A 56,567-nucleotide genomic window follows, 5' to 3' on the forward strand; every position below is an offset into this window, starting at 1 on the left:
ACATCTACAGCGGCTCCTTCACCAGCGGCGACTGGCAATGCGGATGGCTTGTCTATCCGAACGGCTTCAGCTGGATCCTGACGCCGAGCTGGCCTCCTCAGGTCACGGTCTCCGGCGTATCCGCCGCCACCATATTGGGATCCTGCTCGGGGACGCTCTCCTACCTGACCTGGACCAATGGGCCTCCGTCGAGCGTGACCATGTACTATGCTTCGATCCCGGGCTCGCCCAGCGCCTGCACGATCACCGGCACGCTCACCAGCAGCCCGGCGATCAGCATCATGTGACGATCAAGCCGGCGCTTGACGTAGCGTCCTGTCCGGCCGACCGTCGGAAGGCGGATGAGCGACCGGACGCGGTCGCCGAGGTCGGGGGAGGTCGCCGTGTCGTTCTTCAAGTCGGGCGTCGCCGTGCTGACCACGCTGATGCTGGGTTCGGCGGCGATGGCTCAGTCCCCGGCGCCCCAGGGACCCGACATCTTCGGCGTCTGGCGCAATCCCAAGGACAGCGTCCATGTCGAGATCAAGCCGTGCGGCGGCGAGGTCTGCGGCTATGTGATCTGGGCCAATGACGAGGCGCGGACCGACGCGCGCAAGGGCTCCGGCGGGGAACTGGTGGGCCGGCAGCTGCTCAGCGACTTCTCGCGCGGCGACAAGGGCGAGTGGCGCGGCAAGGTCTTCGCGCCGGACGTCAACATGACCTTCTCGGGTCGGGTGCTGGTGATGGACGCCGGCAAGCTGAAGGCGCGCGGCTGCGTGCTCGGCAACTTCCTCTGCAAGACGCAGGTCTGGACGCGGGTGGCCTGAAGGCGTTCGTGCTCCACGACCTCCAACGCCCTTGCGATAGCCTTCCTGGGCCTCGTGCCCAGGACCCATCGTTCAGCCGCTCAGACTGCGCAGGACGGCCAAGGTTTGAGCTGTCGCCGGCATGGGCCCTCGCCACAAGGGCGAGGGAGGCGGCTTTCCATGAATGTCCAGCCGAACCTCAAACCTGGGCGCGCACGCCCGCGAGGAAGGCCCAGCTGACCGACAGGCCGGGCTGCAGGGTGCCGGCGTCGACGAAGGCGTGGCCGAAGCGGTCGTCGGCCTTGCGGTAGGCCAGCTCGACCATGCCTCCGCGCGAGCACAGCACCGAGGCGCGGGCTCGATAGCCGCAGCGGAGGACCACCTCGACGGTGTCGCCGTCCGAAACGGGGAAGGGGGTCTTCTGGGGCTTCTTGCGGGCAAGCATGGCGGGCACTCGTGGAAGGGGCCGGGGACTGATCCCCGGCGTTTGCATCCACGATGAACGGCGCGTGATTAATCGCACCTGAACAGCGGCTTAAGGCCGCAGCCTCATGCTCAAGCTTCGTCCACGACCGTGTTCGACAGCAGGCCGACGCCGGTGATCTCAACCTCGACGACGTCGCCGGCCTTCATCCAGAGCGGCGGTTCGCGCTTGGCGCCGACGCCGCCCGGCGTGCCGGTCAGGATCAGGTCGCCCGGCGACAGCGGGGTGAAACCCGACAGATAGGCGATGATGGTCGGCAGCGGGAAGATCAGATCGGCCAGGCTGGCGTGCTGCACCTGCTGGCCGTTCAGGCGGGTGGTGACGGTGACGGCGTTCAGGTCGTCGATCTCGTCGGGCGTGACCAGCCAGGGGCCAAGGCCGCCGGTGCCGGGGAAGTTCTTCCCGGGCGTGAACTGCTGGGTGTGCCACTGCCAGTCGCGCACCGAAGCGTCGTTGGCGCAGGCGAAGCCGGCCACGTGGCTCATGGCGTTGGCCTCGCTGATGTGGCGGCCGCCCTTGCCGATGACGATGGCCAGCTCGCCCTCGTAGTCGAGGCTGGTCGAGCTCTTGGGTCGAATGATCGGGCCGCCGTGCGGGGTCAGGGTGTCGGCGAAGCGGGTGAAGATCGACGGATGGCCGACCTTGGCCCGGCCGGTTTCCTGGCGGTGGGTCTCGTAGTTGTGGCCGACGCAGAAGATCTTGCCCGGCGTGGTCACCACCGGCAGCAGCTCGATCTCGGAAACCGGCACGTCGAAGGCGGCCTCGGCGGCCAGGGCCGGAATGGAGTCCAGGCGCAGGGCGGCGACGAGGTCGTGCTCGTCCGGCCCGGCGATGGCGCCGAAGTCGGCGACGCGGTCGCCCTGGATGGCGCCGTAGGATGGAACGCCGTTCCGCAGGAAGCTGATCAATTTCATGGACTTGGTCTCGATACTTGAGGAGCGTTGCGTTTTTTAGGCGACCGGCAGCGGGGCGTGGCCGAAGGTGCGCTCGGCGGTGTTGAGGCCGGCGAAGTCCTTGCCGGACAGGCCCCACTGGTCGATGCGCCCCTCGGGCCAGGTCCAGTCCTCGGGCGCGCCGACCTTGTAGTCGTCGGGGATGATCTCGACGGCGGTCGAGAACTCCACGACCGCGCCGAACGGGGCGATGAAATAGGCGAAGACGTTGTCGCCCGGGCCATGGCGCCCGGGCCCCCAGGCGGGGACCGCGCCAGTGTCGCGCAGACGGCCGACGCCGCGCATCACGGCATCCAGGTCGGCCATCTCGAAGGCGATGTGGTTCAGCGAGGTGAAGCCGGCGCGGGCGAAGGCGGTGGAGTGGTGCGAGGCGTTGCAGCGGACGAACACCATGCCCTTGGTGCGGTCGGAGACCTTGAAGCCCAGGGCCGCCTCGGCGAAGTCGGCCGTGGCCTCGGCGTCGGCGGCGTTCATCACCACGTGGGTCAGCTTGACCGGCAGGTCGCGGCCCTCGATCGGCTCGGCCAGGGTTGCGCCGTGCAGGAAGCGGAACACCTCGCCCTCGGGCAGCTGGACCAGGACCCCCTGGCCGCCGCCGAGATCCTCGGACACGGTCTCGACCACGGGGGCGCCGGCCGCGCGGGCCTTGGCGGCGATGGCCTCGACCTCGGACTCCTCACCGACGAAGGTGGTGCAACGCACCGACGGGCCGGGCGTCTCGGTCATGGCCACGAGATAGGGGAACGGCCCCGAGCCGCGCAGGTAGCGGGTCTCGCCGGCAGTTCCGGCGTTGGCCAGGCCCCAGGTCCCGGTCAGGAAATCGACGGCCGCGGCGGTGTCGGGCAGGTTCAGTTCGATGCTGCGAAGGCGCATGGCGGCTCCTTTAGGCTTGGGGAGCGGGCGCGCCGCCGGGATCGGGGGTGAGGGCGGCGGCGATGACGCCGGCGATGGCGCAGGCCTCGTCGGCGTCGCCGGTGTCGCCGCTGATGCCGACCGCGCCGATGATCCGGCCCTCGGCGTCGCGGATCAGCACGCCGCCGGGCGAGGGGGCCATGGCCCCGCCGCTGATGGCGAACAGGGCCGAATAGAACACCGGAGCGGCGTTGGCGCGCTTGGCCAGTTCCCGGCTGCCATAGCCCATGCCCAGCGCGCCGGAGGCCTTGGCGACGGCGATCTGCGGCCGCATCAGGCTGGCGTCGTCCTCGCGCTTGAGGGCCACCAGGTGCGCGCCGGCGTCGAGCACGGCCACGGCCAGCGGCTGATAGCCGTCGCGACGGGCTTGGGCGAGGGCCGCGTCGACGATGATGGAGGCGGCCTCCAGGGTCAGGCGGGACATGCGGTCTCCTTGGGCGCTTCGACCTTCAGGGAGAGGTCGGCGCAAAGCTGGTCGATCAGGGCGGGCAGGGCGTCGGCGGTTTCGGCGACGCCGTAGACGTAGCGGTCGGGCCGCAGCAGCACGGCGGCCGCGCCCTTGGCGTCGAGCCAGGCGGTCAGCGCGCCGTCGGCGTCGTCGAGGCCCTGGCCGATCACGTGGAGCGAACCGCCGATGCGGGCGAAGGCGGGCGACGCCAGGACGGGCTCTCGAGCAATGACGGCGAAGCCTTCGCCCAGCACCTCGTCGAGCAGCACGCCGCCGACGCGCGGATGCATGAAGCGCTCGCCCGAGCCTGGCCGGGCGACGCCGGCCTGGTAGGCGGGGATCAGGTCGGCGGCCGTGACGCCCGGCTTGGCGGCGGCCATCACCTCGCGCATGTGGGCGTCGCGCTCGGCGGCCTTGGCCGGATCGAGCTGGCAGATGTAGCGGCCGGCGTTCACGGCCGCGCCGATAACACCGCGTACGTGCGGGTCGCGCTCGGGCTGGTAGGTGTCGAGCAAGGCCTCGTCGGCGAGACCCGAAAGCACCATGGGCAGCTTCCAGGCCAGATTCGAGACGTCGCGCAGGCCGTGGCACATGCCCTGGCCGAAAAACGGCGGGGTCTGGTGGGCGGCGTCGCCGGCCAGGAACACCCGGCCCACGCGCCAGCGCTCGGCGACCAGGCCGTGGAAGCGGTAGGTGGCGGCGCGCACCAGGCGATAGGTCGAGCCGGCGACCCACGGCGCGATCAAGGCCTCGACCTGCTGGCTCTGCATCATCGCCTGGTCGTCCTCGCCGGGCAGCAGCATGAACTCCCAGCGGCGGTGATTTCCACGACCCGGCACGATGGTGGCCGGGCGGCGCGGATCGCACAGCATCACCGACAGCTGCTGCAGGTCGGCGCCCGTCGGCAGACCGGGGATGTCGGGGAAGACGATCGGGCCGTCGACCTCGGCGTCGACGACGAGCCAGGGCTCCTCGAAGTCGAGGTCGTCGAGCTTGACGCCCAGGCTCTTGCGCACGGCGCTGCGCGCGCCGTCGCAGGCGATCACCCAGCGGGCGCGCAGGGCTTCGGCGCCGGCCAGGATCAGGCTGACCCCGCCCTCGTCCTGGACCAGGGTCTCCAGCTTCGCGCCCAGGCGCAGGTCCACGGCCGGGAAGCGGGCCAGGGCGTCGCGAAGCTGCGCTTCCAGTTCCGGCTGGTAGAAGAAATAGTCGTTGGCCCAGCCGAAGCGCTTGGCCTGGCCGGCGGTGCCCATGTAGCGGATCACCCCGCCGTCGGCGCCGATGTGCAGGTGGCCCTGCGTCTCGCGCATCAGCGGATGCAGGTGCTCCACGAGGCCCGCGCCCTGGAAGATGCGCATCATCTCGTGGTCGAGGTGGACGGCGCGGGGCAGGGGATGCGGATCGCGCTCCTGCTCGAGCACCAGAACGCTGAGGCCCGCCTGGCCCAGAAGATTGGCGGCCAGGGCCCCGACGGGGCCGCAGCCGACGATGGCGACGTCGTAGATCATCACAGGTGCTTGTCGAGGAAACGGACGATGGCGGGGGCGACCCGGCCGGCGGCGGTGTGGGGCGTGTCGACCTCTTCCTCGCTGAACCAGAAGTGGCCGGCGTCGGGCACGGGCAGGGTGCGCACGAAGAAGCGGGCCTGGCGCAGGGCGCGGGCGAAGGCTTCGGACTGGGCCGGGTCGATGTCGTGGTCGCGCTCGCCCCAGATCACCAGCGCCTTCAGGGCGTTGCGATCGTAGCGCACGTGGCGCAGCGGCGAGGCGGCGACATAGAGCTGCGGATCCTCGTAGGGGTCAGCGCCCAGCATCCGATAGGTGGGGTCGGTTCCCGGGGCGGCGTTCTTGGCCAGATCCGCCTGCCAATGGGCGAAGAGGTCGTAGACGCCGTAGACGGCGACCAGGGTCTTGAACTGGACGGTCTCGCCATAGAGCCAGGGCTGGCCTTGGGCCAGCGCCGCCAAGGCCGTCAGGTGCGCGCCGGCCGAGGCGCCGAGCAGGCCGACGCGGTCGGCGTCGACACCGAGGCCAGCGGCCTCGCGCTTGAGGAACCGCGCGGCCTCGACCACGTCCTGGACGTTACCAGGGAACGACTTGCCGTTGGTGGAGCGGCGGTAGTCGATGGCGAAGACGGCGTAGCCCTGGCCAGCGAGATACTTGCCCCAGCGGGCCAGCTGGGCCTTGTCGTTGCGCAGCCAGGCGCCGCCGGGGGCGGCGACCAGCACCGGATGCGGGCCGGGCGCGTCGGGCAGATAGAGGTCGCCCTTCAGCTCGGCCGAACCGGCGACGCCGAAGACGATGTCGGAACGGACGGTCATCAGGCGGCTGCCCGCGCCAGCGGTTGGGCCGGCGCCTTGTGCATCTTGCCGTCCTTCATGATCATCAGCAGGCGGTCGCGGCGCTGAAGGATCGAGACGTCCTGCGTGGGATCGCCGTCGACCAGCAGCAGGTCGGCCAGGTAGCCCGGCTCGACCAGACCCAGTTCATCGGCGCGGCCCATCAGCTCGCCGCCCAGCTTGGTGGCGGCCACCAGCGCCTCGGTCGGGGTGTAGCCGAACAGGTCGACGAAGTGCTGCAGGTCGCGGGCGTTGGCGCCGTTGGGATTGAACGGGAATCCGTAGTCGCCGCCGGGCAGCACGCGCACGCCCCGGCGCTTCAGCTCGGGGATCAGCACCTTGCACTTTTCGACAACCGGAACAGCGGCTTCCTTCATCGAGGTCATGTCGATGTGGGGCGGCGGCTTGGCCTCGAGGGTGGCGACGATGACGCCGATGGCCGGGGCGACGAAGATCTCGTCCTTGTGCGCCTCGAGCAGGTCCAGCGCCTCCTCGTCGGCGTAGGTGCAGTGGTAGAGCACCCGCACGCCGGCGCGCAGGGCCATCTTGATCGCCTCGCCGGCCTGGGTGTGGGCCGACAGCCAGATGTCGCTCTCGCGGGCCTGTTCGCCGGCCGCCTGGACCTCTTCCTCGGTGTAGAGGATATGCTGCGAAGAGCCCGGCAGCAGGGCGTCCTCGCCCGAGATGACCAGCTTGACCTGGTCGATGCCGATGGTCTTGCAGTGCTTGACGAAGGCCTTCATGGCCTCGGGACCGCGGCCGTGGTCGATCTCGCCAGTGTTCTCGCCCTCGGGGCTGCGCTCGATAGTCGAGGCGCGCAGGCGCGGACCGGGCGTCCAGCCGCCGTCGATCTCGTTACGGACCACCACCTCGATGCGCTCGCCCAGGGCGCCGGCCGAATAGGCGCTGGTGAAGCCGCTTTCCAGCAGGACGCGGGCGTTGCGCACCGTGGCCAGCAGCTGTTCTTCCGGCGGCAGGATGAATTCGGGGATGAAGCGCTCGATCGACGAGGGCCAGGAGAGGTGGGCGTGGGCCTCGATCAGGCCCGGCATCAGGGTGGCCCCGGCGCCGTCGATGACCGTTGCGTCGGCCGCTTCGATGCGGCCCTCGGTCTGCGTCGCCGCCACGCGGGCGATGCGGTTGTCCTCGATCAGAACCTCGCCGGCGAAGGGCGCGCGGCCCGTGCCGTCGAAGACCTGGATATTGGTGATGAGCGTACGCGCCACGTGGATTCCACCCTGCCGATTTTTGTTCGCGGGCGGCGGTCGATGATGCGCCGCGCCCCTTGCGACCATTTACGGGGAGGGGACCGGCCGGAAAAAATTCAATCGGGGAATGTCTCGCATCACCGCCGATGATGGGGCCGCCGACGCGGGGAAGCCTTCATGCGGCTTATGGTCGCCATTCAGCGATTGAATTGGCGGACCTGCGTCATCGGCGTGAAGCTCCCGTCATACGCCGCCGACAGAGCGGCTCGGGAGGAAACCGGACATGACCATCGACATGGTCTCGCGTCGCCAACGGCGCGCTCACGGGCTGGTCAGCAGCCTGTTCTGCTTCACCACCATCTTCGCCGGCCTGACGGCCGCGGCCGTGCTGCTCAAGATGTTGATCGGCCTGGCGAGCTAGCGCCCCAGAAGCCCTATAGGCTCTGGGCGTGCTCGATCAGGAAGTCGCGCAGCCACAGGGCGCCCGTGTCGGTTTCCTTGTTCTTGTGCCACTGCAGGAACTCGGTGAACGTCGCGATCTCCACCGGCGGCGCCAGCACCTTCAGCGGCAGGCGCTTGGCCAGGATGGCCGCATTGCGGGCGTGGACGGTGGCGATCATGTTGGTGCCCACCACGGTCTCGGCCACGCAGTTGAAGGTGGGGGCGTGGACGACGATGTTGCGCTCCACGCCTTGAGCGTCCAGCGACTCCTGCTCGATGTGCGGCGGGTTGTGCGGACCCAGCGTCACCGACACGTGCTCCAGCTCCAGGTACTTCTCGAGGCTGAGGCTGGCGCCGACCAGCGGGTTGTCGCGCCAGGCGATGCAGGCGAAGCGGTCGCTGAACAGCGGGCTGCGCGGATGGCCCGGATCGCACTTGCGCTCGGGCGAGATCATGAAGTCGATCTTGCCTTCGCCCAGCAGGGCGGCGCTCTGGTCGGAGGTCAGCAGCACGACGATCTTCAGGCGCGGCGCGACGGTCACCAGCTTGCGGATGGCCCCGGTCATCAGGACGTTGAAGACGTAGTCCGAGCAGACGAAGGTGAAGGTGCGGTCGGCCGCGGCGGGGTCGAACTCCGAGCGGGTGACGACGATGCGGCGCAGGCCGTCCAGGGCCTCGCGCACCGGATCGGCCAGGCTTTCGGCGAAGGGCGTCGGCACCATCTTGCGACCCACCTGCACCAGCAGGTCGTCCTCGAAGTGCAGGCGCAGGCGGGAGAGGGCGTTGCTGATCGCCGGCTGGGTGAGGCGCAGGGCCTGGGCCGTCTGGCTGACGCTGCGCTCCTGCAGCAGGGAATCCAGCACCACGAGCAGGTTCAGGTCGAGGTTGTGAAAGCGCACAGCGGATCCTCCTGGGGGCGTCGGGCCTTCTGCGGACCCTGACATTTCAACGGCCTTAGACCGAGCGGCGCCGTTGGGGCAAGCGTCTTATTGGTTTCATTATATGAAATGCAGTCCCGCATAATCTTGAGTGATAGTTGCTGTTCAACGATTGAATTGGTCGGTGCGGGACCCCCTCGCTACCGTTCAGCTCAAGACCAAACGCCGGCGGCAAGCCGGGGTCCAGGGAAACGGAAACGAAGCCGGACGACGAAGATCGCCGGCTCGCAGGGAAGGGGAACCCCCATGAACGCATTCAAGCTCAGCCTGCTGGCCGCCACCGGCCTCAGCGTCGCCGTCGGCGGCGCGGCCCACGCCCAACAAGCCGCCACCACGGAATCGCCGATCGCGATCGAAGAAGTGGTCGTCACCGCCACCCGCCGCTCCGAGCGCCTGCAGGACGTGCCGCTGGCCGTCTCGGCCGTCAGCGGCGACCAGCTGGCCGCCACCGGCGGCAAGGCGATCACCGACCTCCAGTACTCGGTCGCCGGCGTTCAGTTCGGCAACACGCCCAACGACAGCGGCTTCCGCCTGCGCGGCGTCGGTTCGGCCGGCGGCTTCACCTCGAGCTCGGAATCGCCGGTCGGCCTGGTGGTCGACGGCGTCGTGGTTCCGTTCGGCTCGCCGGTCGACAGCCTGGGCGACCTGGAGCGCGTCGAGGTGCTGAAGGGCCCGCAAGGCACCCAGTTCGGCAAGAACGCCTCCAGCGGCGTGATCTCGGTCACCACCCGCAAGCCCAGCCTGACCCAGGCCACGGGCGACTTCTTCGCCTCCTACGGCTCGCTGAACGAGCGCGACGTGCACGGCGGCGTCACCGCCCCGCTGTCGGACACCCTGGCCGTCGGCCTGTTCGTCTACGACAAGGCCTATGACGGCTTCGTCCATAACGTGGTCCGCAACGAGGACTGGGGCGGCATTCACAACAACGGCGTTCGCGGCAAGGTCTACTGGAAGCCCAGCGACACCTTCAGCGCCTATGTGATCGGCGACTATTCGCGTCAGCGCCAGAAGGGCCCCGGCCAGCTGTGGACCCTGAACAAGGCCCCCACCACCGACGCCAACTTCCTGTCGCCCTTCACCAGCCTGTCGAGCCTGGGCGTCACGCCGGGCGCGTCGAACGACAAGTCGATCGAGGACGGCGGCGGCAGCTACAGCACCACCAACTACGGCGGCTCCCTGGAGCTGAACTGGGAGCTGGGCGAATACACCCTGACCTCGCTCAGCGCCTATCGCGGCTTCGAGGAAGACCCCTACACCTATTCGATCGACGGCTCGCCGCAGTCGAAGTTCACCGCCCAGGCCAAGGGCCTCGTGAAGACCCAGGCTTCGCAGGAATTCCGTCTGACCTCGCCCAGCAGCGGCCGCCTGAGCTACGTCGCCGGCCTGTTCGTCTCGCGCCTTGAGACCGAGAACACCGGCGAGAGCGCCCAGCTGCGCCCGGCCACGCCCTACAGCACCTCTCCGGTGGTCTCGATCACCGCCGGCCTGAACCACGGCAAGACCAAGACCGACAGCGCCGCGGTGTTCATCGACGGCCGCTACAAGCTCAGCGACACCCTGAGCCTGCTGGGCGGCGCGCGGATGACCAAGGACAAGGTCGAGGCCTCCAACTGGTCGGAACTGGATACCTCGCTGCCGGCCTTCCTGACGGCCGGCGGAACCACCGTGCCCTATACGCCGCGCGCGCTGCAGACCGGCACGACGTCCAAGTCGAGCCCCTCGGGCCGCATCGGCCTGGACTGGAAGCCTTCGGACAACGTGCTGATCTTCGGCACCATCGCTCGCGGCTATCTCGGCCCGACGGTGACCTTCTCGGCGCTCAGCGGCACCAAGACCAATGTCGCGCCGCAGACGGTCGACGACGTCACGATCGGCGCCAAGACGACCCTGCTGGATCGTCGCCTGACGCTGAACGGCAACATCTTCTACGACAAGTACACCGACCTGCAGACGGCGGTGCTGCGCAACAACGAGTTCGTCACCGAGAACGCCGGCGGCCTCACGGCCAAGGGCTTCGAGATCGAGGCCAACCTGCGGGTCAATTCCTCGCTGAAGCTGAACGCCTCGACCACCTATTCCGACGCCAAATACACCGACTACATCACCAGCTGCCCGAACAACATGATCGCGGCCGGCTATGTCGGCTGCACCCTGACGAACCGCACCTACGTCTACCAGGCCAAGGGCCAGACCCTGGCGGGCGCCCCGAAGGTCACCGCCGTGATCGGCGCCAGCTACGAGCACGCGATCACCGACGCCCTGACCTTCGACGCCGCGGCCAACTACTCCTACCGCACCAAGACCCAGAACAGCGTCGGCGATCCCAACACGATCCAGAAGGGCTACGGCGTGCTCAACGTCTCGGCCGGGATCGGCCCCGAAGACCGCCAGTGGCGCGTGGGCGTCTTCGCCCGCAACCTGCTGAAGCAGGACTTCAACGCCGCCGTCATCACCCTGCCGTTCCAGAGCGGCTACGACGGCTACATCAACTGGCGCACCCGCGAGGCCGAGCGCACCATCGGCGTCACCCTCGAAGGCCACTTCTGATGCGGGCGAGGCTTCTGGCTCTGGTGGGCGCGGCTCTCGCCGCGTTCGCCGGAACGGCCCTGGCGCAGGGGATCCCGCAGCATGTCGAGATCCGCACGATCCCGACGCCGGCCCAGCCGGGCGCGATCCCCCTCTGGCCCGGCGTCGCGCCGGGTTCGGAGGGCGCGACCCAGGTCGAGCACTGGAACTACCTGATCGACGGCGTGGCCGTGCGCAACGTCACCCGCCCGACCCTGACGCCGTACCTGCCGGCCAAGGACAAGGCGACCGGCGCGGCGGTGATCGTCGCCCCCGGCGGCGCCTACATGCTGCTGTCGATGGAGTGGGAGGGCGAGAAGGTCGCCCAGTGGCTGGCCGATCATGGGATCGCCGCCTTCGTCCTGAAGTACCGCCTGGACGCGACGCCCGACGACGACCAGGAGACGCTGAAGGTGATGGGCGCGCGCTTCGGCGCGGCGGCCAAGGCCGGCGCCGACAAGGCTCCGCCGATCAGCCAGCCCTTGGCGCTGGACGACGCCCAGCAGGCTCTGCGCCTGGTGCGCGCGCGCGCCGGCGAATGGGGCGTGGATCCCAGGCGGGTGGGGCTGATGGGCTTCTCCGCCGGAGCCATGACCACCCTGGGCGCAACGCTGCGCAATGCGCCCGACGCGCGTCCGGACTTCATCGCTCCGATCTACGGGCCGATGAACACGGTTGCCGCGCCGGCTGATCCGCCGCCGATGTTCACCGCCATCGCCAACGACGATCCGCTGTTCGGCAACACCGACTACGGCCTCGTCCAGGCCTGGAAGCAGGCCGGCGGCAAGGTCGAGATGCACGTCTACGAGAAGGGCGACCACGGGTTCGGCATGCACAAGCGGGGCACGACCAGCGACCTCTGGATCGACCAGTTCTACGCCTGGATGGCCGCCCGCGGCCTGCTCAAGCCCGCCGCCTGACGTCCTTTCTTTCCCGAATTTTCAGTTCGAGTTCCGGAGCCTTCGATGCCTTTCCGTGACGCAGACTTCTCCCGCCGGGCCCTGCTGGCTGTCGGCGCCGCCGCGGCCGCTGCTCCGGTCGCCGCCCCCGCCATGGCCGCCGGTTCCGGCGACTTCCCCAAGGGCTTCCTCTGGGGCGCGGCCACCGCCGGCCACCAGGTGGAGGGCAACAACGTCAACAGCGACACCTGGCTGCTGGAGCAACTGAAGCCCAGCCCGTTCATGGAGCCGTCGGGCGACGCCTGCGACCACTATCACCGCTACGAGGCCGACATCGCCCTGCTGGCGAAGCTGGGTTTGAACACCTACCGCTTCTCGCTGGAGTGGGCGCGGATCGAGCCGGCCAAGGGCCAGTTCTCGGCCGCCGAGCTGGAGCACTATCGCCGGGTCGCCCAGACCTGCCGCAAGCACGGCGTGACGCCGCTGATCACCTTCAACCACTTCGTCGTGCCGCGCTGGTTCGCGGCCCAGGGCGGCTGGGAGAACCCGGAAAGTCCGGCCCTGTTCGCGCGCTACTGCGCCTATGCGGTCAAGGGCGTGGGCGACCTGGCCGGCGGGGCCGCCACCTTCAACGAGCCCAATATCGGCCTGCTGCTGCAGTGGATTCTGCCGCCGTTCATCCTCGACCAGATGAAGCAGGCGATGGTCGACGCGGCCAAGGCTTGCGGCACGCCGCTTTTCTCCAGCGCCCAGTTCGGTCGCCAGGACGTGATGCTGCCCAACCTGATCGAGGCCCACAAGCAGGGCTACGCCGCCATCAAGGCCGGTCCCGGCGACTTCCCGGTCGGCGCCACCCTGGCGATGCTGGACGACCAGGCCGTGGGCGAGAACAGCCGGCGCGACGAGAAGCGGGCCCAGTGCTACGACCCGTGGCTGAAGGCCATCAAGGAGACCGGCGACTTCGTCGGCGTGCAGACCTACAGCCGCGCCATGATCGACGCCAAGGGCCAGATGCAGCCGCCGGCGGGCGTCGAGCTGACCCAGACCGGCGAGGAGTTCTCGCCCCAGGCCCTGGGTCAGACCGTGCGCTACGCCCACGCCCTCTCGGGCAAGCCGATCTACGTCACCGAGAACGGCGTCGCGATCGAGGACGACACGCGTCGCGTGGCCTACATCAAGACCGCGCTGCAGGGACTGAAGGCGGCGATGGACGACGGCATCCCCGTGAAGGGCTACGTCCACTGGTCGCTGCTGGACAATTTCGAGTGGGTGTTCGGCTACGGGCCGAAGTTCGGCATCGTTGCGGTGGACCGCGCCACGCAAGTCCGCACGCCCAAACCCAGCGCCGTATTGCTCGGCCAGATCGCCCGCGCCAACCGGATCTGAGGCCATGAAGAACGCCATCATAGCGGGCCTCATTGGAGGACTGATCGGAGCCGTGATCAGCGCCGCCGTCGGCTACGTCGTCCCGCTTCCGCCCCACGCCCTGGCCAACGCCTTCGGCAACGGGATCAGCGGCTTGTTCAGCGGGTTCTTCGGCGGCTTCATGGCCCTGTTTGTCGAAGGCCTGAAGGCGCGCCGCGCCAAAGCCGCCTGACCTGACCTTTGTTCGGGCGGCCGGCGCGCGGCCGCCCCTGGAGTACACGCCCATGACCTTGGCTCACCGCCTGATCGCCGGAGCGGCCCTGGCCGCCATGCTCGCCGGATCGCCGGCCCTGGCCCGGCAGGACGACTTGGCCAAGGGGTTCGTGAACCCGCCCAAGGAGGCGCGTCCGCGCGTCTGGTGGCACTGGATGAACGGCAACATCACCCAGGACGGGATCGACAAGGATCTCGACTGGATGAACCGCATCGGCGTAGCGGGCGTGCAGAACTTCGACGCCTCGTTCGGAGAAGCGGAAGGCGGGCCGTTCCACACTCCGACCGTGGTCGACAAGCGCCTGGTCTTCTTGACGCCGGAGTGGCGAGCGGCCTTCAAGCACGCGGTCGAGAAGGCCGATGCGCAGGGCTTCGAGTTCGCCATCGCCGGCTCTCCGGGCTGGAGCGAGAGCGGCGGTCCGTGGGTGACGCCGGACGCGGCGATGAAGAAGCTGGTCTGGAGCGAGACCATGGTCGAGGGCGGCAAGAAACTCGCCGCGCCCTTGGCCGCGCCGCCGTCGGTGACGGGGCCGTTCCAGAACATCGCGGGCGGCGGCAGCGCCGTTGGCGGCGCGCACGGGCAGCTGCCCAGCCTCTATCGCGACGCGGCCGTGGTGGCCTTCCGCACGCCGGCGGCCGAAGCGGTCGCCGCGCCCGTGGCCAAGATCACGACCTCAGGCCCGGCCGATACGGCGGCCCTGACCGACGGCGACCTTGGCAAGCAGATCGACCTGCCGTTCGCGCCCGACGCCGAAAGCTGGGTGCAGTTCGACTACGGCAAACCCCAGACCGTGCGCGCCCTGCGACTGGTCGCCGGCAAGGCGGGCGGCTTCGGCGAGTTCGGGGCCACGGGCCCGGCCGGACGCATCGAGGCCAGCGACGACGGCCAGGTCTTCCGCACCGTGGCGCAGCTGCCGGTGGACGGCGCGCCCGAACAGGTGGTGGCCTTCGCCGCGACGAGCGCGCGCTACTTCCGCGTCGTGTTCCAGCCCCGCAAGGCCGATGCGGCCTCGGCCATGTTCGGCATTCCGGCGCCGACCAGCCACAAGCTGGCCGAGGTGGCCTTCGAGGCCGGCGCCCGCGTGCACCGCTTCGCCGACAAGGGCGGCTGGGCCGCTACCGGCGGCCTCGGCGCCCAGCCGACGCCGGATGTCGCCGCCGAGGCCGTGGTCAAGCGCGCCGACGTGGTCGACCTGACCGGCAAGCTGCGTCCCGACGGCTCGCTGGACTGGACACCGCCCAAGGGCGGCAAATGGACCATCCTGCGCTTCGGCTACTCCCTGACCGGCCGCCAGAACCACCCGGCCTCGGCCGAGGGCACGGGGCTGGAGGTCGACAAGCTGAACGCGACGCACGTCCAGGCCTATGCCGACGCCTATCTCGGCGAATACGAAAAGACCGTCGGCAAGGAGCTGATGGGCGCGCGCGGCGTCCAGGCCCTGATCACCGACAGCTGGGAAGCCGGTTCCCAGAACTGGACCGAGGACATGTCCGCCCAGTTCAAGGCCCGCCGTGGCTATGACCTGGCGACTTGGCTGCCGACCCTGGCGGGGAGGGTGGTCGACAGCCCCGCCGCCAGCGACGCCTTCCTTTGGGACTTCCGCAAGACCATCGGCGACCTGATCGCCGACGCCCATTACGGCACGCTGAGCGACGCCCTGCACAAGCGCGGCATGAAGCGCTATGGCGAATCCCACGAGACCGGCCGGGCCTTCATCGGCGACGGCATGCAGGTCAAGAAAACCGCCGACGTGCCGATGGGCGCCACCTGGGCGGCCGTGCCGCCGACCAACGACCCGCACAGCTACGACGCCGACGTGCGCGAAAGCGCTTCGGTGGCGCACCTTTACGGCCAGAACCTGGTGGCGGCCGAGAGCTTCACCATCGGCGGCGAGGCCTTCGCATACGATCCGGCGCGCCTGAAGCCGGTGGCGGACGCCATGATGGCCAACGGCCTCAACCGCTTCGTGCTGCACACCTCGGTGCACCAGCCGGTCGACACCTACGGTCCTGGCCTGACCCTGGCGCTGTTCGGCCAATGGTTCACCCGCAAGGAGACCTGGGCCGAGCAGGCCAAGCCCTGGATCGATTATCTGGGCCGCAGCTCGCTTCTGCTGCAGCAGGGCCGGTTCGTGGCCGACATCGCCTGGTTCTACGGCGAGGACGGCAACGTCACCGAGCTCTACGGCAAGCAGTTGCCCGCCGTTCCGGCCGGCCACGCCTACGACTTCGTCAACGGCGACGCCCTGGTCAACCTGGTCGACGCCAAGGACGGCCAGGTCGCCGCGCCGTCCGGCATGCGCTACCGCGTGCTGGCCATCGATCCGGCGGTCACACGGATGACCGTTCCCGTGCTGCGCAAGCTGGCGGCGCTCAAGGCGGCCGGCGTGCCGATCGTGGGGACGCGTCCGGTCGCCACGCCCAGCCTGTCGGACGACCCGGCCGAGTTCCAGCGCCTGGCCGACCAGGTGTTCGCGGGCGTCAGCGCCGACCTCGGCGCGGCCTTGGCGAGCGTCGGTCCTGATGTCGATGACGGCGGCGCGGGCCTGCGCTTCGTGCACCGCCAGCTGCCGGATGGCGACCTCTACTTCATCTCAAACCCGGGTGACGCCAAGACCGCCCAAGTCAGCTTCCGCTCCAGCGGCCGCGAGGCCGAGATCTGGCGGGCCGATACCGGTTCGATCACGCCGACCAGCTACAAGTCCGAAGGCGGTCGCACGACCGTGCCGCTGACCCTGGGCGCCAAGGACGCGGTGTTCGTCGTTTTCCGCAAGCCGGGCCCTGCCGAGCGCGTGGTTCCGGCCAAGGTCCGCACCGTGGCCGCCACGATCAACGGCGGCTGGACGCTCAGCTTCCCGCAAGGCCCGAGCCTGAAGGACGTCAAGCCCGGCTCCTGGACCGACAACACTGACCCGGCCGTGCGTTACTTCTCCGGAACGGCGACCTACGCCACGACCTTCAAGGCTCCGAAGGCGGGGAAGGGCGCCCACGTCGTGCTCGACCTGGGCGCGGTCAAGAACCTGGCCAGCGTCAGCGTCAACGGCAAGGACCTGGGCGTGCTCTGGAAGGCGCCGTTCGAGGTCGACGTCACCGAGGCCCTGAAGGCCGGCGACAACCGGCTCGAGGTCAAGGTCGTGAACCTGTGGCCCAACCGTCTGATCGGCGACAAGCAGCCGGGCTATGCCGGTCCCAAGGCCTTCACCAGCTTTGATCCCTATCCGCCGCAGGCGCCGCTGTCGCCCTCGGGCCTGCTCGAGCCGGCCAAGCTGATCGTCGAGCGCCAGGAGTAACCGCGTATGGGCAACCCGCTTCTCGGGCTCGTCTTTCACTGGCTGGGCGGGCTGTCGTCGGCCAGCTTCTACGTGCCCTACAAGGGCGTGCGGAAGTGGTCGTGGGAGATCTTCTGGCTGACCGGCGGCGTCGTCAGCTGGCTGATCGCGCCCTGGCTGTTCGCCAGCCTGCAGACCAAGGATCTTCTGGTCGTATTGAGCTCGGCGCCGCGCGAGACCCTGTTCTGGTGCTGGCTGTTCGGCGCCCTGTGGGGGCTGGGCGGCCTGACCTTCGGCCTGACGATGCGGTATCTGGGCCTTTCGCTGGGCATGGCCGTGGCGCTCGGTCTCACCACGGCATTCGGCACGCTCGTTCCGCCGCTGTTCGACGGCACCTTCGCCGACAAGCTGCTCAGCAACACCAGCGGCCGGGTGATCCTGGCCGGGGTGATCGTCACCCTGCTGGGCATCGTGCTGGTGGCCCTGGCCGGCAAGGCCAAGGAGGCCGAGCTGTCGCACGAGGCCAAGACCGCCGCCGTCGGCGAGTTCAATCTGAAGAAGGGCCTGGCGGTCGCCGTCTTCTCCGGGATCATGAGCGCCTGCTTCGCCTTCGGCCTGGCCGCTGGCGAGCCGATCCGCAAGCTGTCGCTGGCCCACGGCACGGGCGTGCTCTGGCAAGGCCTGCCGGTGCTGTGCGTGGTGCTGCTGGGCGGCCTCACGACCAATCTCGTCTGGTGCGGCGGACTGATCCTCAAGAACCGCAGCGCCGGCGAATGGCTGGGCCGGGGAGGGGGGCAGGGCGCCCCGCTGGCCCTCAACTTCGGCCTCTGCGCCCTGGGCGGCCTGGCCTGGTACCTGCAGTTCTTCTTCTACACGATGGGGGAAAGCCAGATGGGCCGGTTCGGCTTCTCCAGCTGGACCCTGCACATGGCCAGCATCATCATATTCTCGACCCTCTGGGGCTTCGCCCTGAAGGAGTGGGCGGCGGCCAGCAAAAAGACGCGCGGCCTGGTGATCGCCGGCATCGCCGTGCTGGTCGGCTCGACCGTGGTCATCGGCCTCGGCAACGCGCTGGCGGCCTAGGGCGACCCGATGACCGACAGCGCCCAGAAGCTCTCCCAGACCCTGCATCGCGGCCTCGACATCCTCGAGGCCGTGGCGGCCGGCTGCGCCAGTCCGGCGCAGATCGCCGAGCGGCTGTCGCTGAGCCGCAGCACGACCTACCGGCTGGCGGCTCTGCTCGCCGAACGCGGTCATCTGAACGCCGGCGATCGCGGCTACCAGCTGGGACCGCGGATGTTCGCCCTGGGCGCCAGCGCCGCGCGCGCCGTCGATCTGCCCAGGCTGGCCCAGCCGATCCTGGAGGGCCTGACCCGCGACACCGGCGACGCGGCCAATCTGGGCGTGCGCGACGGCGACGAGGTGATCTATGTGGCCCAGTCGCCGGGCACGCGCCGGCTGGTCGTCCGTCACGGCGTCGGCGCGCGCAACCGGCTGCGCCAGACGGCCATGGGCCAGGCGCTGATGCTCGATACGGCTCACGAAGCCGACGAAACGCCCGAATGGAGCGCCGTCATGCGCCAGGCGCGCGCTCGCGGCCTGGGCTTCCACCGCGACGAATTCGGCGACGCCATCGTCTGCATCGCCGCGCCCGTGCGCGACGCCGCCGGCGCGATCGTCGCGGCCATCAGCCTGTCGACCATCCCGCAGTATCTCGACGACGAACGTCTGGAGCGACTGAGAGGCCAGGTGCGAGAGGCAGGCCAGGCTCTGAGCCGCAGGATCGGTGGGGAATAGGAATTTAGTCCTAGATATGCGCCACAGCGGACGCATCAATATGCATCGCCTAAGGAATATTATCAGAAATAACATTACAGGCCGATCCCGCGCTTTCCGCGCACCGTCGTCAGCCCAGGGCCGCCACCACGGCTTCCAGTTCGCCTTTCACCGCGATCTTGCGTGCGGCGCTGACGACGAAACAGACGCTGGCGACCTGAGGATGCGGCACGACGCTCGTGACCCGCGCCGAATTGATCCAGACATGGTCGAAGTCCAGCGACGCGGCCGCCAGCCGGCGCAGATCGGCATCCAGACGTGCCGCGGCCTCGTCAGCGGTATGCAGCGCCAGCACGCTTCTCGGCGCGTCGTAACGGATTTCGCAGTCAGCCGCCGGCGTCTGCGGCTCCGGCACGATGCAGAACACGTCGGCGGAATTGACCGCCACCGGTCCTTGCGGCGTGGTCATGATCACGAGCGGCATCGATCCCCCTCCAGCTGCGAGCGTCGCTATAGTCGCAAACCTCGCCACTACAAGTCCAGGACGCGATGGCGCCCATAAGCACGGCGGCGATTGACAGATCCGGCCGGCGCGCCGACCATCTCATTAATTAGAACAATGTTCCAAATTACGGGAGTTGACGTTGAATCCGCTGTTGGGCGTCCTTTTCCATTGGCTGGGCGGTTTGGCCTCGGCCAGTTTCTACGTGCCCTATCGCGGCGTTCGGCGCTGGTCGTGGGAGATCTACTGGCTGACTGGCGGCGTGTTCTCCTGGCTGCTGGCGCCGTGGTTCTTCGCTTCCTTGCAAACGCACGATCTGCTCGGCGTCATGGCCCAGGTTCCGCCGAACGTGGTCGGCCTGTGCGTGCTGTTCGGCGTGCTCTGGGGTTTCGGCGGCCTGACATACGGCCTGACCATGCGGTATCTGGGCCTGTCGCTGGGCATGGCCGTGGTGCTGGGCCTGTGCACGGTGTTTGGCACCCTGATCCCGCCGCTGGTGCGCGGAACCTTCGCCGACGCCCTGCTGGCCACGCCGTCGGGCCGGATCATCCTGCTGGGCCTGCTGATGACCCTGGCCGGCATCGTCGTGGTGGCCTGGGCCGGCGCCAAGAAGGACGGCGACCTGTCGCCGGAGGAAAAGCGCGCGGCCGTGGCCGAGTTCGACTTCCGCAAGGGCATCGCTGTGGCGGTGTTCTCGGGCGTGATGAGCGCTTGCTTCGCCTTCGGCTTGGCGGCCGGCGAGCCGATCAAGGCGATCTCGGCGGCGGCCGGCACCGGCCCGCTGTGGACCGGCCTGCCGGTGCTGTGCCTGGTGATGTTCGGCGGCCTGATCACCAACGGCGTCTGGTGCGCTTTCCTGATCGTCAGGAACCGCAGCGCCGGCCAGTGGATCGGCCGCGCGCCCGACGCCAAGGAATCGGCGGACCGGCCGCCGCTGCTGGCCAACTACCTGCTCAGCGCCCTGGCCGGCACGGCCTGGTACTTCCAGTTCTTCTTCTACACCATGGGCGAGAGCCAGATGGGCAAGTTCGGCTTCTCGAGCTGGACCCTGCACATGGCCAGCATCATCATCTTCGGCACGCTGTGGGGCTTCGCCTTCAAGGAATGGAAGGACGCCCGTCCCGCCGTGCGCAACATGGTCTGGGCCGGCGTCGCCCTGCTGGTCGGCGCCACGGTGGTGATCGGCTACGGCAACATGCTGGGGGCCTGAAACCGCCATGCGCCCCCTGCCCCGTCGTCGCATTCGCAAGCTCCTGACCGCGACGGCGGCGCTGGCCCTGCTGGCCGCGCCGGTCGTCGCCCTAGCCCAGGGCGGCCTCGAGCCGACAGGCCGCTGGACGGCCCGCAAGCCGGGCGCGGCGGCCACGCCGCCGATGGGCTGGAACGCCTGGAACGCTTTCCGCACCGAGGTCGACGAGGCCAAGGTCATGGGCTCGGCCCAGGCCCTGGTCGACACCGGCCTGGCCAGGCTGGGCTACGTTCAGGTCAATCTCGACGACGGCTGGTGGCTGAGGCGCCGGCAGAGCGACGGGCGCCTGGAGGTCCGTACGGCGATCTTTCCCAGCGCCGAGGTTCCCGGCGGCGACTCCAGCTTCAAGCCCCTCGTCGATCGGCTGCACGGCATGGGCCTGAAGGCCGGGATCTATACCGACATCGGCCGTAACGCCTGCTCGCAGGCCTGGGACCTGAAATCGCCGAACCTGCCAGTCGGCTCGACGGCAGAGCGCGAGGTCGGGCTGGAGGGCCATGTCGACCAGGACATCGATCTCTTCTTCGGAACCTGGGGCTTCGACTATGTGAAGGTCGACGCCTGCGGCCTGGCCGATTACGCGCCCGGCGCGCCGGTCGTGAGCCGCAACGGATACCGGCCGCGCGAGCCGCTGATCGTCCGCCGCGAACCGGCCAAGGACGACGCCGCGCGCATCAAGGCGATGTACCAGGAGGTCGCCGACGCCATGGAGCGTCATGGCGGCGAGCGCGTGCTGTCGATCTGCACCTGGGGCCGAGGCGACGTGCGCGCCTGGGGCGGCGAGGTCGGCGCCCTGTGGCGCACCAGTCCCGACATCAACCCGCGCTGGAGTTCGATGCTGCGCTCGTTCGACAGCGTGGCGACGCGCTCGCTCTACGCCCGCCCCGGGGCGTGGAACGATCCGGACATGCTCCATATCGGCGCCGGCGACTTCGACGAGAACCACCTGACCGAGGCCCGCAGCCACTTTGCGCTGTGGGCCATGACCGCCGCCCCGCTGCTGATCGGCTACGACCTGCGCCAGGCGCCGAAAGCGCTGCTCGACATCTGGGGCGCCGCCGATCTCGTGGCCTTGAACCAGGACCCGCTGGGCGACCAGGCCGTGCTGGTCCACCACGAGGGCCAGGTGCAGATCCTGCTCAAGACGCTGAGCGGCGGTCGCAAGGCCGTGGCCCTGTTCAATCGCGGCGACCAGCCGGCGAAGATCACCCTGACGAACGAGCAGATGAAGCTCGCCGCCGACACGCCCGTGGCCCTGCGCGACCTCTGGACCGGCAAGGACGCGCCGGGCTTCACCAGCCAAGCGACTTTCGACCTGGCGCCGCGCGAGACCAGGGTGTTCGAGGTCAGGGGCGCGCCGCTGGTCGCCGACGGCGTCCTGCTGTCGGAAATTCCCGCCCGCATCCATGTGGCGCGGGAGCCCTCGTGGCCGCCGCCGGCCGACGGCTTCGACGGACCGGTCGGTCCGGCCGGCCACACCGGCGGCGCCCAGGCCGATTTCTCGCCGTATCGCACGCCGCTGACGGTGAACGGTCGCCGCTTCGCCCATGGGATCGGCGTGCTGGCCAATTCGCGGCTGGAGGTCCTGGCCGCCGGCGAGTTCCAGCGCTTCTCAGCCAGCGTCGGCGTCGACGACGCCTCGAAGGCGTCCGGGGCGAGCGTGCGCCTGGCCGTCTATGGCGACAGCCGCCTCCTGGCGCGCAGCAAGCCGCTGCGGGCCGGCGACGCGCCGGTGGCGCTGAGCGCGCCGATCAAGGGCGTGAAGGTGCTCGAGCTGGTGGCCGTCTCCAGCGACGCGGCCGCGCCGCCGGCGGTCGTCTGGGGCGGCGCGCGGATGACGCATTGAGGCGCAGCGAGCCGCCCGAACCGCCTTTCTGGCGATCCGGCCGATCGGCTACAATCGGTGGTTAGGTGACTCGTTTTCGTCCATGGGGGGCGGCGTCTCGCCCGAGATGATCGCAATCCATGGCCGCGCCCGAGCAGGATCTTCTTCGCACCCGCAACGCCCTGCTGGCGGGAAAGGCCGCCGTGGCCCTGCACACGGCCAAGGCCGCCGTCGCCAAGGTGCCGGGCACGGCCGAGCCGCTCTACTGGCTGGCCTCGGCCCAGGCCGCCAACGGCGATCCCGCCGCCGCACAGACCCTGAACGACGCCCGCCTGACCCACGGCCTTGCGGTCATCCGCGCCATCGGCGGCGACGCCAGGCGACTGACGACCGACGGCGAGTACGCGTTGCAGACCGGCCACCGCCTCTACAACGCCAACTATCCAGCCTGCGCCTCCGTCGCCTTCGGCCTGGCGATCATCGCCGGTCGGGACGAGCCGCAGTCGCTGGTGTCTCTGGGGCTGGCCTTCCTGCACCAGGGCCGCGCCGAGGAGGCCAACAACATGTTCCGCGCCCTCTCGGAAGCCATGCCGACCAGCGCACAGGCCCAGCAGTTCGAGCTCTACAGCCTGTTCATGGTCGCCGACGGCGTGGCGCGGCATGCGCAGGCCGCCAGGGCCTGGGCCGAGCGTTTCGAGACGCCGGTGCTGACGCCCGCCCAGCCCCCTGCCCCGCTGGCCGGCCGCCGCCTGCGCGTGGGCTATGTGGCGCCCGTATTCTCCAGCGGCCAGATCCGCCAGTTCATGGCCCCGCTGCTCGACCACCACGACACCGAGCGCTTCGAGATCTTCCTCTATCCGAACGAGGCCGACGCCACGGACTGGGGCGCCAAGCCGACCGTCCGCCCGATCGGCGCGCTGAAGGACGACGAGGCGGTGGCCCTGATCCGCGAGGACGGGATCGACGTGCTGATCGACGCCTGGGGCCACACCTCGGGCTCGCGGCTGGGAATCTTCGCCCGCCGGGCCGCGCCGGTGCAGGCCACCTGGCTGAACTACCAGCAGACCACGGGCCTGCGCTCGATGGACTTCGCTATCCACTCGCAGTCGATCCTAACGCCCGGCATGGAGACGTTGTTCACCGAGACCGTCTGGCCGGTGGAGCCGATCTCGGCCCCCTTCCGCGCCGATCCTTCGGCGCCCTCGCCCGCTCCCAGCCTGGCCAGCGGAACTGTCACCTTCGGCAGCTTCATCAATCCGTCCAAGCTGAGCGACGAGGCGGTCGCCGGCTGGTCGCGGCTGCTGCTCGCCGTCGCGGGCTCGCGGCTGCTGCTCAAGTACCGCTATTTCGAGGATCCGGTGCTGGCACGGGCGACGACGGCGCGTTTCGCCGCTCATGGCGTCGACCCGGACCGGCTGGTCTACGAGGGCCACGCGCAGGGCGACGAGTACGAACAGGCCTTCGCCAGGATCGACCTGTCGCTCGACCCCTCCCCCTGCCCCGGCGGCACCACCACCCTGGAAGCCCTCGCCCGCGGCGTGCCGGTGATCAGCCTGCGCGGACCGACCTTCTACAGCCGCATCGGGGTTCAACTCGTCGAAGGCGCGGGCCTGCCCGACCTGGTCGCCGACAGCTGGGACGACTACGTCGCCAAGGCCGCGGCGGCGGCAGCCGATCCGGCGAGCCTGCAGGCCTTGCGCGACCGCACGTGGGAAGGCTTCGCCAAGGCCTCGTTCCGCGACGAGGTCCTGGTCACGCGGACGCTGGAGGAGGCCTATCTCGGGATGTTCGCGGCGAAGTGGCCTGACAGCATTTGATCCCTCTCTCTTTGAGAGAGGGAGGGGCCCGCGCCGTAGGCGTGGGAGGGTGAGAGGTAACAAACTCTCCGAACGGGGCGCGGCGTGATATCACGCGAGCTTAGGATACTTATGCACTTATTTATCAAGCACTTATCAACACCTGATCATACGCAAGGGCCTGCCAGCGATGAAACCTCTCACCCTCTCATCGCTTCGCGATGGGCCCCTCCCTCTCTCTAAGAGAGAGGGGTCAGGTTCAGCAGCCGCTCGTGCAGCAGCCGCAGGCGTTCCTCCGACCGCGCGAACGCCCGCACTGGCTTGTCCAGGTCGTAGGCAGGACTGACGCGTTCGCAGATCGCGCGATCCTCGTCGAAGATCCGGCGATTCATCTCGGCGCTGGAATCCAGGAACGCCTCGACCGCCTTCTCAGCGCCGGGCCGCACGCGGCCGTCGAGCAGGCGGGTGCAGAAGTGGGTCCGCCGGCCTTCCCCGGCCGGGAAATAGGTCTGCACGGCGTAGGAGTAGCCGAAGGTCGACGAGATCATCGCGAACGGAAAGACGTGGATGGTCCAGTAGCCCTGATAGGCCTCGGCGGCGTCGAAATAGCGCCCCAGGGCCGACAGGCCGCGCAGGGTGCGCTTGTCGGTGACCTCGCCCTCCCAGGTCAGGTTGGGACCGTCGATAACGAGGCTCTTCTCGACCATGGCCAGGCTGGCCAGGGTTTCGCCGTGGATCAGGTTGACGTGGTAGGTCTCCAGCGCGTTCTCGACCGCCACCCGCCAGTCGCATTCGAACGGCAGGGCGTGGAAGTCGCGCCGCCTGGTGATCAGGCGCGAGACCGTCTCCAGCTTGCCCGCCGCATCGCCCAGTTGATCGGGAAGGTCCTGCTCGGGTTCGATGCCGACGAACAGGAAGTCGCCGCACCAGGCGGTGCGGTAGCGGCCGATCTTCTGGGCGGCCAGCACCTCGGGATCGAAGCTCTTGGCCAGGGCCGGCTTCAGCGCGCCGCCGCCATAGCGCCAGCCGTGATAGGGGCACAGCATCGGTCCCACACCGCTGTCGCCGACGAAGAACCGCGCCCCGCGATGCGGGCAGACATTGTCGAAAGCCCCGATCTCGCCGTCGTCGTTGAACACCAGGAGGTCGCCGAACGCCCAGTCCAGGCGCAGCCAGGCGCCCGGCTCGGCCACTTCCGAGCGGTGGGCGACCAGGTGCCAGTAGCGGCGGTAGAGCGCGTCGACCTGCGGCGTCATCAGAGCTTTCTGGCCTAGAGCTTTCGGGCCGGCGCGGCGAAATAGGTCGCGCCCGGCGTGGTGTCGCGGACGATCACCGCCCCCGCCCCGATCGTGCAGTCCGCGCCGACGGCGACGCCCGGCAGCACACGCGCGCCGGAACCGAAGAACACCCCCTCGCCCACCTTCACGCGGCCGGTCAGGTCGACGTGGCAGCTGAGGGTCGAGCCGGCGCCCAGCACCACGTCGTGGCCGACGCCGGAATGGCCGTTGATGGTGACCAGGTCCTCGACCTTGCTGTCGGACGAGACGTTGGCGAACGGACCCACCAGCACGCCCTCGCCCAGCTTGGCCGAGGCGGTGACGAAGGCCAGGTCGTGGACCAGGGTGGCGAACTTGCCGCCGGCGGCGCGCAGGGCCTTGCCGACCGCCGCCTTGCCCGCCGGCGTGCCGATGCCCATCACCAGCAGGACCCCGGCCGCCGGAACATGGCCGGCGATCTTGCCCAGATACGGCAGGTCGCGGCCGAAGGCGGCCATCGGCGCGTCTCCGTCGTCGAGATAGCCGACGAAGCGGTCGCCGCTCTTGGCGAACTGAGGGCCGAACCAGTCGAGAATTTCCCGGGCGAGCGCGCCGCCCCCGACCATCACGTAGTCCATCGTCGTTCCTCCCGTGATTATTGGTCAGGCGGCCTTGTAGCCGCCATCGACGTCCCAGATCGCGCCGGTCACCCAGGCCGCGGCCGGGGTCAGCAGGAAGGTCGCCACGGCGGCGACGTCCTGCGGGCGTCCGAAGCCCAGCAGGTGGCGCGCGCGATAGGCCTCGATCCCGTCGCCGGTCAGGCCGCGGGTGATCCGCTCGTGCATCTCGGTCTCGACCGCGCCGGCGGCCAGGCCGTTGACGCGAATGCGGCGCGGGGCGAGCTCGCAGGCCAGCGACCGCACCAGCCCCTCGACGGCGGCCTTGGAGGCGGCGTAGGCGGTCATGCCCGCCCGGCCGCGCTCGGCGGCGACCGAGCTGACCACGACGATCGAGCCCTCGTCCTTCATCACCTTGGCCTTGGCGGCGGCGCGGCCGACGGCGAAGGCGCTGCCGAAGGAAGCGCCCATCACCTCGCCCAGCTTGGCGTCCTTGGTCATGCGGATGGGCAAAACCATCTCGATCCCGGCGGCGTGGAAGATCCCGTCCAGCCCGCCGGCCTCGATGGCGGCCTTGGCCACGGCGTCGGTGGCGGCGTCGCCTTCCGACAGGTCTTGGATCAGCGCTACGTGCCCCTCGCCCGCCAAGCTGGCCAGGGCCTGGTCCAGGCGCCCGGCGTCGCGGCCCGCGGCGATCACCCGCGCGCCGACGGCGGCCACGGCCTGGGCCGTCGCCCGCCCCAGGCCCGACGAGGCGCCGGTGACGAGGATGGTCTTTCCGGCCAGGGCTTCGGGATGCAGGCTCACAGGTAAAGCGTCTCCGCGCAGTCGAGAGGGCCGAAGCGGCCGGCGACCGCGCCCCAGGAATAGCCGACGCCGAATCCGGCTAGGACCAGGGTCGCGGCCTCACTGGTCAGGCGTTCGGCCACCGCGTCGGTCAGCAACAGCGGCAGGGTCGTCGAACTGGTGTTGCCGAACTTGCCGATATTGATCGGCAGACGCTCGGGCGCGGCCTTGGCCTTCTTGCCCAGGTGCCGCAGCATGAACTGGTTGGCCTGGTGCAGCAGGAAGAAGTCGATGTCCTCGACGGCCAGGCCGGCGTCGTCGCGTACCGCGTCGATCAGGGCGGGCACGGCGCGCAGGGTGAAGGTGAAGACCGCATTGCCGTCCATCTTCAGGGTCGGGGCGATCCCTGCGCCGCAAGGCGAGCGGAAGCCGCCGTCCTGCACGATCAGGTCGGTGGCGCCGGTCCCGTCGGTGCCCAGGCGGAAGTGCAGCGGCGCGGCGGCGGCGTCGCGCTCCAGCGCGGTGGCCGAGCCGGCGTCGCCGAACAGCGGGGCGGTGGCGCGGTCGTCGGGATCGAGCAGCGGGCTGATGGTGTCGCCGGCCAGCAGCAGAACGCGCTTCAGCCCGGCTTGCAGCAGGCACGACGCCAGCCACAGGCCGTAGACATAGCCGGAGCAGCCCATGCCGACGTCGAAGGCCTGGGCGTGCGGCGAAAGACCGAGCTTTCCGTGCAGCAGGCAGGCGCTGGCCGGCAGGGCGTGGTCGGGGGTCTGGGAGACGAAGATCACCCCGTCGATCGAGGCGCGTTCCCAGGAGAGGCGCTCGATCAGCCGCTCGGCGGCGGCCTGGCACAGGTCGGCCGTGGTCTGGCCCGGCTCGACCCAGTAGCGGGTTTGGACGCCGGTCATCTTGGCGACATCGGCGACGGCCGCCTCGCCGAGACGGTCCTCGAACGCCTGGTTCTCCAGCCGCCGGGCGGGCACGGTCGAGACCACGCCCGCCAGGCGGACGCCTTCGATCCGATAGCCGCCGGGCGCGGGCTGCATCAGGCGGTTTCCTTGGCGATCAGCGCCTCGATGTCGGCCACGGTCTCGCACTTGGCCAGGGCCTGGCCGTCGAGCAGTACGCCGTTGACCTCGTCGACCAGGGCCAGGGTCGAGATGATCGCCAGCGAGTCCCAGTTGAAGGCCGCCAGCTCGGCCGCCGGCGAGATCTCGGACTCGTCGACCTCGAAGATCTCGGCCAGTCCGGCGTAAAGGGCGCTCATTCCTGTCTCCTCAAATGACGACGCTGGCGGCGGCCCAGGACAGGCCCACGCCGAAGCCCACCAGCATCGCGCGTCTGGGGCCCCGTCTAGGGGCGCCCGCGGCTTGCAACAATGGGGCGAGCGCCAGCGGAATGGTCGACGACACGGTGTTGCCCACCTCGCGCATATCGATGACGAAGCGCTCGGGCTCGATGGCCAACTTCTTGCGCAGGCGCTCCAGGATGAAGCCGTTGGCCTGGTGGAAGACGAAGAGGTCGTGCTCCTCCATCGTCCGGCCGGTGCGTTGCAGCAGGCCGTCGACGGCCTTGGGCACGTGGCCGAGGGTGAAGGCCATCACCGCCGGGCCGTCCATCCGCAGCACCATGTCGTCGCCGGCCGAGGGCTCGCGGAAGCCGCCGCGCCGGACCATCAGGTGCTCGCCGCCCTTGCCGTCGGTGCCGAACACCACCGGATCGATCAAGGGCGCATCGGCCTCGACCGCCTCGACCAGGGTGGCGGCGGCGCCGTCGCCGAACAGGGTGCGCACGCTCTGGTCGTCGGGATCCAGCAGCTTGGAATAGGTGTCGGCCGTGACCAGAAGCACCCGCCTGGCCTGGCCGCTCTCGATCAGCGCCTTGGCGAGGCTCAGGCCATAGACGAAGCCCGAGCAGCCGAGGTTGAAGTCCAGGGCCCCGCAGCTGGTGGGCAGTCCAAGGCGGGCCTGTAACAGACAGGCGCTGGTCGGCAACACGTAGTCCGGCGTCTGGGTGCACAGCAGCAGGAAGTCGATCTCGCCAGGATCCAACTCTTCCTGGGCCAGCAGGGCGAGCGCGGCGCCCTCGGCCAGATCGAGCGAGGTCTCGCCGTCGGCCGCGATGCGACGCTCGGCTATACCCGTCTTCTCGAGGATCTTGTCGGCGCTCCAGTCGGGGAAGCGTGCGGCCAAGGCGTCGTTGGTCAGGCGGCCTTCTGGCAGGTGACCTGCGATCGCCTTGATCCTGGCGGTCAACATATACGCCTCGCGGCCGCGGAATGAATCATTGCAGAACAATGTCGAGCGCAATCTAAGCGCGTCGTTGGCCCCAGGGCCAGCCGTTTGATCTACGGGGAACCTTCAATGTCGGCGCAGGACGTCTTCCCCAGGGCCATGGAGCTGCTCCTGGCCGGCGACGCCGTGGGCGCGCAGGCGCTGCTGGGCCCGCTGGCCGCGCAGAACGGCGACGACGTGCAGATCCACTATTTCCACGCCGCGGCGCTGAGCGCGATGGGCGAGGAGGCCCGCGCCCGGGCGGCCTTCGAGACCGCGTGGATGAACCACGCCTTCACGGTCATGGGCGAGAACGACATCGCGCTGGATCGCGTCGCCCGCGACGCCGCCTTCGCCCTCGACGTCGGCCGGCTGTTCTATGCGGAGGACTATGTCGGGGTCGCCGCCGCGGCCTGTGGCTGCGCCCTGAACGACCCCACGGTGGCGGCCAACGAGGGCCTGTTCGTCTACGGCCAGTCGCTGCATCACGCCGGCCGTATCGAGGCGGCGCTGGCGGCCTTCGACAAGGCGGTGGGGCTGACGGGGGCCTCGTACCTGTCGGGCTTCGTGCTCTATTCGCTGATGTTCGCCAAGGACGGCCTGCAGCGCCAGGCCGACACCGCCCGCCGCTGGGGCGAGGTGATGCGCAAGGTCAGGCCCGCATCCCCCACGTTCCCGCCCGCCTGGGACGGCGCGCGCAAGCTGCGCGTCGGCTATGTGGCGCCCAGCTTCGCCAACCAGCTGCGCCACTTTGTCGACCTGGTGTTCGAGAACCACGACACCGAGCGCTTCGAGGTCTTCGCCTATGTCGATCACGCCGAGAAGGAAGCCCTGCCCGGCCACGTCACGGTGCGCTCCTGCAAGGCCCTGACCTACGACGCCCACGCCGACCTGATCCGCGCCGACGCGATCGACGTGCTGGTCGACGTCTGGGGCCACGCCTCGGGCAACCGCCTAGCGGTGTTCGCCCGCCGGCCCGCGCCCGTGCAGGTGGCCTGGCTGAACTGGATCCAGACCACGGGGCTGGAGGTCATGGACTACTCCATGCTCGGCTCGCAGATGCTGACCGCCGACGCGCCGCCAATGTTCGTCGAGACGCTGCACGACATCGGCCCGATCCTGGCGGCGTTCCGGCCGACGCCCACAGCGGCCCCCTCGCCTTCTCCGGCGATCGAGAGCGGCCATCTGACCTTCGGCAGCTTCAACCACCCAGCCAAGATCAGCGACGAGACCGTGGCGGGCTGGGCCGGGCTGCTGAAGGCCTGTCCAAGCGCCGAGCTGCTCTTCAAGTACAGCTACTTCGTCGACCCTGTGCTGCAGACCACCACCCAGTGTCGCTTCCTGGCCCACGGGATCGCGCCCCAGCGCATCCTGTTCGAGGGCAGGACGACCGGCGAGGAATACGAGCAGGCCTTCGCGCAGATCGACTTCGCGCTGGATCCCAGCCCGGTCGGCGGCGGCACCACGACCATGGAGGCCGTCTCGCGGGGCGTGCCGGTGCTGGCGATCCGAGGCCGCGACTACTACAGCCGCGTCGCCATCGAGGCGCTGAGCGCCATGGGGCTGGAAGAGCTGCTGTTCGACGACTGGAGCGCCATGGCCGTCTTCGCCGCGCGCCTGGACCAGGACCACGACGCCCTGGCCGCTTTGCGCGCAAAGATCCGCCCGGCGCTGGACGCCTCGCCCTATCGCGACGAAGCGGGCTTCACACGGCGGATGGAGGCGGCGTTCGCGGAGATGGCGAACAAGGTTTGACGCCCACTATTTCCACGTCATCCCGGCCGTAGCGAAGCGAAGAGCCGGGACCCAGGGGACTGGGCGCAGCAGCCAGCTTCATCAGTCCAGGGCGGTAGCGAGCGCAATGCGGCGGCCCCTGGGTCCCGGGTCTGCGGTCCGCTGCGCGGCCCTCCGCCCGGGATGACGGACTAAGGAAAGCTCTAAGCCTCGTTGACGCTGTTGACCTTCACCTTGGCCGCACCCGCCTCGTCCAAATCATTCCGCGTCGCCGTCAGGCTCAGCGGCCCTTTCAGGGTGGCGTTGACCGCGTCGATGCCGGTGTCCTTGCGGGTCGGCTTGCGGGCGATCAGGTAGCGCAGCGACAGGCGCTCGTGATCGGCGGCGTCGGGCTGGGTGCCGTGCAGGGTGCAGGCGTGCCACATGGCGGCATAGCCGGCCGGGCCGACCAGCAGGTGCTGCGGGCAGTGCACTTCCCCGCCCTTGCGGTCGCGATAGGTCCAGCCGCTCTCGTCCTTGGTCAGGTCGTGCGGAAACAGCGTGCCGCCCAGGGTCTGGCTGTTCTCCAGCAGGAACAGCGGCGCGTCGCGCTCGCCCACGTCGTGCAGATAGACATAGAGGGTGATGAAGTCGGCTTCCCGATCCTTGTAATCGATCAGGTCCTGGTGGAAGTCGATGCCGTAGAAATAGGTCACGTCCCGGTACTGCGGCTTCACATAGGGACCCAGGTTGTTGACCGGGTTGCCGTGGATCCGCGTCTTCAGCCACTGCGGCACGGCCGAGGCCGGCACGCCGCAGATCAGCTTCTTGAGCAGGATCTCGTAGTCGTCGCCCAGCAGGCCGGCCACGGCGCCGGTCAGGCCCGTATCCTTCTCGACGAAGGCCAGTTCCTCGTCGAAGCGCTCGAGCAGGTTGCGGCCGGGCGCGGGATTGACGCCGACATATTGCGGATTGGCGTCGAATTCCTCCTCGCTGAGGAACAGCTCCTCGCCGAAGCTGCGCAGATCGCGGATTCGCGCGAGCAGCCGCCCCGCCGCATCGGCGTCCAGTCCGCCGGGAAGCACGTGATAACCGCGCTCGATCAGATCCTGCACGGGGCCGGGCGTGGCTGCCGACATCGAAAGCTTCTCCAGGACCGCCGAACGGGCCGGCGGCGGACGAGATCAATACAGCCACCCAATACCGCTTCCGGGCGACGAGGCAATCCGTCGCAACCCGTACACGGCGGCGGTTAGCACCCGTTAACTATGTTGCCCGCAGGTTACGGGACCAATCGGGGAATCTCCATGGCCAAGCAGGCCCGCCACCTTCGCGCCGACATCGTTTCGCCGATCACGGTCGCGAAACCTCGGCTGCCGCAAGCCGACGCGATTCTTCCCTATCTTCGCCGCATCGACACGGCCCGTTGGTATTCGAATTTCGGCCCGCTGGTCCAGGAACTGGAAGAGCGCCTGGCCCATCGATTCGGCCCTGACGCCCGGGCCGTCACCTGCTCCAACGCCACCCAGGGCCTGACCCTGACCCTCAAGGCCCTCGGCGCGACGCCGGGCACGCTGTGCGCCATGCCGTCCTGGACCTTCGTGGCCACGGCGCACGCAGCGACACAGGCCGGGCTGATGCCCTGGTTCCTCGACGCCGACCACGACAGCTGGATGCTGACGCCGGAGACGCTGGAGGCCGCCCTGCCCCGCGCGCCCGGCCCGGTCAGCGCCGTGATCATCGTCGCCCCGTTCGGCCGCATGCCCGACATCGACGCCTGGCTGGCCTTCCAGGACCGCACTGGTGTGAAGGTCATCCTCGACGCGGCCGCCGCCTTCGACGCCGCCGGCGACGCTCGCCTGCCCACCGTCGTCAGCCTGCACGCCACCAAGGTGCTGGGCATGGGCGAAGGCGGCTATGTCGCCACCCTCGATCCGGCTCTCGCCAGCCGACTGCGCCGCCTGACGGGCTTCGGCTTCGAAGGCTCGCGCCTGTCGCAGCACGCGGCCACCAACGCCAAGATCAGCGAGTACGCCGCCGCCGTGGGCCTGGCCGCGCTCGACGCCTGGCCGGGCGACCGACTGCGCTGGTTCACCGCCGCCCAGGCCCTGCGCCAGGCGCTGTACGGATCCGACATCAGCTTCCAGCCGGGCTGGGGCCGCGACTGGACGACCAGCGTCTGCGTGGTCGGCACGCCGGACGGCGCCGCCCCGCGCCTGATCGACGCCCTGAAGGCCGCCGACATCGACACCCGCCAGTGGTGGGGCGACGGCTGTCACGCCTCGCCCGCCTTCGCCGAGTGCCCGCGCACGGACCTGCCCAACACCGAGCGCCTGGCGCGATCGACCCTGGGCCTGCCGTTCTACATGGACCTCGACGCGGCGGACGCCGCGCGGATCGCCGACATCCTCAAGACGGCTGGCTGAGCCGCCAGTCGGCGCCGGTCGCGGCGAACAGCCGGATCGCGTCGGCCAACCGGCGTCCTTCGGCGCGGGCGCGGGTCGAACGCGCGCCGTTCAGCGCCCTCTGGGCGTCGATCACCTCCAGCATCGTGCCGCCGCCGCGATCGACGGCCAGGCGCGCCAGGCGCAGGCGTTCGCTGGCCTGGGCCTCGACGCGGTCCTGCGCCGCCAGGCCGGCCTCGTCGGCCGACAGGGCGGCCAGCGCATCCGCGACCTGGCCGAAGGCCGTCAGCACCGTCTGCTGGTAGCGAGCCGAGGCGACCTTGGCGGCCGCCTTCGCCTGCTCGCGGCGCGCCTTCAGGGTTCCACCGTCGAACAGCGGCGCCGTCAGGCCCGCCCCCACGTCCCAGCCGCTGGCGTCGTAGCTGAAGAGGTCCTTCGGCTTGAGCGCGCCCTGGGTCAGCGAGGCGCTGAGCTTGAGGTTCGGATAGAGGTCGGCCGTCGCCACGCCGATGTCGGCGGTGGCCGCGTGCAGCTCGGCCTCGGCGGCCAGGATGTCCGGACGCTTGCGCACCAGGGCCGACGGCAGGACCACCGGCACGGGGGCCGACAGCTTCAGGGTGTCCAGCGTGAAGGCCGGCGCCGTCCAGTCGGCCGGGGCCTTGCCGACCAACAGCGCCAGGGCGTGGCGGGCGGCCGCCAGTTCGCCTTGCAGCGGCGGCAGCTGCGCGCGGTCCTGCTCCAGCTGGGCCTGGGCCGAGACGCCGGCCAGGCGGGTCGCCCCGCCCAGGGCGTCGGCGCGGCGCACCAGGGCGATGTTGGCCTCGTCGTCGGCGATCATCTGTTCGACGCTGGTGATCTGGGCCTGGAGCGTGGCGATGGTCGCCGCCTGCAGCGCGATATTGGCCGTCAGGCTGAGATAGGCCGCCTCGGCGCGCCGCCCTTGCGCCTCGGCGCGGGCCGTCGCGCCCTCGATCCGGCGCTTCTGACCGCCCCACAGGTCGAGGTCGTAGCCGACGCCCGCCCCCACCGAATAGAGGCTGAAGGTCGGATTGCTCAGCGTGATGTCGCCGAAGCTGGTGAAGCCGAAGGATTGCAGATTGGCGCGCTCGCGGTTCACGCCCGCGTTCGCGGAAACCTGCGGCCCGGCCTGGCCGCGCACGGCCGCCAGGGCGGCGCCGGCCTGCGCCAGGGTGGCGTCGGCCTCCGCCAGCGAGGGGTTGTCGGCCAGGGCCTGGCGGATCACCGCGTCGAGTTCGGGCGAGCCCAGCGCCGTCCACCAAGGGCCGACGCCAGTCTGGTCCAGAGAAGTGGCTGAGGCAGGAACGGTCTCGTCCTTGGCCAAATAGCCGGTCGTCTTCGGAGCCTCGGGCGCCTGGAAATTCGGGCCCACGGTGGTGCAGGCGGAAGCCAGAGCGGCGAGGCTGATCGCGCCAACGAGCGTGGCGAGGCGGGTCTTAGTGGTCGGCGACATGAACGGTCTCGCCCCCTTTGGCTTTCGGGGTTCGCATGAGCAGGATGAGCGGTGAGCAGGCCACGGTGATGACCAGCATCAGGCGGAAGTCGTCGAGATAGGCCAGCATCGAGGCCTGGCGGTTGATGACGCCATTGAACGCCGCCATGGCGCTGTGGGTCAGGAACACGCTTTGCGCATAGGCCTGGTACAGCGGGTTGTCGGGCCGGGCGTGCTCGACCAGCACGGCGTGGTGCTTCTCGATGCCGCTGACGAACAGGGCCTGCATGATCGAGATGCCGGCCGCCGAGCCGATGTTGCGCACCAGGGTGAACAGGCCCGCGCCCTCGGCTCGCAGCTCCGGCTTCACCGTGGCGAAGGCGATGGTGCTGAGCGGCACGAAGATCAGGCCCGTCCCCGCCCCCGACAGGAAGCCGGAGATGATGATCAGGTGGGTGTCCATGCCGAGGCTGAAATGGCTCATCTGCCACAGCGACACGATGCTGATGGCCATGCCGATCGCCAGGATCAGCTTGATGTTCATCCGCCCGACCAGTTGGCCGACGGCGAACATGGCGATGAAGGAGCCGAGGCCCCGAGGCATCGAGACCAGGCCCGTGAAGGCCACCGGATAGCCCAGCAGGGTCTGCATCATCGGCGGCAGCAGGGCGAGCGTGCTGTAGAGCAGTATGCCGATGAAGAAGCCGAAGAAGCAGCAGGTCATGAAGTTGGCGTCGGCCAGCAGGGCGCGCGAGACGAACGGCTTCTGCGCCGTCGCCAGCTGCACGGCGAACACCCACAGCGAGATCCCGCAGACGATCAGGTAGGTCCAGATCTCGGCCGAGCCCAGCCAGTCCTGGCCCGGCCCGCGGTCGAGCAGCAGCTGGAAGGCGCCGATGGCGATGGCCAGGCTGGCGAAGCCCAGGATGTCGAAGCGCTTCTTCTCGGTCCCTTTCTTCTCGGAGAGGAAGAAGAACACGCCGCAGAAGGCCAGCACGCCGACCGGCAGGTTGATGAAGAACACCCAGCGCCAGTCGAGATTGTCGGTCAACCAGCCGCCCAGGGCCGGGCCCAGGATAGGCCCGAGCACCGCGCCGGCGCCCCAGACGGCCATGGCCTGGCCGTGGCGCTCGGGCGGGTTGATGTCGAGCAGCACCGCCTGAGACAACGGGATCAGCGCCGCGCCGAACAGGCCTTGCAACAGGCGGAAGATGACGATCTCGGCAAGGCTGTTGGCGATGCCGCACAGCATCGAAGCGACGGTGAAGCCGACGATGCAGACGTTCAGCACCATCTTGCGACCCAGGCGCTCGGTCATGAAGCCGGTCAGCGGCGTCATGATCGTGGCGGCCACGATGTAGGAGGTCAGCACCCAGGTGATCTGGTCGGCCGAGGCCGAGACGCTGCCCTGGATGTGCGGCAGGGCGACGTTGGCGATCGTCGTGTCCAGCGAGATCATGATCGTCGCCAGCATCACCGAGACGGTGATGGGGCCTCGGTTGGCGACGTCGCGATCGTGGCCGGAAAGGGCCCGCGCGGCGTTCATCCCTGGCGGCCCGAACGCACGTCGACGGTCACCTTGGCCGAAAGGCCGGCGCCGAGGTTGGCCGGAGGCGCCTCGTCTAGAACCAGACGCACGGGCACGCGCTGCACCACCTTGACCCAGTTGCCGCTGGCGTTCTCGGCCGGCAGCAGGGCGAAGCTGGAGCCCGTGCCCGGGCTGAAGCTGGCGACATGGGCCTTCAGCGGCTTGTCATAGGCGTCGAGCTTCACGGTCGCCGGCTGGCCGACGCGCATGTGGGCCAACTGGTCTTCCTTGAAGTTGGCCTCGATCCAGGGCTTGCCCGAGACCAGCCAGAACACCTGTTGCGAAGCGGTCACGCGAGCGCCGACCTGCAACTGCTCGACCTTGGCGGCGACGCCGTCGGCGGGCGCCAGAACGGCGGCATAGGAGCGATCCAGCTTGGCGCGTTCGAGCTTGGCCTGGGCCTCCAGAACCTTGGGCTGACGGGCGTCGGGAGCACCCGCATCACCGCCGAGGTCGGCCAGGGCCGTGGCGATCTGCTGGCGGACGACGGCGATCTGGCGCTGAGCCTGGTCGGCCGCATGGCGGGCCTGGTCGGCCTGGGCCTGGGTGGCCACGCCGGCCGCGGCCAGGTCGCGCTGGCGAGCCGCCTCCCGCTTGGCGTAGGCCGCGGTCTCCTCGGCGGCCGCGAGATCGGCCAGGCGCTCGTCATAGACGGCGCGACGACCCTGGACGTCGAAACGGGCCTGGGCCAGGGCGGCCTCGGCTTCGGATACCGCGACCTCGTAGTCGGCGGCGTCCAGCTTGAAGAGAACCTGGCCCTTCTTGACGGCCTGGTTCTCGCGCACGTCGATCTCGGTCACCCGGCCGCCGATGCTGGCGCTGATGGCGGTGCGGCTGGCCTGTATATAAGCGTTGTCGGTGGTCTCGGACTTGCCGCCCGTCAGCACCACGACGCCGACGCCGGCCAGCACGACCAGCGGCACGCCGATCATCAGCGGCAGGCGCAGCCGCTGGCCCAGGGTCTTGCCCTGCGCCTTGCCATTCGTCGCGCCTGGCCGCTTGCGGGCCGCGTCGGCCTCGGCTTCGGCGATGGCGTCATAACCTTCAGCGTCGCTCACGCGCTGCTCCACGTCTCTTCGAGTTTTCGGGAATCGCTAGGTCCGTTCGATCGCGAACCTTGAGCGGGCAGATAGGACTCCACCCATCATGAGTGAAATGATATCTCTTCACGACAGCCATGAACGCCGTGAATTTCAGAACCGCCGACCTCAATCTCTTCCGGGTTTTCGTGACCCTGCTGGAGGAGAACAACGCCACGCGCGCCGGTGAGCGCCTGGGGCTTTCGCAGTCGGCCGTCAGCCACGCCCTGCGCCGCCTGCGCGAAATGGTCGGCGACGACCTCTTCGTGCGCGGCCAGACCGGCCTGCGCCCCACGCCCCGCGCGCTGGAGATCGCCGAGACCGCCCGCACGGCCCTGAAGCTGCTGGAGACGGCGATCCTGGCCCCGCGCTTCGACCCGGCCGTCGACCAGCACGCCTTCAACGTCGCCGCCGGCACCTACATCACCTACGTGCTGGGTCCGCTGATCGCCGAGCGGGTGATGGCGGTCGCGCCCAACGTCCAGGTCCACTTCCGCAACCTCTACGCCGGCATGACCGAGGACCTCGACACCGGCCGCCTCGACATGGTCATCGGCTGCTTCGAGGCCGTGCCCGGCCGCTTCACCCACACCCGGCTGTTCGACGAGAGCGGCGTCTGGGTCGCGCGGATCGGCCACCCGGCGATCGCCCAGGGCCTGGACCACGCCGCCCTCGCCCGCCTGCCGCGCCTGGGCGTGACCGGCGGCAATGACGATCCCGACCGCACCTCGGCCGGGCACCTCGGCCTGCGCCGCGTAACCTCCTGGGGCGAACGCTACGGCCTGGGCGAAAGCCCCGATCCGTCGTTCTCGGTGCAGGACTCGTTCAGCGCCCTGAACATGGTCAGCCGGTCCGACATGATCTGCATCCTGCCCCGCCGCCTAGCCCAGACCGCGGCCGAGCGCGGCAAGGTTGTGATGATCGAGCCGCCCAACGCGCCGCCGCCGACCCCGTTCGGCGCGGTGATGCGAGCCAGCGATGGCCCGGACTCGCCCAACGGCTGGCTGCTGGAGCTCTGCCGCGAGGCCGGCGCCCTGCTCTAGCGCCTAGGCAGGCTTCTCGACCGGAACTACCAGCACCAGGCAGGCGCCGCGCGGATGAGCCTCCCAGGCGATGGCGCCGCCGATCGCCTCGGCGCGGCGCTGCTGGTTGGCCAGACCCCGGCCCATCGACGGCGCCGACGGATCGAAGCCCCGGCCGTCGTCGCGCACCCGGATTTCGACCCGCCCGCCGGCGGCGATCACCGACACCGCCACCTCGCCCGCCCCCGCGTGCTTGAGGATGTTGGCGAAGGCCTCCTGAAGAATGCGCAGGATGTGCAGGGCATGGCGTTGGTCCAGCCACTCCAGCGGCGGCACCTCGCCGGCGCTCCAGGTCAGCTTGACGCCGCTGGCCTCCAACCGGGGTTGGAGCCGGAACCGCAGGGTGGCCAGGAGCAGCAGCAGGTCAGTCTCGACCGGCTCCATGGAGTCGATGGTCAGCTTCAGGTCGTCGATGCAGTCGCGCAGTATGCCGACGGTGTCGAGATCCGAGGTCCGGTCGCTTTCGAAGATCCGCAGCGCCCCGACCAGGGTCGAGCCCAGGCCGTCGTGCATGTCCTGCATCAGCCGCTGGCGCTCCTGGTGCAGCAGTTCGCGGTGCTCGACCTCGCGCAGGCGGGCGTGACTGGCGGTCAGCTCGGCCTCGCGCTGGGCCAGGCGCCGCGCCAGATCCGTCTTGGCCCGCGTCGCCGTCTCCAGCGCCTCGGTGTAGCGCCTGAACATCACGTACCAGAAGATCAGGGTGAACCCGACGCCGGCGAAGTTGGTCAGGAACACGCTCTCGATGTCGACGAGGTTCTGTTGCAGCGCCACGTCGTAGAGGCCCGAAGCCAGGGTAACCAGGCACCAGACCGCCAGCAGCGTCGAGAAGCTGAAGCCGGCCCGCCCTGCCTGTCGCAGCCATTTGGCGGCGACGCCCAGGCCCAGCAGCAGCATGTTGATGTAGATCGGCGCCGCGATCAGGGTCGCGTCCAGCAGGCTCGGCAGGGTGGCCAGCGTCCAGGCCGCGCCGTTGGCGACGATGGCCAGGGTCAAGCGCGGCTGCCGCGCGCCCTGCAGTTCGCAGGCGAACAGGTGCAGCACCACGATCATCCAGTAGGGCGAATTGACCGTGATCCAGCCGAACCAGGCGTCCGACACGACCAGCGGATGCACGCCCACGAAGGTGTGCAGCATGCGCAGGAAGCACACCGCCGACATGGCGAAGAACAGCAGATAGATCGGCTCGCCGCGCCGGCTGAACCAGACGAACAGCGCGAAGACGCCCGTGGCCAGGAACGCCGCCGCCGAGAGGGCCGGCAGCTGCACCTGGAAGAACGCCCGCAGGTAATAGCGTGGGGCCAGCTCGCGGTAGGTCCCGATCCACACCGACGAGAACGCCCCGCCGATGCCGCGCACGTGCTGCAGGCGCACGTCGAGGGTGCGCGGCGGATGCGAGGCGGTGGTGCGCGGCAGGGCGATCCACAGCGGCTGGTTCGAACCGTTCCATTGCAGGTTGGCGTGCGACTGCTCCACCAGCCGGCCGTCGGCGTATATCGCCAACGAGCCGTCCGACTTCCAGCGCGGGATGTAGAGATAGAGCTGGCGCCCGTCGTCGGGCAGCGGCGGAACGCGCAGGGCGTACCAGGTGACCTGGGTGGCGATGCGCTGCGGCGCGGCCTCGGTGGTCGGCAGCCAGGCCGGCTTGGGCGCATGCGGCAGGGTCACCGCGGTCCCGCCTTGCCCGGAGACCTCGCTGCCGGGCGGCGGCTGGTAGCCCAGCGTCGCTATGGAGGTCAGCCGCGCGGTGGTGATCCGCGCGCCGCCCGCCCTCGCCTGCACCAACAAGGCGAGGCCGATCGCGACCAGCCCCGCCACGGCCAGGGCGATCAGCGGCGCCCAGCGGCTGGAGGCGCTCGTGCGGTCAGAGAAGGCCATGGGCGCGGGCCTCGAACACCGCCTCGGTCTTCGAGCGGACCTCGAGCTTGGTGTAGATGCGCCGCACGAAGGTCAGCACCGTGTTGCGCGATATGCCCATCAGCTCGGCGATCTCGTCGAACGAGAAGCCGCGGGTGATCAGCTGCAGGGTCTCCGTCTCGCGCTCCGACAGGCTGGGAACCGCGCCCTTGTCGACGACCACGCCCTCCTCCGCCGGCCGCGCGCCCCGTTGGTCGTCGGGGCGAAAGCGCATCAAGACTTGGCGAGCGATGCGCGGGCTGATCGGGCTGCCGCCGCCGTGCAGCACGCGGATGTCCTGGGCGATGGCCGGCAGCGGGCTGTCCTTGAGCAGATAGCCGCTGGCCCCGGCCTCGATCGAGGCGATGACGTGATGCTCGTCGGCGAAGGTGGTCGCCACCATGATCGCGCAGTCGGGCCAGCGGCCGTGGGCCTCGCGAATGACGTCGATGCCCGAGCCGTCGGGCAGGCCCAGGTCCACCACCAGCACGTCGGCGGCCGCCCCGGCCAGCAACGCGCGCGCCTGGGCCACTGTGGCCGCCACGCTGGCGATCGCAAGGTCGGGCGCGCCGGCCAGGGCCTTGCGGAAAGCCTCCTGGAAGGCGACGTCGTCCTCGATCAGGACGACCCGCAGCGTCGGAGCGTTCCGCGACGTCGCCTCGGCGCTCATTCCTGTCCCCCCGCCCTGCCCTGAATCCGCGCCGCGCCAAGCCATGCAAGGAATCGCAGAGCCCGCGCGAGTCGGCGTCATCATATCTTGCGACGGGGCGAACATTGCTCCGCGAACGCCTGCGCGGCAACTAATGGCGGCCCGGCGACGCCGGGCGCGAGCGCCGGCGCCGAGGTTCCTGAAACATGGAAATCAGCGTCGTGGGGGGCGCACGAGGGCAAGGGACGCCGCACCACCGTGGCGGCGACGATACGGCGTCCCTTGCCGGCTCCCTGCTCGATTCCATCGAGAAACCCAGCGGCCCGAGCGCCGCGATCAGCGCCAGGGGAGCGCCGCATGCCCAACTTCACCTCGACCCTCGAAATCGGCGCCGACCAGACGCGCGCGGACACCATCTGGGGCTATGGCATCAACTGCATCACCGGCGGGATCGTCGTCGGCCCGCACGCCCTCGCCAGCTTCACCAAGCAGAAGCCGACGCAGCGCAGCCTGGACAACCGGCAGGCCACGGTGATCAAGTCCAGCGCCGACTACAGCAGCTTCCTCAGCACCAAGGCCAGCGTGTCGGTCTCGGGCCTTTCCTGGTCGGCCACCGCCAGCATGGCCTACGCCAGCCAGCACGCTTCCAGCGACACCTCGCTGACCTACGTGGTCACCCGCGACATGCGCTCGGTGGACGTCTATCTCGACATCGCTTCGGCCAAGGTCGATCCGGCGGCCCTGAGCCTGCTCAAGAGCCAGGGCCCGGCCGCCTTCCTCGCGACCTACGGCACCCATTGCGTGATCGGGGTGTCCTACGGCGGGTCCTTCAGCGGCTACATCAAGATCGACACCAGTTCGTCGACCGACAAGGAAACCATGGCGGCCGCGCTGTCGGCTTCGGCCAAGGGCTTCGGCATGGGCGGCTCGATCGACGTCTCGTTCAATGCCGGACTGACCGCGACCAGCACCCTCTACACCCTGACCTCCTCCTCCGCCGCGGTAGGCGCCAACACGGGCGTCTTCAACAGCACCGATCCCGACGGCTTGCTCAAGGCCGCCGAAAACCTCGCCCTGATCGCCAACTCGGCTCCCGGGGTCAGCGGCGCCGCCGTCACGTTCATCTGCGTGACCTGGGACCAGTTCGACGACATCCAGACGGCCCTGAACGCGATCAAGCAGCCGGACGCCCTCAGCCTCGACGGCTGCATGGCCAACCTGATGCAGCTGTCGGCCGAGTATCTGGAGCTCGACTACCTGATCGGCACCTGCCAGAGCATGCTGCACAGCAACGACTTCGCCATTCCGGCCCAACGCGGCGTCCTCGGCGCCCTGCTGTCGGCCGCCAGCGCCGGCCAGAGCGCCATCAACAGCCTCAGCGTCGGCCAGCTGGAGACGATGACGGCCGCCACGCTGCAGAACTACCTGATCTCGTCGCGGCTCAACGTGCAGCTCAACCCCATCACCCACGGCCAGGTGCTGGTCTATACGTCCTGGTACACCGACGCCGCGTTCGACGCTTGGGGGGACCATTCGGCGACGCTCGCCATCACGCCCAACGTCGAGACCAAGGTCGCGACGGTGCACCATCACAATGTGGAGTCCGACGCCGACCTCTATGTCGACGTGCGCCAAGACGGCCAGGGCCACACCCTCTACACCCGCTGGGCCTGGCACAACGGCGACAACTTCACCAGCAACGTCGTCGACATCGGCGGCGTCTCGATCAACACCGCCGTCGCCAGCGCTTCGTGGACGGGCGCGGCCTGGAACCACATCGCCGCCAACCTGATCAGCTACCCTTGAGATAATTCGAAATACAATTGCGAGTGATTTGCAATCCCATCCTCCCCTCGCTATAGCCTGCCGGACGCCGACACCGTCGGCGTCCGGATTATCTGGCGCCGATCTCCCTTTGCGTGATCGCAAGCGGCGCAACGAAGGGGTGGCCCATGTTCCTGAAGACCACGCTGCTGGCGAGCGGCGCTTTCCTGGCGCTCGCCGGGCCCGCTCTCGCGCAGACGACGACCGACGACACCGACGTCGAGGGCGTGGTCGTCACCGGCGCCTACACCGTCAACAGCCGCATCGACACGGCGACCGGCCTGGGCCTGACCCTGCGCGAGACGCCGCAGTCGGTCACGGTGATCACCGCCCAGCGCATCCAGGACCAGAACCTGTCGACGATCGCCGACGTCGTGCGCAACACCGCCGGCGTCTCGATGGTCGAGGTCGACGACGTGCGCAACGTGTTCAACGCCCGCGGCTTCGAGATCAAGAACTACCAGATCGACGGCGTGCCGCTGTCGTGGAGCCTGGCCGGCGATAGCGGCGAGACCGTCGCCGACGTGTCGATCTACGAGCGCATCGAGATCGTGCGCGGCGCCACGGGCCTGCTGACCGGCGCCGGCGACCCTTCCGCCTCTATCAACCTGGTGCGCAAGCACGCCGACTCCCGCGAGTTCAAGGGCTCGGTCACCGGCTCGCTCAGCAGCTGGGACCGCCGCCGTCTCGAGACCGACGTCTCGGGCGCGATCAAGGACGGCACGATCCGCGGCCGCTTCGTGGCCAAGTACGAACAGGGCGACACCTATTTCGACCGCCAGACCACCGAGAAGCATGTGCTCTACGGCGTGGTCGAGGCCGACCTGACCGACGCCACCCTGCTGCGCGTCGGCGCCAGCCAACAGGTGACCACGCCGAACGCGGCCTTCTGGGGCTCGCTGCCCAGCTTCTACACCGACGGCACGCGCACCAACCTGCCGATCTCGACCAACACGGCCGCCAACTGGTCGTACTGGGACACCACCAACACCAACTACTTCGCCAACCTGACGCACAGCTTCGCGAACGGCTGGAAGGTCTCGTTCAACTACAACCGCATGATCAACGAGCAGGATTCCCAGCTGCTCTATCTCTACGGCACGATCGACCGCACCACCGGCGTCGGCCTGGCGACCTGGCCCTACAAGAGCAAGGGCGAGACCACCCAGGACAGCTTCGACATCCAGCTGCACGGCGACTACACGCTGTTCGGCCGCGAGCACGACTTCACCGTCGGCGCCCTGCGCAGCGTCCAGAAGTCGGACGTGGTCTACTACCAGGCCGGCGGCGCCAACGCCTTCCTGCCGGCGACCAGCATCTACAGCTGGGACGGCAATTTCCCGAAGCCGGACTTCTCCACCACGCCGACGCAGTACACCGACAACGAGACCGAGCAGAGCGGCTTCTTCGCCGCCACCCGCCTCAACGTCACCGACGCCCTGAAGGTGGTCGGCGGGGCGCGGATCTCGGCCTGGAAGCGCAGCGGCCTCAACGGCGGCACGCAAGAGAACTACTCGTCGGACAACGTCGTCATTCCCTATGTCGGCGTCCTCTACGACCTGACCCCGGCGCACCGCCTCTACGGCAGCTACACGGAAATCTTCCAGCCGCAGAACCTGCGCGACGTCAACGGCACGGTGCTCGATCCGGTCACCGGCAAGGCCTATGAGCTGGGCCTCAAGAGCGCCTTCTTCGGCGACGTGCTGCAATCGACCATCGCCGTCTTCAAGATCCAGCAGGACGGCGTTGGCCAGGCCACCGGCGAGTTCGTGATCGGCAACCCGACCGAGCAGGCCTATGCGCCGGCCGACGGCGCCGAGAGCACCGGCTTCGAGCTGGAACTGCTGGGTCGCATCACCGACGGCTGGAACGTCAGCGCCAACTACGCCCAGTTCGAGGTCGAGGACTCGAGCGGCGCCAAGGTCAACACCGACCAGCCGCGCAAGAGCTTCACGGTGTTCTCGACTTACAAGTTCGGCGGCGCGCTGGACGGCCTGACCGTCGGCGGCGGCGTCAACTGGCGCGACACCATCTATTCGGTCTCCGGCAGCGGTCGGATCGAGCAGAAGGCCTTCGCCCTGGCCAACCTGATGGCCCGCTACGAGATCAACGAGAACCTGTCGGTGCAGGCCAACGTCGATAACCTGTTCGACGAGACCTACTACAGCCAGATCAGCTATTTCAGCCAGTACCGCTACGGCGCGCCACGCAACTACACGGTCGCCCTGAAGTACGCGTTCTGATCCCCGGGAGGCCGACGCCTCCAAGGATCCAGCCGAATGAAGCCGCCGGGTTCGCCCGGCGGCTTTTTTCGTGTCCGCGATGTCGGGAGCGATGGTCCGACCACGTCCTTGGCCAGCGGCGCCGCGGCCGCGGGAGACACCGGGATGCCCGACGCCATTCTCTGCTATCAGATGCAGGACGACGCCGACGCAGCAGGCTGCGCATCTGTTTTGGGAGCAGAGGGTCGCCGGTCCGGCCGGCGTTGGGGAGCTCGATGATGACCGATCCCGACTGGATCGACGCCGCCCTCGTCTCGGCCCGCCCCCGGGCCATGGCCGCCCTGCTGCGCTATTTCCGCGACCTCGACACGGCGGAAGAAGCCTATCAGGACGCCTGCCTGCGGGCCCTGAAGTCATGGCCGGAGAAAGGCCCGCCACGCGACCCGACCGCCTGGCTGATCCTGGTCGGGCGCAACAGCGGCGTCGACGCCGCCCGCCGCCGGGGCAAACAGACCGCCCTGCCCTCCGACGAGGTGCTGACCGACCTGCAATCAGGCCTCGACGACGCCGAGACGGCCGCGGCCGAGCGGATCGACGGCGCCGACTGGCGCGACGACATCCTGCGGCTGCTGTTCGTCTGCTGCCATCCCGACCTGCCGGCCACCCAGCAGATCGCGCTGGCCCTGCGCATCGTCTCGGGCCTGTCGGTGCGCCAGATCGCCCGAGCCTTCCTGGTCGGCGAGGCGGCGATGGAACAGCGGATCACCCGCGCCAAGGCCCGCATCGCCAAGGGCGACGTCCCGTTCGAAGCCCCCAGCCTGACCGAGCGCGCCGAGCGCCTGCTGGTGGTCATGGCCATGGTCTATCTGGTGTTCAACGAGGGCTATTCGGCCGGCGGCGCCGAGGCCGACGCCCGGCGGCCGCTGTGCGACGAGGCTGTCCGCCTGTCACGCCTGCTGCTGACGCTGTTCCCGGGCGAAGCCGAGGTCATGGGCCTGCTGGCGTTGATGCTGCTGCAGCACGCCCGCTCGCCTGCCCGCCTCGACGCCGACGGCCTCGTCGTTCTGCTCGATAACCAGGACCGCTCGCTGTGGAACCGCGCGATGATCGACGAGGGCCTGGCCCTGCTCGACCAGGCCATGCTGCGCCGTGAGCCCGGCCCCTATCAGGCCCAGGCCGCCATCGCCGCCCTGCACGCCCGCGCAGAACGGCCCGAAGACACCGACTGGGCCCAGATCGATCTCCTCTACGCCGTGCTGGAGCGCATGACCCCCTCGCCCGTCGTCACCCTCAACCGCGCCGTGGCCGTCTCCAAGGTCGCCGGACCGGAAGCCGCCCTGGCGATGATCGCGCCGCTTGAAGAGCGGCTTGCCGGCTATTTCCACTTCCACGGCCTGCGCGGCGCTCTGAACCAACAACTGGGCCGCGACGACGACGCCCGCGAAGCCTTCGGCCGCGCCATCGCCCTGGCCGGCGGCGCTGCGGAGGCGGTCTACATCCGCCAGCAGCTCGACCTGCTGCAGACCGGTTCCGAGAAAAATCCCGGGCGAGTGTCGGAAGCCTGACGGTTCGAACGTCCTTGCCACGAACGGCCCGGCAAGGGCCTCGCCTTCAAGGGAGTTTCCGATGTTGAAGATCATCGCCGCCGTCGTCGCGCTGGGCCTGGCCGCCCTGCTGATCGCCGCCGCCTTGCGTCCGCCGACCTTCCGCGTCGAGCGCTTGATCCTGGTCAGCGCCCCGCCCGAGGCCGTGCTGGCCCAGGTCTCCGACTTCAAGGCCTGGCGCGACTGGTCGCCCTACGAGACCCTCGACGCCGACCTGCAACGCACCTACGGCGGCGCCGAACGCGGCGTCGGCGCGACCTACGCCAGGGCCGGCAAAAAGGCCGGGACCGGCCGCATGCGCATCGACGAGGCCACCGGCCGCCAGGTGCGCATCGCGCTCGACTTCGAAAAGCCCTTCAAGGCCAGCAACACCGCCCTCTTCACCGCCGTTGCCGAAGGCGACGTCACCCGCGTGACCTGGTCGATGTCCGGACCCGCGCCGTTCGTCTCACGGCTGATGGGCCTCGTGTTCAACATGGACAAGATGATCGGCCGCGATTTCGAGACGGGTCTGTTCAATCTCAAGACCGTGGTCGAGCGTTCATAATCCGTCGTCGCCCAAGACCCGTCGCCCCTCCAGGAGTCCGCCATGGCCCGTTTCCTCCTGCTGAAGTTCGAACCGTCTTCCGAGCCGCGGGTTTTCCTGGGCGAGCAGGAGGAGACCGCCATGCCCAAAGCCAGCGAGAATGGGGGCGACAAGAGCAAGTACACCGACAAGCAGGAGCGCAAGGCCGACCACATCGCCGAGGGCTACGAGGCCCGCGGCGTGTCGGAGAAGGAAGCCGAGCGCCGGGCCTGGGCCACGGTCAACAAGGACGACGGCGGCGGCAAGAAACCCGGCGGCTCCGGGCGCGGCAAGCACACGGGCCATCCCGCGGCCCACAAGGGCGGCAGGAAGGGCGGCGAGGCCTCGGCCAGCCGCAGCGCCGCCGATCGCTCGGCTTCCTCCAGGAAAGCTGCGGCCACCCGCAAGCGAAACGCCGAACAGCATGCGCATCACTGAGCCGCGCGGCTGACAGCCCCCTCAGAAAAACTGACGCGCTCGAATCCATACTAATCCAGTAGTGATTTCTCAGCGCCGTCTTCCTCCCCTTTGGCGGCGCCGAGCGGAGCGCCGCCCCGCCAGGACCTCACGGACGGCTCCCGTGTCCTGGTCACGTCCTTCGGGGGAAGGACTGGGGCGGCGCTCGCTCTTGAGCTCACACTTGCCCCCGCTCTTGAACCATTGCGCACGACGGCCCATCTGAGGCCGTATAGGCCCCGCGAAGATTGACTTCGCGGCGATTGCGCCTATTTATCCCCATCTTCGGAGCAGGTCTGGCGAATCCGCGCCGCCCGCTCGCCCAAGCACGGGCGGCTCCGAGTTCAGACCAGCGTGAAATGACAGAATTCTCCGATCTCGGGCTTTCGCCCACGACCCTCCAAGCGGTCGCCGACACCGGCTACACGACCGCCACCCCGATCCAGGCCCAGGCGATCCCGGTCGCCCTCGCCGGCCAGGACGTGCTCGGCATCGCCCAGACGGGCACCGGCAAGACCGCCGCCTTCACCCTGCCGCTGATCGACAAGCTGGCCTCGGGCCGCGCCAAGGCCCGCATGCCGCGCGCCCTGGTCATCGCCCCGACCCGCGAACTGGCCGACCAGGTCGCCTCCAGCTTCGAGAAGTACGCCAAGGGCACCAAGCTCTCGTGGGCGCTGCTGATCGGCGGCGTCTCGTTCGGCGACCAGGAAAAGAAGCTCGACCGCGGCGTCGACGTGCTGATCGCCACCCCGGGCCGCCTGCTCGACCACTTCGAGCGCGGCAAGCTGCTGATGACCGGCGTGCAGTTCCTCGTCGTCGACGAAGCCGACCGCATGCTCGACATGGGCTTCATCCCGGACATCGAGCGCATCTTCAAGCTGACGCCGCCGAAGAAGCAGACCCTGTTCTTCTCGGCGACCATGCCGCCGGAAATCACCCGCCTCACCAAGCAGTTCCTGCGTGACCCGGTGCGGATCGAGGTCGCCAAGCCGGCCACGACCAACGCCAACATCACCCAGCTGCTGATCAAGGTGCCGTCGTCGGATCCCAAGGCCAAGCGCCTGGCCCTGCGCACCATCGTCGAGAAGGCCGCGCCGGAAACCGGCATCGTCTTCTGCAACCGCAAGACCGAAGTCGACATCGTCGCCAAGTCGCTGAAGGTGCACGGCTTCGACGCCGCCGCCATCCACGGCGACCTCGACCAGAGCCAGCGCATGAAGACCCTGGCGGACTTCCGCTCGGGCGCGCTGAAGATCCTGGTCGCCTCCGACGTCGCCGCCCGCGGTCTCGACATCCCGGCCGTCAGCCACGTCTTCAATTACGACGTCCCGCACCACGCCGACGACTACGTGCACCGCATCGGCCGCACGGGTCGCGCCGGTCGCACGGGCGTGGCCTACATGCTGGTGACCCCGGCCGACGACAAGGGCTTCGACAAGGTCGTCAAGCTGATCGGCTCGACCCCCGCCGAAGAAGTCATCGACGTCGACTACACCAACGCCGTCACCGTGCCGCGCGAAGGCGACCGCAGCCGCCGTGGTCGTGGCGACCGCCCGGGCCGTGACCGCGGCGAGCGCGGTGAACGTGGCGGCCGCGGCCGTCGCGAACGCGGCGAGACTGCTCCTGCCGAGGCCGAAGTCGTCGAAGCCGTCGCCGTCGAGGCCGCTCCGGAAGCGCCCGTCGTCGCCGAACGTTCGGAGCGTCCGGAACGCGAGCGCAAGCCGCGCCGTGAACGCACGCGCGATCGTGATCGCGCCCCCGCCGCCGTGGTCGAGGCCGCGCCGGTCGAGGAAGCCGCCCCCGCGCCGCGCTCTTCGCGCGAGCGTCCGCCGATGCCGGTGCGCGGCGTCCAGCCGGTCCGCGCCCGCGACGACGACGACGATCGCCGCGTGGTCGGCTTCGGTAACGACATCCCCGCCTTCCTGCTGCGGGCTCCGCCTCGCCTGGCCAAGGTCGAGGACTGACGAGACGCCCATTCGGGCGTAGAGTGGCCGGCGTGCTCCACGGAGCCGCCGGCTTTTCTTTGTTTTCTCGACGGTTCCGCGCGCTTGCCAAGAACGAGCAAAAAGCCCGGAGGAACCGCCATGGCCAATTTCACGCCGTCCCAGTCCGATCCCGACCTGCTGACCCACGAACGCACCTACCACGCCTTCAGCGTGCTGATCCGCTGGTGCATGGTCGGCCTGGCGGTCGCCATCACCACCCTGACCCTGTGGTTCGCCACCCCGGCGGGCTTCTTCGGCGGACTGATCACGGGCGTCGTGCTGGCCGTGGTCGGCTATTTCGCGGTGATCCGCCACGAGGACAAGCAGCCGCTGGACCTCTGGACCGAGGGGCGGTGAAGACCAGACCCTCTCCCTGAAGGGGGAGGATTTCTCAGCGCTTGATCTGCCCCGCCAGGTACTTCCGGATCGCCGCACCGTAAGGCGGGCGCAGGGCCAGCATCGGGCCGATGTCCTTCTTCAGCTGGTGGAACACCGCCTTGCGGTGGCTGAACTCGCGGAAGCCGTCGTGGCCGTGATAGGCGCCGGTGCCGGCCGGGCCGACGCCGCCGAACGGCAGGTCCTCCTGGGCGACGTGGAAGATCACGTCATTGACCGTCGCCCCGCCGCTGGTCGTGCCGTTCAGCACGGTCTCGCGCTCGGCCTCATCGGTCCCGAACCAGTAGAGAGCCAGCGGGCGGGCGTGGGCGTTGACGTAGTCGATGGCCTGCTCGACGCGGTCATAGCCTTTCACCGGCAGCAGCGGACCGAAGATCTCGTCCTGCATCACCGTCATGTCGTCGGTGGGATCCAGGATCAGGGTCGGCGGGATCTTGCGGTGCTCCTGCTGGGCGAAGTCCTCGCCGGCCGGATTGAGCTCGACCACCCTGGCGCCCTTGGCCCGCGCGTCGTCGACATAGCCCTTCACCCGGTCATAGTGCCGCTGGGCGACCAGGGCGGTGTAGTCGGGATTGTCCTTCAGGGTCGGGAAGCTCTTGGCGACAGCCGCCTTGGCCGCCGCGACGAAGCGCTCGACGTCCTCAGCCGGGGCCAGCACGTAGTCGGGCGCCAGGCAGATCTGGCCCGCGTTCAGGGTCTTGCCGGCCATCACCCGCGCCGCGGCGGTCTCCAGGTCGGCGCCGCGCGACAGGATCACCGGGCTCTTGCCGCCCAGCTCCAGCGTCACCGGCACCAGGTTCTCGGCCGCCGCCCGCATCACGTGGCGCGCCACCGAGGTCGCGCCGGTGAACAGCAGGTGGTCGAAGGCCAAGCCCGAAAACGCCTGCCCCACCTCCGGCCCGCCGATGACCACGGCGATCTCTTCCTCGTCGAAGGCCTTGGCGAACATCGCCTTCATCAGGTCGGACGTCGCCGGCGTGAACTCCGACGGCTTGATCATAGCCCGGTTGCCGGCCGACAGCACCCCGGCCAGCGGCGCGAAGGTCAGGTTGATCGGGAAGTTCCAAGGGCTGATCACCCCAACCACGCCCTTGGGCTGCCAGCGCACCTCGGCCTTGGCCCCGAACACGCCCAGCAGCGCCGGCGTCGTGCGTCGCTTCTCGGTCTTCATCCACTGGCGCAGATGGTCGCGGGCGAACTTCAACGGACCGATCGAGCCGGCCACGTCGGTCAGGGCCGTGGCGTCCTTCGAGCGCACGCCGAAATCGTCGCTGACCGCCTTGGCGATGTCGTCCTGGTGATCGACCAGCAGGCCGATGCAGCGGTTCAGCCAGTCGATGCGGCGTCCGGCCGTCGGCGCGCCGTCGCGCAGGTGGGCGGCCTTCTGCTTTTCGAGCACCGTCTCCAGGCCGGCCTTGACGGCCTCCGGACCGATGTTGGCGGGGGCGTTCATGCTGCGTCTCTCCCGAAAACGGCCTCTCGGCTCATCTTATCACTGATCAGGATGCGTTGAAGTTGTGACGGACGCAAGAACCCCGACCCGGCCTTAACCGCTCGTTTGAACTCTTGCGCTTATGTTTGGCGCGCAAGCGATCGGCCCTGGAGAAACCGGGATCGAACGGGGGAATGAAAGATGTCGGACGTCGAGACCACTCTGCGCGGCCCTGAAGCCTACAAGATCGCCCGTCGGGCCCTGGACCTGATGGAGCGTCATCAGATCTGGCCGACCGCGCTGAACTTCGAGCTCTGGACCCATTATGTGGCCGATCCGGACGGCGCCCTGGCGCGCGAGATCACCCGCCTGATCTCGATGGGCGAGCCCATCACCGAGATGCTGAGCGAAGAGCTGGCCGCCGCCTATCTTCCGAAAGCCCGCCTCAACGAACAGATCCGCGACGCCGGCGACCTGCTCTCCAAGGAGCTGGAGTCGGTCTCGAAGGCCATCCAAAACGCCCAGAAGACCAACGCCGCCTTCGGCAAGACCCTGGCCGGGGTCTCCAAGGACCTCGACGGCCCGACCGCCGTCGAAGGCATCAAGGCCGTGGTCACCAGCCTGGCCGCCGCCACCCGACAGGTCGCCAAGGAAAACAAGGCGCTGGAAAACCGCCTGGCCGAGTCCACCGCCGAGGTCGACCGCCTGCGCGAGCACCTGGAGCAGGTGCGCCGCGACGCCACCACCGACGGCCTGACCAACCTGGCCAACCGCAAGGCCTTCGACGAGGAGCTGGAGCGCGCCTGCGCCGAGGCCGACGAGGCCGGTTCGGCCATCTGCCTGGCCGTGCTCGACATCGACCACTTCAAGGGCTTCAACGACACCTGGGGCCACCAGACCGGCGACCAGGTCATCCGCTACGTCGCCAGCGTCATCGGCCGCGTCGCCGCCCTGCCCCGCTTCGCCGCCCGCTACGGCGGCGAGGAATTCGCGATGATCTTCCCGGGCGAAGCCGCCGCCGTGGTCAACGCCACGCTGGAAGAAATCCGCGTCGAGGTCTCCTCGCGCATGCTCAAGCGTCGCTCGACCAACGAGGACCTGGGCGCCATCACCCTGTCGTCCGGCTTCGCCGAGCGCCGCAAGGGCGAAACCGCCCACTCGGTCATGGAACGCGCCGACACCGCGCTCTACGCCTCCAAGCGCGGCGGCCGCAACCGCGTCACCGCCGCCGAGACCCAGCAAGAGTCGGCCAACGCCGCCTAGGCGCGAGAACAGAACACGCGTTCTTCTCCAGAGAACCGCGTCCCGGAGCCCGTCGATCCTACCGGATCGGCGGGCTCTTTCTTTTGGCGCAAGCCCTCTTGCGTTCCCCCGGGGCAGCCGCGCCTAGCTTGCCTGCAGGCGCGAAAAGACGCCCGGAGGATGAGATGGCCTACGAGAAGATCCGGCTGGAAACCGAAGGCGGCGTGGCCGTCGTCACTCTTTCCGACCCCGCCTCGCTGAACGCCGCCAGCCCCGACGTCGCCCGCGAACTGGCCCAGGCCTTCGGCGCGATCGCCGCCGGTCAGGTCGAGGCCCGCGCTGTCGTACTCACCGGCGAGGGCCGCGGCTTCTGCTCGGGCGCCAACCTTTCGGCGGGCGCCACCGCCGGCCGGCCGATGGACGCCGACGGCAAGCCCGACGCCGGCGCGGCGCTGGAAAGCGTCTACAATCCGCTGGTCACCCTGCTGCGCGACTTCCCGCTGCCGATCGTCACCGCCGTCAACGGCCCGGCCGCCGGCATCGGCTGCTCGCTGGCCCTGCTCGGCGACATCGTGGTGGCGGCGCAAAGCGCCTATTTCCTGCAGGCCTTCCGCCGCATCGGCCTGGTGCCCGACGGCGGCTCGACCTGGCTGCTGCCGCGCCTGGTGGGCAAGGCGCGGGCCATGGAGATGATGCTGCTGGGCGACAAGATCCCGGCCGCCAAGGCCCTGGACTGGGGGTTGGTCAACCGCTGCGTCCCCGACGCCGAACTGATGCCTACCGCCCTTGAGCTTGCCCGCGCCCTCGCCGAGGGCCCCGCCTCTCTGGGTGCCATCCGCCGGCTGGTCTGGGACAGCCTGGAGACCGACTGGATCGGCCAGCTGCACGCCGAACGCCAGGCCCAGCGCGCCGCCGGCAAGACCGAGGACTTCATCGAAGGCGTCAGCGCCTTCCTGCAAAAGCGCCCGGCGGCCTTCAAGGGGCGGTGAAAGCGCAAAACTAGCTCGTCATCCCGGGCGAAGGGCCGCGAAGCGGACCGCAGACCCGGGACCCAGGGGCCGGCGCACTGCGGTCGCCCCTGGGTCCCGGCTCTCCGCGCTACGCGCTCCGGCCGGGATGACGATGAATGGGGGCGCCTAAGCGCGCGCCCCCTAGTACTTCAGCCTGAAGCCCACCGACACGCTGCGCCCGGTCGAGCCGTAGTTCGTCACCAGGTGGTTGGCGTCATAGGCCCAGCGCTCGGTCTTCTGGTTGGTCAGGTTCAGCGCCTCGACATTGAGGGTGATGAACTTGTTGACCGTGTAGGTCGCCGAGCCGTCGAGGTTGAAGGTGGCGTTGGAACCGCCGAAGTCGTTGACGTAGGGCGACGAGCAGTCGCCCGGCGCGCAGGTGCCCGAGGCCAGCGGATAGGTCGTGTAGTAGGCCGCGCGATAGGCGCTCGACAGGCGGGCCGACCACTTGTCGGCGTCGTAATAGACCGTGAAGTTCACCGCGTCGGGCGAGGCGCCCAGCCACGGTCCCTCGACGATGCCGTTGGCGTCGTCCGGATTGAGGATGTAGCCCAGCTTGGATTCCAGGTGGGTGTAGTTGGCCTGGACGCCCAGCTTGTCGAACGGCGCGGGCAGGAAGGTCAGGTTCTGCTGGTAGCTGAACTCGACGCCCGAGATCCGGCCGCCGGGCGCATCGACGTACTGGCGGATGGTCCAGTCGCCGTCGGCGTTGATGTAGGCCAGCAGCGCCGCATTGGTCAGGGCGTCCTTCACCGCCGCCAGGCTGGCGCTGTCCAGCACCGAGCTGAGCGAGCCCGACCGGGTGATGTTCTGCGGGAAGCTGCTGATCTCTTTCGTGAAGATCGCCGCCGAGAACAGCGCGCCCGGCGCGAAGTACCATTCGAACGACAGGTCGTAGTTGGTGGCCCGGAACGGTTTGAGGTCGGGATTGCCCAGGGTGACCGACGGCGCCGAGCCCGACGGCAGCGAGGTGCTGAGCGACGAGATGCCCGGCGACAGGTTGGCCAACTGCGGACGCGCCATCACCTTGGCCGCGCCGAAGCGCAGCAGCATGTTGTCCTTCAGCTCGTAGGCCAGGTTCAGCGACGGCAGGAGGTCGTGATACTTGTTGGTCGCCGTCAGGGCCCGGGCCGAGGTCGAGTAGCCGTTCGATTCCAGCTCGGTCAGGGCGTAACGCACCCCGACATTACCGCGCAGGCTGCGATCGAACAGGTCCCGCCGGAAGTCGAACTGGTTGTAGAAGCTGGTGTCGGTCTCGCTCACCGAATAGGCGTTGCCGGGGTTGGACTTCGACGACAGGCGCCAGTCGCCCCACTTGTTCACGCAGTTGCAGTCGAAGCCGAACAGGCTGCGGAACTTGTCGATATCGGGCACGATGAAGCTGGTCGGCGTGCCGGACGAGACGTCCAGGCCCGCGCCCCAGTTCACCAGCTTGCTCATCGCCGCCGTCGTCGTCCCGGCTTCCAGCAGCGTCGGGTTCAGGGTCTCGGTCGACAGGCGCTGATACTGGGCCGTCGTGAACTGATAGACGCGCCGGGCGACGCCGCCGCTCCACACCGTGTCATCGTCGATGTCGTACTTCAGATCGACCTTGGCGGTCTCGTAGCGGTTGTCGACATAGCGCTCGTAGTGGCGCAAGGCCGAGAAGCCCTTGACCGTGTCCCACTGGGTCGGATCGGCCACGTTGAAGCCGAAGTTGAGGATCGGCATCGAGCCGCCGCCCCGCTCGTCATAGACCACCCCGTCGGCGTCCATGTGGTTGAACTCGACCAGCAGGCCGGTGTTCTGGGTGCGCGAGCGCGAGCGGCCGTAAGTGGCGTTCAGCTTGAAGCGGTCGGTGAACTCGTGGGCGACGTTGAACGAGGCCTGCTGGAAGGTGGTGGTGTAGTAGCTCTCGTCGGCGGCCGAGCGGACATCGACATTGTCCATCACCAGGTAGTCGGCCTGGTTGGCGTCGTTGACGTGGGCCTCCAGCACCTGGGTGGCCGGCCGGCCGACCAGGGCCTGCATCGCGCCCAGCACGCCCGCCGTGCCCGTCTGCCCGTTGTAGCCGTACTTGTAATAGTAGTCGTAGGGCTCGAGGTTGTTGGGATTGTAGCTGTAGCTCGTACCCGACACGAGCGAGGAGCCGTTGAGGTCCGTGCCGCAGTCGATGGCGTCGCGATAGGCCGTGGCCGTCTGACTGGTGCAGTACGGCAGGATCTGGCGCTGCACGCTCGCCGGGGCGGTCGAGGCGTTGTAGGTCGAATAGGTCTTGCCGCCCGAGGTCACCGTCTTGGTGTTGTTGCGGTTCAGACCGACGGTCTGCAGCTGGTAGTTCGTCTGGTCCTGCCACAGGCGCGAATAGACGAGGTCCGTGGTCACCGTCGTCTTCGGCGTCGGCCGCCACTGGAAGGCCGCCGTCGCGCCGATCCGCTCCTGCTGCAGCTCGGCGTGGTTCAGGGTCGCCAGGGCCGGGATCACCGTCAGGTCGTTCATCTGCGCCAGAGCGTCGGCGCTGGAGCCTTCAGCCACGGTCGCGAAGCCCGTGGCCGCCGTCGTGGCGCCGGTATGGGTGGCGTTGCGGTACAGCAGGTCGCTCTGGCCGGCCTGGCGCTGATAGCTGTCGATGGTCTGCTTGCGCGAATTGTAGGCCAGCGAGAACAGCGCCCCGAGGTCGCCGATCTTCGTGTCGTTCCAGCGGTCCGAGACGAGGCCCGCGATGCGCGGCACGTGGTTGCCGCCGTTCTCGTAGTAGGAATCCTGGATCGACAGGGCCAGGCGCCGACCCTTGAAATCAAACGGACGGCCGGTCTGCAGGTCGACCGTCGCGCCCAGCGAGCCCTCGTCGGTCTCGGCCGAGGCGGTCTTCTGGACCTTCAGCGAGTTGAACAGCTCCGAGGCGAAGGTGTTGAAGTCGAAGCCGCGCGAGCGGTTGGGGCTGGTGCCGGAATCGGTGGCCGCCGCCGTCGACAGGGCCTCCAGGCCGTTCAGGCGCACCCGGGTGAAGTCGCTGCCCAGGCCCCGGACGGTGA

Annotated in this window: 48 protein-coding genes and 2 pseudogenes (2 of these 50 running past the window's edge); 26 read left to right on the forward strand and 24 right to left on the reverse strand. The window is 69.1% G+C overall.

Features of this window, described 5'->3' with window-relative positions; all coding sequences use genetic code 11:
- Window positions 1-287 carry the 3' portion of a PraA/PraB family alkane oxidation protein activator gene (locus AC07NS_RS19565; RefSeq protein WP_494605934.1) on the forward strand. 208 nt of this gene lie to the left of the window's left edge, so the window shows 287 of its 495 coding nt (coding positions 209-495); the start codon falls outside the window, past its left edge; it ends in the stop codon at window positions 285-287.
- Window positions 288-383: 96 nt separating this feature from the next.
- Complete coding sequence (locus AC07NS_RS19570; RefSeq protein WP_494605936.1) at window positions 384-806, forward strand: DUF2147 domain-containing protein; 423 nt, start codon at window positions 384-386, stop codon at window positions 804-806.
- Window positions 807-984: 178 nt separating this feature from the next.
- On the opposite strand, the gene AC07NS_RS19575 is transcribed toward AC07NS_RS19570, so the two are convergent.
- The 7 genes from AC07NS_RS19575 to AC07NS_RS19605 form a co-directional block, all read right to left on the reverse strand.
- The gene (locus tag AC07NS_RS19575; protein WP_494605938.1) at window positions 985-1,230 is read right to left on the reverse strand and encodes a hypothetical protein; all 246 of its coding nucleotides are present in this window, start codon (window positions 1,228-1,230) and stop codon (window positions 985-987) included.
- 110 nt (window positions 1,231-1,340) lie between these two features.
- Entirely contained in the window at window positions 1,341-2,183 is an 843-nt protein-coding gene (locus AC07NS_RS19580; protein ID WP_494605939.1) for a fumarylacetoacetate hydrolase family protein, read from the reverse strand.
- Window positions 2,184-2,219: 36 nt separating this feature from the next.
- Complete coding sequence (locus AC07NS_RS19585; protein WP_494605941.1) at window positions 2,220-3,095, reverse strand: VOC family protein; 876 nt, start codon at window positions 3,093-3,095, stop codon at window positions 2,220-2,222.
- A gap of 10 nt (window positions 3,096-3,105) precedes the next feature.
- Window positions 3,106-3,558 (reverse strand): GlcG/HbpS family heme-binding protein, encoded by a 453-nt coding sequence (locus AC07NS_RS19590; protein ID WP_494605943.1) that lies wholly within the window; start codon window positions 3,556-3,558, stop codon window positions 3,106-3,108.
- The gene (mhpA, locus tag AC07NS_RS19595; RefSeq protein ID WP_494605945.1) at window positions 3,546-5,090 is read right to left on the reverse strand and encodes a bifunctional 3-(3-hydroxy-phenyl)propionate/3-hydroxycinnamic acid hydroxylase MhpA; all 1,545 of its coding nucleotides are present in this window, start codon (window positions 5,088-5,090) and stop codon (window positions 3,546-3,548) included. The genes AC07NS_RS19590 and mhpA overlap by 13 nt, the downstream gene beginning before the upstream one ends.
- Window positions 5,090-5,902 carry an alpha/beta hydrolase family protein gene (locus tag AC07NS_RS19600; RefSeq protein WP_494605947.1) on the reverse strand — a complete coding sequence of 271 codons (813 nt, stop codon included), beginning with the start codon at window positions 5,900-5,902 and terminating at the stop codon, window positions 5,090-5,092. Before AC07NS_RS19600 ends, mhpA begins: the two co-directional genes overlap by 1 nt.
- The gene (locus tag AC07NS_RS19605) at window positions 5,902-7,146 is read right to left on the reverse strand and encodes an amidohydrolase family protein (RefSeq protein ID WP_494605948.1); all 1,245 of its coding nucleotides are present in this window, start codon (window positions 7,144-7,146) and stop codon (window positions 5,902-5,904) included. The genes AC07NS_RS19600 and AC07NS_RS19605 overlap by 1 nt, the downstream gene beginning before the upstream one ends.
- 265 nt (window positions 7,147-7,411) lie before the next feature.
- Here AC07NS_RS19605 and AC07NS_RS19610 point away from each other — a divergent pair, with 265 nt between their 5' ends.
- Window positions 7,412-7,549, forward strand: a complete 138-nt coding sequence (locus AC07NS_RS19610) for a hypothetical protein (protein ID WP_494605950.1) — start codon at window positions 7,412-7,414, stop codon at window positions 7,547-7,549.
- 13 nt (window positions 7,550-7,562) lie between these two features.
- Here AC07NS_RS19610 and AC07NS_RS19615 read toward each other — a convergent pair whose 3' ends face one another.
- Window positions 7,563-8,468, reverse strand: a complete 906-nt coding sequence (locus AC07NS_RS19615; protein ID WP_494605952.1) for a LysR family transcriptional regulator — start codon at window positions 8,466-8,468, stop codon at window positions 7,563-7,565.
- 285 nt (window positions 8,469-8,753) lie between these two features.
- Here AC07NS_RS19615 and AC07NS_RS19620 point away from each other — a divergent pair, with 285 nt between their 5' ends.
- From AC07NS_RS19620 to AC07NS_RS19650, 7 genes are read left to right on the forward strand one after another with little or no spacing between them, the layout of a single operon-like run.
- The gene (locus AC07NS_RS19620) at window positions 8,754-11,054 is read left to right on the forward strand and encodes a TonB-dependent receptor (protein WP_494605955.1); all 2,301 of its coding nucleotides are present in this window, start codon (window positions 8,754-8,756) and stop codon (window positions 11,052-11,054) included.
- On the forward strand, window positions 11,054-11,992 hold the full coding sequence (locus AC07NS_RS19625) for an alpha/beta hydrolase (protein ID WP_494605956.1): 939 nt from the start codon (window positions 11,054-11,056) through the stop codon (window positions 11,990-11,992). The genes AC07NS_RS19620 and AC07NS_RS19625 overlap by 1 nt, the downstream gene beginning before the upstream one ends.
- Before the next feature lie 45 nt (window positions 11,993-12,037).
- On the forward strand, window positions 12,038-13,357 hold the full coding sequence (locus AC07NS_RS19630) for a glycoside hydrolase family 1 protein (RefSeq protein WP_494605958.1): 1,320 nt from the start codon (window positions 12,038-12,040) through the stop codon (window positions 13,355-13,357).
- Window positions 13,358-13,361: 4 nt separating this feature from the next.
- Window positions 13,362-13,568, forward strand: a complete 207-nt coding sequence (locus tag AC07NS_RS19635) for a hypothetical protein (protein ID WP_494605959.1) — start codon at window positions 13,362-13,364, stop codon at window positions 13,566-13,568.
- A gap of 52 nt (window positions 13,569-13,620) precedes the next feature.
- A complete protein-coding gene (locus tag AC07NS_RS19640; RefSeq protein WP_494605961.1) occupies window positions 13,621-16,899 on the forward strand; it encodes a glycosyl hydrolase in 3,279 nt (1,092 codons plus the stop codon).
- 6 nt (window positions 16,900-16,905) lie between these two features.
- The gene (gene rhaT, locus AC07NS_RS19645) at window positions 16,906-17,961 is read left to right on the forward strand and encodes an L-rhamnose/proton symporter RhaT (RefSeq protein WP_494605962.1); all 1,056 of its coding nucleotides are present in this window, start codon (window positions 16,906-16,908) and stop codon (window positions 17,959-17,961) included.
- A gap of 9 nt (window positions 17,962-17,970) precedes the next feature.
- The gene (locus AC07NS_RS19650; RefSeq protein WP_494605963.1) at window positions 17,971-18,675 is read left to right on the forward strand and encodes an IclR family transcriptional regulator; all 705 of its coding nucleotides are present in this window, start codon (window positions 17,971-17,973) and stop codon (window positions 18,673-18,675) included.
- Between the two features lie 109 nt (window positions 18,676-18,784).
- On the opposite strand, the gene AC07NS_RS19655 is transcribed toward AC07NS_RS19650, so the two are convergent.
- On the reverse strand, window positions 18,785-19,138 hold the full coding sequence (locus tag AC07NS_RS19655) for a hypothetical protein (RefSeq protein ID WP_494605965.1): 354 nt from the start codon (window positions 19,136-19,138) through the stop codon (window positions 18,785-18,787).
- Between the two features lie 160 nt (window positions 19,139-19,298).
- On the opposite strand from AC07NS_RS19655, the gene rhaT (AC07NS_RS19660) reads away from it, so the two are divergent.
- The 3 genes from rhaT (AC07NS_RS19660) (at window position 19,299) to AC07NS_RS19670 (ending at window position 24,047) form a co-directional block, all read left to right on the forward strand.
- Window positions 19,299-20,366, forward strand: a complete 1,068-nt coding sequence (rhaT, locus tag AC07NS_RS19660; RefSeq protein ID WP_494605966.1) for an L-rhamnose/proton symporter RhaT — start codon at window positions 19,299-19,301, stop codon at window positions 20,364-20,366.
- A gap of 7 nt (window positions 20,367-20,373) precedes the next feature.
- Entirely contained in the window at window positions 20,374-22,251 is a 1,878-nt protein-coding gene (locus AC07NS_RS19665; protein WP_494605967.1) for an NPCBM/NEW2 domain-containing protein, read from the forward strand.
- Window positions 22,252-22,370: 119 nt separating this feature from the next.
- Window positions 22,371-24,047: an O-linked N-acetylglucosamine transferase, SPINDLY family protein gene (locus tag AC07NS_RS19670; protein ID WP_494605969.1), complete on the forward strand. Its 1,677-nt coding sequence runs from the start codon at window positions 22,371-22,373 to the stop codon at window positions 24,045-24,047.
- Between the two features lie 218 nt (window positions 24,048-24,265).
- Here the strand turns inward: AC07NS_RS19670 and AC07NS_RS19675 are convergent, their stop codons facing one another.
- Genes AC07NS_RS19675 through AC07NS_RS19700 form a run of 6 tightly spaced genes read right to left on the reverse strand, consistent with a single transcriptional unit; the run spans window position 24,266 to window position 28,943 of the window.
- Complete coding sequence (locus tag AC07NS_RS19675; RefSeq protein ID WP_494605971.1) at window positions 24,266-25,282, reverse strand: aromatic ring-hydroxylating oxygenase subunit alpha; 1,017 nt, start codon at window positions 25,280-25,282, stop codon at window positions 24,266-24,268.
- Window positions 25,283-25,296: 14 nt separating this feature from the next.
- On the reverse strand, window positions 25,297-25,920 hold the full coding sequence (locus AC07NS_RS19680) for a NeuD/PglB/VioB family sugar acetyltransferase (protein WP_494605973.1): 624 nt from the start codon (window positions 25,918-25,920) through the stop codon (window positions 25,297-25,299).
- A gap of 24 nt (window positions 25,921-25,944) precedes the next feature.
- Complete coding sequence (locus AC07NS_RS19685) at window positions 25,945-26,706, reverse strand: SDR family NAD(P)-dependent oxidoreductase (protein WP_494605975.1); 762 nt, start codon at window positions 26,704-26,706, stop codon at window positions 25,945-25,947.
- Window positions 26,703-27,731 carry a 3-oxoacyl-ACP synthase III family protein gene (locus AC07NS_RS19690; RefSeq protein WP_494605977.1) on the reverse strand — a complete coding sequence of 343 codons (1,029 nt, stop codon included), beginning with the start codon at window positions 27,729-27,731 and terminating at the stop codon, window positions 26,703-26,705. Before AC07NS_RS19690 ends, AC07NS_RS19685 begins: the two co-directional genes overlap by 4 nt.
- A complete protein-coding gene (locus AC07NS_RS19695; RefSeq protein WP_494605979.1) occupies window positions 27,731-27,952 on the reverse strand; it encodes a phosphopantetheine-binding protein in 222 nt (73 codons plus the stop codon). The genes AC07NS_RS19690 and AC07NS_RS19695 overlap by 1 nt, the downstream gene beginning before the upstream one ends.
- 10 nt (window positions 27,953-27,962) lie before the next feature.
- Window positions 27,963-28,943 (reverse strand): 3-oxoacyl-ACP synthase III family protein, encoded by a 981-nt coding sequence (locus AC07NS_RS19700; protein ID WP_494605981.1) that lies wholly within the window; start codon window positions 28,941-28,943, stop codon window positions 27,963-27,965.
- A 105-nt stretch (window positions 28,944-29,048) separates the two neighbouring features.
- Between AC07NS_RS19700 and AC07NS_RS19705 the strand changes: the two genes are divergently transcribed.
- Together AC07NS_RS19705 and AC07NS_RS19710 are read left to right on the forward strand one after the other, a co-directional pair.
- Window positions 29,049-30,713: an O-linked N-acetylglucosamine transferase, SPINDLY family protein gene (locus tag AC07NS_RS19705; protein WP_494605983.1), complete on the forward strand. Its 1,665-nt coding sequence runs from the start codon at window positions 29,049-29,051 to the stop codon at window positions 30,711-30,713.
- Between the two features lie 18 nt (window positions 30,714-30,731).
- A pseudogene (locus AC07NS_RS19710) lies at window positions 30,732-30,879 on the forward strand (hypothetical protein); the annotation flags it as partial.
- A 16-nt stretch (window positions 30,880-30,895) separates the two neighbouring features.
- On the opposite strand, the gene AC07NS_RS19715 reads toward AC07NS_RS19710, so the two are convergent.
- Complete coding sequence (locus AC07NS_RS19715; RefSeq protein WP_494605985.1) at window positions 30,896-31,810, reverse strand: phytanoyl-CoA dioxygenase family protein; 915 nt, start codon at window positions 31,808-31,810, stop codon at window positions 30,896-30,898.
- Window positions 31,811-31,978: 168 nt separating this feature from the next.
- Between AC07NS_RS19715 and AC07NS_RS19720 the strand changes: the two genes are divergently transcribed.
- Window positions 31,979-33,097 (forward strand): DegT/DnrJ/EryC1/StrS family aminotransferase, encoded by a 1,119-nt coding sequence (locus AC07NS_RS19720; RefSeq protein WP_494605987.1) that lies wholly within the window; start codon window positions 31,979-31,981, stop codon window positions 33,095-33,097.
- Here the strand turns inward: AC07NS_RS19720 and AC07NS_RS19725 are convergent.
- The 3 genes from AC07NS_RS19725 to AC07NS_RS19735 are packed head-to-tail and all read right to left on the reverse strand — an operon-like array spanning window position 33,081 to window position 37,172.
- Window positions 33,081-34,547, reverse strand: a complete 1,467-nt coding sequence (locus AC07NS_RS19725; protein WP_494605989.1) for an efflux transporter outer membrane subunit — start codon at window positions 34,545-34,547, stop codon at window positions 33,081-33,083. The genes AC07NS_RS19720 and AC07NS_RS19725 overlap by 17 nt on opposite strands.
- Window positions 34,531-36,072, reverse strand: coding sequence for an MDR family MFS transporter (locus tag AC07NS_RS19730; RefSeq protein ID WP_494605990.1), 1,542 nt, complete (start codon window positions 36,070-36,072; stop codon window positions 34,531-34,533). The genes AC07NS_RS19725 and AC07NS_RS19730 overlap by 17 nt, the downstream gene beginning before the upstream one ends.
- Complete coding sequence (locus AC07NS_RS19735) at window positions 36,069-37,172, reverse strand: HlyD family secretion protein (RefSeq protein ID WP_494605992.1); 1,104 nt, start codon at window positions 37,170-37,172, stop codon at window positions 36,069-36,071. Before AC07NS_RS19735 ends, AC07NS_RS19730 begins: the two co-directional genes overlap by 4 nt.
- 119 nt (window positions 37,173-37,291) lie before the next feature.
- On the opposite strand from AC07NS_RS19735, the gene AC07NS_RS19740 reads away from it, so the two are divergent.
- The gene (locus tag AC07NS_RS19740) at window positions 37,292-38,236 is read left to right on the forward strand and encodes a LysR family transcriptional regulator (RefSeq protein WP_494605994.1); all 945 of its coding nucleotides are present in this window, start codon (window positions 37,292-37,294) and stop codon (window positions 38,234-38,236) included.
- A gap of 3 nt (window positions 38,237-38,239) precedes the next feature.
- On the opposite strand, the gene AC07NS_RS19745 is transcribed toward AC07NS_RS19740, so the two are convergent.
- Window positions 38,240-40,150, reverse strand: coding sequence for a sensor histidine kinase (locus AC07NS_RS19745; RefSeq protein WP_494605996.1), 1,911 nt, complete (start codon window positions 40,148-40,150; stop codon window positions 38,240-38,242).
- Window positions 40,137-40,838 carry a response regulator gene (locus AC07NS_RS19750; RefSeq protein ID WP_494605998.1) on the reverse strand — a complete coding sequence of 234 codons (702 nt, stop codon included), beginning with the start codon at window positions 40,836-40,838 and terminating at the stop codon, window positions 40,137-40,139. The genes AC07NS_RS19745 and AC07NS_RS19750 overlap by 14 nt, the downstream gene beginning before the upstream one ends.
- A 336-nt stretch (window positions 40,839-41,174) precedes the next feature.
- Here AC07NS_RS19750 and AC07NS_RS19755 point away from each other — a divergent pair, with 336 nt between their 5' ends.
- From AC07NS_RS19755 to AC07NS_RS19785, 7 genes are all read left to right on the forward strand, one after another.
- Window positions 41,175-42,623 (forward strand): MAC/perforin domain-containing protein, encoded by a 1,449-nt coding sequence (locus tag AC07NS_RS19755; RefSeq protein WP_494606000.1) that lies wholly within the window; start codon window positions 41,175-41,177, stop codon window positions 42,621-42,623.
- Between the two features lie 146 nt (window positions 42,624-42,769).
- Window positions 42,770-44,884 (forward strand): TonB-dependent siderophore receptor, encoded by a 2,115-nt coding sequence (locus AC07NS_RS19760; RefSeq protein ID WP_494606002.1) that lies wholly within the window; start codon window positions 42,770-42,772, stop codon window positions 44,882-44,884.
- 257 nt (window positions 44,885-45,141) lie between these two features.
- Window positions 45,142-46,428 (forward strand): RNA polymerase sigma factor, encoded by a 1,287-nt coding sequence (locus AC07NS_RS19765; RefSeq protein ID WP_494606004.1) that lies wholly within the window; start codon window positions 45,142-45,144, stop codon window positions 46,426-46,428.
- Between the two features lie 61 nt (window positions 46,429-46,489).
- Window positions 46,490-47,014 (forward strand): SRPBCC family protein, encoded by a 525-nt coding sequence (locus AC07NS_RS19770; RefSeq protein ID WP_494606006.1) that lies wholly within the window; start codon window positions 46,490-46,492, stop codon window positions 47,012-47,014.
- 42 nt (window positions 47,015-47,056) lie between these two features.
- Window positions 47,057-47,470: a plasmid stabilization protein gene (locus AC07NS_RS19775; protein ID WP_494606008.1), complete on the forward strand. Its 414-nt coding sequence runs from the start codon at window positions 47,057-47,059 to the stop codon at window positions 47,468-47,470.
- Between the two features lie 377 nt (window positions 47,471-47,847).
- Window positions 47,848-49,452: a DEAD/DEAH box helicase gene (locus tag AC07NS_RS19780; protein ID WP_494606010.1), complete on the forward strand. Its 1,605-nt coding sequence runs from the start codon at window positions 47,848-47,850 to the stop codon at window positions 49,450-49,452.
- Window positions 49,453-49,572: 120 nt separating this feature from the next.
- On the forward strand, window positions 49,573-49,830 hold the full coding sequence (locus tag AC07NS_RS19785) for a hypothetical protein (protein WP_494606012.1): 258 nt from the start codon (window positions 49,573-49,575) through the stop codon (window positions 49,828-49,830).
- A gap of 34 nt (window positions 49,831-49,864) precedes the next feature.
- Here AC07NS_RS19785 and AC07NS_RS19790 read toward each other — a convergent pair whose 3' ends face one another.
- Entirely contained in the window at window positions 49,865-51,322 is a 1,458-nt protein-coding gene (locus AC07NS_RS19790) for a coniferyl aldehyde dehydrogenase (RefSeq protein WP_494606014.1), read from the reverse strand.
- A gap of 180 nt (window positions 51,323-51,502) precedes the next feature.
- On the opposite strand from AC07NS_RS19790, the gene AC07NS_RS19795 reads away from it, so the two are divergent.
- Both AC07NS_RS19795 and AC07NS_RS19800 read left to right on the forward strand, forming a co-directional pair.
- Window positions 51,503-52,564 (forward strand): GGDEF domain-containing protein, encoded by a 1,062-nt coding sequence (locus AC07NS_RS19795; protein WP_494606016.1) that lies wholly within the window; start codon window positions 51,503-51,505, stop codon window positions 52,562-52,564.
- Window positions 52,565-52,728: 164 nt separating this feature from the next.
- Window positions 52,729-53,532, forward strand: a complete 804-nt coding sequence (locus AC07NS_RS19800; RefSeq protein WP_494606018.1) for an enoyl-CoA hydratase/isomerase — start codon at window positions 52,729-52,731, stop codon at window positions 53,530-53,532.
- An 18-nt stretch (window positions 53,533-53,550) separates the two neighbouring features.
- On the opposite strand, the pseudogene AC07NS_RS19805 reads toward AC07NS_RS19800, so the two are convergent.
- Together AC07NS_RS19805 and AC07NS_RS19810 are read right to left on the reverse strand one after the other, a co-directional pair.
- Window positions 53,551-53,652, reverse strand: a pseudogene (locus AC07NS_RS19805) (hypothetical protein); the annotation flags it as partial.
- Window positions 53,653-53,694: 42 nt separating this feature from the next.
- On the reverse strand, window positions 53,695-56,567 hold the 3' portion of the coding sequence (locus tag AC07NS_RS19810) for a TonB-dependent receptor (RefSeq protein ID WP_494606020.1). It continues 328 nt past the right edge of the window; the window shows 2,873 of its 3,201 coding nt (coding positions 329-3,201); the start codon falls outside the window, past its right edge; its stop codon occupies window positions 53,695-53,697.

The sequence above is a fragment of the Caulobacter sp. GW821-FHT10A10 genome, from assembly GCF_059415745.1.

Coding starts and splice junctions, on each gene's coding strand:
- AC07NS_RS19745 (WP_494605996.1), bottom strand. CDS start 40,150: ATGGCCTTCTCTGACCGCACGAGCGCCTCCAGCCGCTGGGCGCCGCTG.
- AC07NS_RS19670 (WP_494605969.1), top strand. CDS start 22,371: ATGGCCGCGCCCGAGCAGGATCTTCTTCGCACCCGCAACGCCCTGCTG.
- AC07NS_RS19620 (WP_494605955.1), top strand. CDS start 8,754: ATGAACGCATTCAAGCTCAGCCTGCTGGCCGCCACCGGCCTCAGCGTC.
- AC07NS_RS19585 (WP_494605941.1), bottom strand. CDS start 3,095: ATGCGCCTTCGCAGCATCGAACTGAACCTGCCCGACACCGCCGCGGCC.
- AC07NS_RS19715 (WP_494605985.1), bottom strand. CDS start 31,810: ATGTCGGCAGCCACGCCCGGCCCCGTGCAGGATCTGATCGAGCGCGGT.
- AC07NS_RS19765 (WP_494606004.1), top strand. CDS start 45,142: ATGACCGATCCCGACTGGATCGACGCCGCCCTCGTCTCGGCCCGCCCC.
- AC07NS_RS19610 (WP_494605950.1), top strand. CDS start 7,412: ATGACCATCGACATGGTCTCGCGTCGCCAACGGCGCGCTCACGGGCTG.
- AC07NS_RS19655 (WP_494605965.1), bottom strand. CDS start 19,138: ATGCCGCTCGTGATCATGACCACGCCGCAAGGACCGGTGGCGGTCAAT.
- AC07NS_RS19635 (WP_494605959.1), top strand. CDS start 13,362: ATGAAGAACGCCATCATAGCGGGCCTCATTGGAGGACTGATCGGAGCC.
- AC07NS_RS19580 (WP_494605939.1), bottom strand. CDS start 2,183: ATGAAATTGATCAGCTTCCTGCGGAACGGCGTTCCATCCTACGGCGCC.
- AC07NS_RS19695 (WP_494605979.1), bottom strand. CDS start 27,952: ATGAGCGCCCTTTACGCCGGACTGGCCGAGATCTTCGAGGTCGACGAG.
- AC07NS_RS19730 (WP_494605990.1), bottom strand. CDS start 36,072: ATGAACGCCGCGCGGGCCCTTTCCGGCCACGATCGCGACGTCGCCAAC.
- AC07NS_RS19700 (WP_494605981.1), bottom strand. CDS start 28,943: ATGTTGACCGCCAGGATCAAGGCGATCGCAGGTCACCTGCCAGAAGGC.
- AC07NS_RS19790 (WP_494606014.1), bottom strand. CDS start 51,322: ATGAACGCCCCCGCCAACATCGGTCCGGAGGCCGTCAAGGCCGGCCTG.
- mhpA (WP_494605945.1), bottom strand. CDS start 5,090: ATGATCTACGACGTCGCCATCGTCGGCTGCGGCCCCGTCGGGGCCCTG.
- AC07NS_RS19600 (WP_494605947.1), bottom strand. CDS start 5,902: ATGACCGTCCGTTCCGACATCGTCTTCGGCGTCGCCGGTTCGGCCGAG.
- AC07NS_RS19625 (WP_494605956.1), top strand. CDS start 11,054: ATGCGGGCGAGGCTTCTGGCTCTGGTGGGCGCGGCTCTCGCCGCGTTC.
- AC07NS_RS19665 (WP_494605967.1), top strand. CDS start 20,374: ATGCGCCCCCTGCCCCGTCGTCGCATTCGCAAGCTCCTGACCGCGACG.
- AC07NS_RS19680 (WP_494605973.1), bottom strand. CDS start 25,920: ATGGACTACGTGATGGTCGGGGGCGGCGCGCTCGCCCGGGAAATTCTC.
- AC07NS_RS19760 (WP_494606002.1), top strand. CDS start 42,770: ATGTTCCTGAAGACCACGCTGCTGGCGAGCGGCGCTTTCCTGGCGCTC.
- AC07NS_RS19690 (WP_494605977.1), bottom strand. CDS start 27,731: ATGCAGCCCGCGCCCGGCGGCTATCGGATCGAAGGCGTCCGCCTGGCG.
- AC07NS_RS19780 (WP_494606010.1), top strand. CDS start 47,848: ATGACAGAATTCTCCGATCTCGGGCTTTCGCCCACGACCCTCCAAGCG.
- AC07NS_RS19720 (WP_494605987.1), top strand. CDS start 31,979: ATGGCCAAGCAGGCCCGCCACCTTCGCGCCGACATCGTTTCGCCGATC.
- AC07NS_RS19650 (WP_494605963.1), top strand. CDS start 17,971: ATGACCGACAGCGCCCAGAAGCTCTCCCAGACCCTGCATCGCGGCCTC.
- AC07NS_RS19630 (WP_494605958.1), top strand. CDS start 12,038: ATGCCTTTCCGTGACGCAGACTTCTCCCGCCGGGCCCTGCTGGCTGTC.
- AC07NS_RS19705 (WP_494605983.1), top strand. CDS start 29,049: ATGTCGGCGCAGGACGTCTTCCCCAGGGCCATGGAGCTGCTCCTGGCC.
- AC07NS_RS19785 (WP_494606012.1), top strand. CDS start 49,573: ATGGCCAATTTCACGCCGTCCCAGTCCGATCCCGACCTGCTGACCCAC.
- AC07NS_RS19575 (WP_494605938.1), bottom strand. CDS start 1,230: ATGCTTGCCCGCAAGAAGCCCCAGAAGACCCCCTTCCCCGTTTCGGAC.
- AC07NS_RS19770 (WP_494606006.1), top strand. CDS start 46,490: ATGTTGAAGATCATCGCCGCCGTCGTCGCGCTGGGCCTGGCCGCCCTG.
- AC07NS_RS19740 (WP_494605994.1), top strand. CDS start 37,292: ATGAACGCCGTGAATTTCAGAACCGCCGACCTCAATCTCTTCCGGGTT.
- AC07NS_RS19725 (WP_494605989.1), bottom strand. CDS start 34,547: ATGTCGCCGACCACTAAGACCCGCCTCGCCACGCTCGTTGGCGCGATC.
- rhaT (WP_494605962.1), top strand. CDS start 16,906: ATGGGCAACCCGCTTCTCGGGCTCGTCTTTCACTGGCTGGGCGGGCTG.
- AC07NS_RS19750 (WP_494605998.1), bottom strand. CDS start 40,838: ATGAGCGCCGAGGCGACGTCGCGGAACGCTCCGACGCTGCGGGTCGTC.
- AC07NS_RS19800 (WP_494606018.1), top strand. CDS start 52,729: ATGGCCTACGAGAAGATCCGGCTGGAAACCGAAGGCGGCGTGGCCGTC.
- AC07NS_RS19795 (WP_494606016.1), top strand. CDS start 51,503: ATGTCGGACGTCGAGACCACTCTGCGCGGCCCTGAAGCCTACAAGATC.
- AC07NS_RS19590 (WP_494605943.1), bottom strand. CDS start 3,558: ATGTCCCGCCTGACCCTGGAGGCCGCCTCCATCATCGTCGACGCGGCC.
- AC07NS_RS19640 (WP_494605961.1), top strand. CDS start 13,621: ATGACCTTGGCTCACCGCCTGATCGCCGGAGCGGCCCTGGCCGCCATG.
- AC07NS_RS19755 (WP_494606000.1), top strand. CDS start 41,175: ATGCCCAACTTCACCTCGACCCTCGAAATCGGCGCCGACCAGACGCGC.
- AC07NS_RS19775 (WP_494606008.1), top strand. CDS start 47,057: ATGGCCCGTTTCCTCCTGCTGAAGTTCGAACCGTCTTCCGAGCCGCGG.
- AC07NS_RS19675 (WP_494605971.1), bottom strand. CDS start 25,282: ATGACGCCGCAGGTCGACGCGCTCTACCGCCGCTACTGGCACCTGGTC.